The organism is Dechloromonas denitrificans (assembly GCF_020510685.1).
Classification (GTDB): Bacteria; Pseudomonadota; Gammaproteobacteria; order Burkholderiales; family Rhodocyclaceae; genus Azonexus; species Azonexus denitrificans_A.
Genome location: NZ_CP075185.1, coordinates 2,103,296 through 2,160,519, shown reverse-complemented (window position 1 = coordinate 2,160,519; position 57,224 = coordinate 2,103,296). Strand labels below are relative to the sequence as shown.

Annotated in this window: 50 protein-coding genes and 1 riboswitch (1 of these 51 cut by a window edge); of the genes, 33 read left to right on the top strand and 17 right to left on the bottom strand. The window is 62.4% G+C overall.

Features of this window, described 5'->3' with window-relative positions; translation table 11 throughout:
• Window positions 1-5 precede the first annotated feature (5 nt).
• Complete coding sequence (locus tag KI611_RS10300; protein WP_226419727.1) at window positions 6-788, top strand: substrate-binding periplasmic protein; 783 nt, start codon at window positions 6-8, stop codon at window positions 786-788.
• Between the two features lie 30 nt (window positions 789-818).
• The gene (locus KI611_RS10295) at window positions 819-2,405 is read left to right on the top strand and encodes a CHASE domain-containing protein (RefSeq protein ID WP_226419726.1); all 1,587 of its coding nucleotides are present in this window, start codon (window positions 819-821) and stop codon (window positions 2,403-2,405) included.
• Between the two features lie 21 nt (window positions 2,406-2,426).
• Here KI611_RS10295 and KI611_RS10290 read toward each other — a convergent pair whose 3' ends face one another.
• Entirely contained in the window at window positions 2,427-3,548 is a 1,122-nt protein-coding gene (locus tag KI611_RS10290) for a sigma-54 interaction domain-containing protein (protein WP_226419725.1), read from the bottom strand.
• A 190-nt stretch (window positions 3,549-3,738) separates the two neighbouring features.
• Entirely contained in the window at window positions 3,739-4,041 is a 303-nt protein-coding gene (locus KI611_RS10285) for a TOBE domain-containing protein (protein ID WP_413463948.1), read from the bottom strand.
• Window positions 4,042-4,432: 391 nt separating this feature from the next.
• Here KI611_RS10285 and KI611_RS10280 point away from each other — a divergent pair, with 391 nt between their 5' ends.
• The 8 genes from KI611_RS10280 (at window position 4,433) to KI611_RS10245 (ending at window position 16,093) form a co-directional block, all read left to right on the top strand.
• Window positions 4,433-5,068, top strand: coding sequence for an energy transducer TonB (locus KI611_RS10280; protein WP_226419723.1), 636 nt, complete (start codon window positions 4,433-4,435; stop codon window positions 5,066-5,068).
• A 45-nt stretch (window positions 5,069-5,113) separates the two neighbouring features.
• Window positions 5,114-5,974: a MotA/TolQ/ExbB proton channel family protein gene (locus tag KI611_RS10275; RefSeq protein WP_226419722.1), complete on the top strand. Its 861-nt coding sequence runs from the start codon at window positions 5,114-5,116 to the stop codon at window positions 5,972-5,974.
• 9 nt (window positions 5,975-5,983) lie between these two features.
• A complete protein-coding gene (locus KI611_RS10270) occupies window positions 5,984-6,409 on the top strand; it encodes an ExbD/TolR family protein (protein ID WP_226419721.1) in 426 nt (141 codons plus the stop codon).
• 28 nt (window positions 6,410-6,437) lie between these two features.
• The gene (locus KI611_RS10265; protein ID WP_226419720.1) at window positions 6,438-6,866 is read left to right on the top strand and encodes an ExbD/TolR family protein; all 429 of its coding nucleotides are present in this window, start codon (window positions 6,438-6,440) and stop codon (window positions 6,864-6,866) included.
• Window positions 6,867-7,001: 135 nt separating this feature from the next.
• Window positions 7,002-8,480: an MdtA/MuxA family multidrug efflux RND transporter periplasmic adaptor subunit gene (locus tag KI611_RS10260; RefSeq protein ID WP_226419719.1), complete on the top strand. Its 1,479-nt coding sequence runs from the start codon at window positions 7,002-7,004 to the stop codon at window positions 8,478-8,480.
• 9 nt (window positions 8,481-8,489) lie between these two features.
• Window positions 8,490-11,582, top strand: coding sequence for an MdtB/MuxB family multidrug efflux RND transporter permease subunit (locus tag KI611_RS10255; RefSeq protein WP_226419718.1), 3,093 nt, complete (start codon window positions 8,490-8,492; stop codon window positions 11,580-11,582).
• On the top strand, window positions 11,579-14,674 hold the full coding sequence (locus KI611_RS10250; protein ID WP_226419717.1) for a multidrug efflux RND transporter permease subunit: 3,096 nt from the start codon (window positions 11,579-11,581) through the stop codon (window positions 14,672-14,674). Before KI611_RS10255 ends, KI611_RS10250 begins: the two co-directional genes overlap by 4 nt.
• Before the next feature lie 18 nt (window positions 14,675-14,692).
• Window positions 14,693-16,093, top strand: coding sequence for an efflux transporter outer membrane subunit (locus KI611_RS10245; protein WP_226419716.1), 1,401 nt, complete (start codon window positions 14,693-14,695; stop codon window positions 16,091-16,093).
• A gap of 539 nt (window positions 16,094-16,632) precedes the next feature.
• Here KI611_RS10245 and KI611_RS10240 read toward each other — a convergent pair.
• Window positions 16,633-18,078 (bottom strand): PLP-dependent aminotransferase family protein, encoded by a 1,446-nt coding sequence (locus KI611_RS10240; protein WP_226419715.1) that lies wholly within the window; start codon window positions 18,076-18,078, stop codon window positions 16,633-16,635.
• 144 nt (window positions 18,079-18,222) lie between these two features.
• On the opposite strand from KI611_RS10240, the gene KI611_RS10235 reads away from it, so the two are divergent.
• Complete coding sequence (locus tag KI611_RS10235) at window positions 18,223-18,543, top strand: DUF2917 domain-containing protein (RefSeq protein WP_226419714.1); 321 nt, start codon at window positions 18,223-18,225, stop codon at window positions 18,541-18,543.
• Between the two features lie 152 nt (window positions 18,544-18,695).
• Window positions 18,696-19,043 (top strand): CZB domain-containing protein, encoded by a 348-nt coding sequence (locus KI611_RS10230; protein ID WP_226419713.1) that lies wholly within the window; start codon window positions 18,696-18,698, stop codon window positions 19,041-19,043.
• Between the two features lie 71 nt (window positions 19,044-19,114).
• Here the strand turns inward: KI611_RS10230 and purL are convergent, their stop codons facing one another.
• Complete coding sequence (purL, locus tag KI611_RS10225) at window positions 19,115-23,044, bottom strand: phosphoribosylformylglycinamidine synthase (RefSeq protein WP_226419712.1); 3,930 nt, start codon at window positions 23,042-23,044, stop codon at window positions 19,115-19,117.
• Between the two features lie 314 nt (window positions 23,045-23,358).
• Here purL and KI611_RS10220 point away from each other — a divergent pair, with 314 nt between their 5' ends.
• Window positions 23,359-25,947, top strand: coding sequence for a chemotaxis protein CheW (locus tag KI611_RS10220; protein WP_226419711.1), 2,589 nt, complete (start codon window positions 23,359-23,361; stop codon window positions 25,945-25,947).
• Between the two features lie 71 nt (window positions 25,948-26,018).
• On the opposite strand, the gene KI611_RS10215 is transcribed toward KI611_RS10220, so the two are convergent.
• A complete protein-coding gene (locus KI611_RS10215) occupies window positions 26,019-26,618 on the bottom strand; it encodes a DUF4202 domain-containing protein (RefSeq protein WP_226419710.1) in 600 nt (199 codons plus the stop codon).
• A 282-nt stretch (window positions 26,619-26,900) separates the two neighbouring features.
• On the opposite strand from KI611_RS10215, the gene KI611_RS10210 reads away from it, so the two are divergent.
• Both KI611_RS10210 and KI611_RS10205 read left to right on the top strand, forming a co-directional pair.
• On the top strand, window positions 26,901-27,548 hold the full coding sequence (locus KI611_RS10210; RefSeq protein WP_226419709.1) for a phosphatase PAP2 family protein: 648 nt from the start codon (window positions 26,901-26,903) through the stop codon (window positions 27,546-27,548).
• Between the two features lie 45 nt (window positions 27,549-27,593).
• The gene (locus KI611_RS10205; protein WP_226419708.1) at window positions 27,594-28,088 is read left to right on the top strand and encodes an RNA methyltransferase; all 495 of its coding nucleotides are present in this window, start codon (window positions 27,594-27,596) and stop codon (window positions 28,086-28,088) included.
• 66 nt (window positions 28,089-28,154) lie between these two features.
• On the opposite strand, the gene ribB is transcribed toward KI611_RS10205, so the two are convergent.
• A complete protein-coding gene (gene ribB, locus KI611_RS10200; protein ID WP_226419707.1) occupies window positions 28,155-28,814 on the bottom strand; it encodes a 3,4-dihydroxy-2-butanone-4-phosphate synthase in 660 nt (219 codons plus the stop codon).
• 85 nt (window positions 28,815-28,899) lie between these two features.
• Window positions 28,900-29,060: riboswitch (FMN riboswitch) on the bottom strand.
• 293 nt (window positions 29,061-29,353) lie between these two features.
• On the opposite strand from ribB, the gene KI611_RS10195 reads away from it, so the two are divergent.
• The 7 genes from KI611_RS10195 to KI611_RS10165 all read left to right on the top strand — a co-directional run bounded on the left by KI611_RS10195 (window position 29,354) and on the right by KI611_RS10165 (window position 39,582).
• Window positions 29,354-30,211, top strand: coding sequence for a hypothetical protein (locus tag KI611_RS10195; protein ID WP_226419706.1), 858 nt, complete (start codon window positions 29,354-29,356; stop codon window positions 30,209-30,211).
• A 92-nt stretch (window positions 30,212-30,303) separates the two neighbouring features.
• On the top strand, window positions 30,304-31,536 hold the full coding sequence (gene sbcD, locus KI611_RS10190; protein ID WP_226419705.1) for an exonuclease subunit SbcD: 1,233 nt from the start codon (window positions 30,304-30,306) through the stop codon (window positions 31,534-31,536).
• Window positions 31,533-35,000 carry an AAA family ATPase gene (locus KI611_RS10185; RefSeq protein ID WP_226419704.1) on the top strand — a complete coding sequence of 1,156 codons (3,468 nt, stop codon included), beginning with the start codon at window positions 31,533-31,535 and terminating at the stop codon, window positions 34,998-35,000. The genes sbcD and KI611_RS10185 overlap by 4 nt, the downstream gene beginning before the upstream one ends.
• Before the next feature lie 59 nt (window positions 35,001-35,059).
• Window positions 35,060-35,923, top strand: coding sequence for a phosphodiester glycosidase family protein (locus KI611_RS10180; protein ID WP_226419703.1), 864 nt, complete (start codon window positions 35,060-35,062; stop codon window positions 35,921-35,923).
• Window positions 35,920-36,900 (top strand): hypothetical protein, encoded by a 981-nt coding sequence (locus KI611_RS10175; RefSeq protein WP_226419702.1) that lies wholly within the window; start codon window positions 35,920-35,922, stop codon window positions 36,898-36,900. The genes KI611_RS10180 and KI611_RS10175 overlap by 4 nt, the downstream gene beginning before the upstream one ends.
• Window positions 36,901-37,101: 201 nt before the next feature.
• Window positions 37,102-38,121 carry an Acg family FMN-binding oxidoreductase gene (locus KI611_RS10170; RefSeq protein WP_226419701.1) on the top strand — a complete coding sequence of 340 codons (1,020 nt, stop codon included), beginning with the start codon at window positions 37,102-37,104 and terminating at the stop codon, window positions 38,119-38,121.
• A gap of 111 nt (window positions 38,122-38,232) precedes the next feature.
• Entirely contained in the window at window positions 38,233-39,582 is a 1,350-nt protein-coding gene (locus KI611_RS10165; protein WP_226419700.1) for a helix-turn-helix domain-containing protein, read from the top strand.
• A 59-nt stretch (window positions 39,583-39,641) separates the two neighbouring features.
• Here KI611_RS10165 and KI611_RS10160 read toward each other — a convergent pair whose 3' ends face one another.
• Window positions 39,642-39,869, bottom strand: coding sequence for a general stress protein CsbD (locus tag KI611_RS10160; protein ID WP_226419699.1), 228 nt, complete (start codon window positions 39,867-39,869; stop codon window positions 39,642-39,644).
• Between the two features lie 31 nt (window positions 39,870-39,900).
• Here KI611_RS10160 and KI611_RS10155 point away from each other — a divergent pair, with 31 nt between their 5' ends.
• From KI611_RS10155 to KI611_RS10130, 6 genes are all read left to right on the top strand, one after another.
• Window positions 39,901-40,281, top strand: coding sequence for a hypothetical protein (locus KI611_RS10155; protein WP_226419698.1), 381 nt, complete (start codon window positions 39,901-39,903; stop codon window positions 40,279-40,281).
• The gene (locus tag KI611_RS10150; protein ID WP_226419697.1) at window positions 40,274-42,274 is read left to right on the top strand and encodes a PAS domain S-box protein; all 2,001 of its coding nucleotides are present in this window, start codon (window positions 40,274-40,276) and stop codon (window positions 42,272-42,274) included. The genes KI611_RS10155 and KI611_RS10150 overlap by 8 nt, the downstream gene beginning before the upstream one ends.
• Window positions 42,271-42,918, top strand: coding sequence for a response regulator (locus KI611_RS10145; RefSeq protein WP_226419696.1), 648 nt, complete (start codon window positions 42,271-42,273; stop codon window positions 42,916-42,918). The genes KI611_RS10150 and KI611_RS10145 overlap by 4 nt, the downstream gene beginning before the upstream one ends.
• Window positions 42,919-43,148: 230 nt before the next feature.
• A complete protein-coding gene (locus KI611_RS10140; protein ID WP_226419695.1) occupies window positions 43,149-43,607 on the top strand; it encodes a bacteriohemerythrin in 459 nt (152 codons plus the stop codon).
• Window positions 43,608-43,613: 6 nt separating this feature from the next.
• Complete coding sequence (locus KI611_RS10135) at window positions 43,614-45,089, top strand: bacteriohemerythrin (RefSeq protein WP_226419694.1); 1,476 nt, start codon at window positions 43,614-43,616, stop codon at window positions 45,087-45,089.
• Entirely contained in the window at window positions 45,086-46,708 is a 1,623-nt protein-coding gene (locus KI611_RS10130) for a methyl-accepting chemotaxis protein (RefSeq protein ID WP_226419693.1), read from the top strand. Before KI611_RS10135 ends, KI611_RS10130 begins: the two co-directional genes overlap by 4 nt.
• 15 nt (window positions 46,709-46,723) lie before the next feature.
• Here KI611_RS10130 and KI611_RS10125 read toward each other — a convergent pair whose 3' ends face one another.
• Together KI611_RS10125 and KI611_RS10120 are read right to left on the bottom strand one after the other, a co-directional pair.
• Window positions 46,724-47,635, bottom strand: coding sequence for a ketopantoate reductase family protein (locus KI611_RS10125; RefSeq protein ID WP_226419692.1), 912 nt, complete (start codon window positions 47,633-47,635; stop codon window positions 46,724-46,726).
• A complete protein-coding gene (locus tag KI611_RS10120; RefSeq protein WP_226419691.1) occupies window positions 47,632-47,790 on the bottom strand; it encodes a hypothetical protein in 159 nt (52 codons plus the stop codon). The genes KI611_RS10125 and KI611_RS10120 overlap by 4 nt, the downstream gene beginning before the upstream one ends.
• Before the next feature lie 143 nt (window positions 47,791-47,933).
• On the opposite strand from KI611_RS10120, the gene KI611_RS10115 reads away from it, so the two are divergent.
• Window positions 47,934-48,782 carry an AraC family transcriptional regulator gene (locus tag KI611_RS10115; RefSeq protein WP_226419690.1) on the top strand — a complete coding sequence of 283 codons (849 nt, stop codon included), beginning with the start codon at window positions 47,934-47,936 and terminating at the stop codon, window positions 48,780-48,782.
• On the opposite strand, the gene pflA is transcribed toward KI611_RS10115, so the two are convergent.
• Both pflA and KI611_RS10105 read right to left on the bottom strand, forming a co-directional pair.
• Window positions 48,768-49,553 (bottom strand): pyruvate formate-lyase-activating protein, encoded by a 786-nt coding sequence (pflA, locus tag KI611_RS10110; RefSeq protein ID WP_226419689.1) that lies wholly within the window; start codon window positions 49,551-49,553, stop codon window positions 48,768-48,770. The genes KI611_RS10115 and pflA overlap by 15 nt on opposite strands.
• A 225-nt stretch (window positions 49,554-49,778) precedes the next feature.
• On the bottom strand, window positions 49,779-50,630 hold the full coding sequence (locus tag KI611_RS10105) for an SDR family oxidoreductase (RefSeq protein ID WP_226419688.1): 852 nt from the start codon (window positions 50,628-50,630) through the stop codon (window positions 49,779-49,781).
• Between the two features lie 89 nt (window positions 50,631-50,719).
• On the opposite strand from KI611_RS10105, the gene KI611_RS10100 reads away from it, so the two are divergent.
• Window positions 50,720-51,121 (top strand): winged helix-turn-helix transcriptional regulator, encoded by a 402-nt coding sequence (locus KI611_RS10100; RefSeq protein ID WP_226419687.1) that lies wholly within the window; start codon window positions 50,720-50,722, stop codon window positions 51,119-51,121.
• Between the two features lie 30 nt (window positions 51,122-51,151).
• Here the strand turns inward: KI611_RS10100 and KI611_RS10095 are convergent, their stop codons facing one another.
• Window positions 51,152-52,054 carry a LysR family transcriptional regulator gene (locus KI611_RS10095; RefSeq protein ID WP_226419686.1) on the bottom strand — a complete coding sequence of 301 codons (903 nt, stop codon included), beginning with the start codon at window positions 52,052-52,054 and terminating at the stop codon, window positions 51,152-51,154.
• Window positions 52,055-52,399: 345 nt separating this feature from the next.
• Here KI611_RS10095 and gdhA point away from each other — a divergent pair, with 345 nt between their 5' ends.
• On the top strand, window positions 52,400-53,743 hold the full coding sequence (gdhA, locus tag KI611_RS10090; protein WP_226419685.1) for an NADP-specific glutamate dehydrogenase: 1,344 nt from the start codon (window positions 52,400-52,402) through the stop codon (window positions 53,741-53,743).
• A 28-nt stretch (window positions 53,744-53,771) separates the two neighbouring features.
• Window positions 53,772-54,002, top strand: coding sequence for a YdcH family protein (locus KI611_RS10085; protein ID WP_226419684.1), 231 nt, complete (start codon window positions 53,772-53,774; stop codon window positions 54,000-54,002).
• Here KI611_RS10085 and KI611_RS10080 read toward each other — a convergent pair.
• Window positions 53,992-54,417, bottom strand: coding sequence for a hypothetical protein (locus KI611_RS10080; RefSeq protein ID WP_226419970.1), 426 nt, complete (start codon window positions 54,415-54,417; stop codon window positions 53,992-53,994). The two genes, KI611_RS10085 and KI611_RS10080, sit on opposite strands and share 11 nt — an antisense overlap.
• Between KI611_RS10080 and KI611_RS10075 the strand changes: the two genes are divergently transcribed.
• On the top strand, window positions 54,313-54,975 hold the full coding sequence (locus KI611_RS10075; RefSeq protein WP_226419898.1) for a Crp/Fnr family transcriptional regulator: 663 nt from the start codon (window positions 54,313-54,315) through the stop codon (window positions 54,973-54,975). The two genes, KI611_RS10080 and KI611_RS10075, sit on opposite strands and share 105 nt — an antisense overlap.
• A 48-nt stretch (window positions 54,976-55,023) precedes the next feature.
• Here KI611_RS10075 and KI611_RS10070 read toward each other — a convergent pair whose 3' ends face one another.
• The 4 genes from KI611_RS10070 to msrA form a co-directional block, all read right to left on the bottom strand.
• Window positions 55,024-55,656: a glutathione S-transferase family protein gene (locus KI611_RS10070; protein WP_226419683.1), complete on the bottom strand. Its 633-nt coding sequence runs from the start codon at window positions 55,654-55,656 to the stop codon at window positions 55,024-55,026.
• Window positions 55,653-56,021, bottom strand: coding sequence for a hypothetical protein (locus KI611_RS10065; RefSeq protein ID WP_226419682.1), 369 nt, complete (start codon window positions 56,019-56,021; stop codon window positions 55,653-55,655). The genes KI611_RS10070 and KI611_RS10065 overlap by 4 nt, the downstream gene beginning before the upstream one ends.
• Complete coding sequence (locus KI611_RS10060; protein ID WP_226419681.1) at window positions 56,018-56,356, bottom strand: thiosulfate sulfurtransferase GlpE; 339 nt, start codon at window positions 56,354-56,356, stop codon at window positions 56,018-56,020. The genes KI611_RS10065 and KI611_RS10060 overlap by 4 nt, the downstream gene beginning before the upstream one ends.
• A 146-nt stretch (window positions 56,357-56,502) precedes the next feature.
• Window positions 56,503-57,224, bottom strand: partial view of a peptide-methionine (S)-S-oxide reductase MsrA gene (gene msrA / locus KI611_RS10055; protein WP_226419680.1) — the 3' portion only. It continues 574 nt past the right edge of the window; 722 of the gene's 1,296 nt are visible here — the last part of the coding sequence; the start codon falls outside the window, past its right edge — the gene reads right to left on this strand; it ends in the stop codon at window positions 56,503-56,505.

Here is a 57,224-nt window from a genome sequence, read left to right as displayed (position 1 = left end):
CAAAAATGATTTCACGGGTTTTCATCGTGTTGCTGATCGCCCTCGGCAATCTCGGTACCGCGAATGCCGCGGGGCCCGACTGTTCCCGACCGTTCACGCTGGCCCTGCATGATCACGGCTTGCTCTATTCGGCCAATACGGATACCGGCATCGACAAGGATGTGGCTGACGAACTGATCCGCCGCAGCGGCTGCAAGGTAACGACCAGCGTGATGGCGCGGGCCCGGATCTGGCAACTGATCGAATCCGGCGCGCTCGATTTCAGCCTTTCCGGGATAAGCAACGCCGAGCGCGACAAGTTCGCGGGCTTCGCCTGGTACTTCAGCAACAAGTATTACCTGCTGGTAAACAAGAATGCCGGCGTGCGCAACCAGCAGGATTTCGAGCAGAACGGCAAGTTGCAACTGGGCATCATCCGCAGTTTTCGCTACAGTCCGTCGGCCAATCGGCTGGTGGACAAGCTTCAGGCGGCCGACCGCGTTACCCAGGCGGGCGGCTTGGCACCGTTGTACCAGACCCTGATGGTGAACCAGATCCAGGGCATGATCATCGAACCTTTCGATTACCCGACACTGGAGGAAAAGAAGATTCGCGACGTCAGCACCATCATCGAATTCAACGATCCGCCTGTGCCACACGGCCTGATCATGTCGAAGAAAGCTCTGCCGGCGGCCGAACAGGAGAAATGGCGGGCGCTGGTGAATGGCATGCGGGCCGATGGCACGATGCGTCGCATCTTCGAAAAGTACTTCAAGCCCGACCTGGCCGCCGCCATGGTCGACTTCTAGGTGACGCATCGGCTGCGCCCCACACCGACCATGGCTGTGCTACGCCTGTTTCTGCCGCCCTGGATCATTCTGATCGCCATGCTCGGGGTGACCTGGCTGGTCTGGGATCACGAACGCCAGAGCATTCACAAGGAATTACGTGGTCAATTTGACTTTGCGCTGCGCGACACCGTCAGCCGGATCGAACAACGGATCACCGCCTACGAACAAATGCTGCGCGGTGTGCAGAGTCTGCTGGCCACCACCGACCTGAAGAATCGCCAGGCCATTCACGACTATGTCGAGACACTTCAGCTTGATGCCAATTTTTCCGGCATTCAGGTCGTCGGAGTCATCGAGCGTCTTCCATCAGACCAAAAAGCAGCCCATATCGCTGCCATGCACCGGATCGGCCTGGCTGATTACACCATTCATCCGGAGGGTGATCGCGAGACCTACGCGCCGGTCATTCAGCGCGAACCTGAAATTCGTTCACGCCACGCCCCGCTCGGCCTCGATCCGTGGGCCGATCCGGTACGTCGGCAGGCGATGGAGAAGGCTTGCGATTCCGGCATGCCGGCGATTACCGGAAAGGTGCAACTGGCCGTAAACAACGAAGGCGATCCGAAACCGGGTTTCATCATGTATCTACCGATTTTTGCCCAAGGCCAGCCACGCGATAGCGTCGCCCAGCGGCGTGCCAGTTTGATTGGCTGGGTTTATGCCTCGTTCCTGATGGATGATTTCATGGCCAGTTTGTACGGCAATGAAGTGGACGGCCTCGCTTTCGCCATCTACGACGATGCCATTCCCACCGCCGCCACTCTGATGTACGCCAACGACATGCCGCCAAGCGCCCCGCCGCTGCTGATCCGGGGTGGCTTGAGCACCAAGGAATACATGGTCGTCGCCGGCCATACATGGACGCTGACGCTGGCCACACAAGACGAATTTGAAGCCCGTTTCGGGCGAAATATCTCTTTTGTCATTGCCGTCACCGGCATCAGCCTGAGTCTGGCGATGGCCCTGCTGACCTGGTTCATGATCAACGGGCGGGCCCGGGCCTTACGGCTGGCGGCCGGGATGACCGAAGAGTTACGTCATATGGCGCAGCACGATCCGCTGACCGGCTTGCCGAACCGGACCTTGTTCAGCGACCGCGTACAACACGAACTGGCCCACGCCAAACGCCAGGCCGGACACTTCGCCCTGGTGTTTCTCGATCTCGACCATTTCAAGCCGATCAACGACAACTATGGCCACGCGATCGGCGACATCCTGTTGCAACAGGTGGCAAAACGGCTACAGCGCGCACTGCGCGCCTCCGATACGGTCGGGCGCATAGGCGGCGACGAGTTCGTGCTGCTGCTGGCCGAGGTGAGCGGAGCGGACGCTGCGCTCGCCTTGGCCGAAAAAATTCGCCATGAAATCGCCCGGCCCTACTCGATCAATGGCCAGGACTTGACCATTTCATGCAGCCTCGGGGTAGCCCTCTATCCGAACGACGGCGACGACGAAATCAGCCTGACCAAGAGCGCTGACGAGGCCATGTACCAGGCCAAGGACAGCGGGCGAAACAGCGTTTGCCTGGCCTTGGGAGGCGCCGCGGCCGATGTGAATGAAGCGTTAGAAGTCTGATTCAGCCTGCGACTCGACGCCTCAGGCCTCGACTACCCCTAATTCAAGCAAGGTCGCCCCTTCTATCTCATCGACCGGGTTTTCCGCCCTGTTCCCCTTCGCCAGCAGGCCGAACCGTTTGAGCTGGGCGCGCAGGATGTTGCGGGAAATGCCGAGCAGTCGTGCCGTACGTACCTGATTATTGTCGCAATGCTCGAAGGCCAGTCGGACCAGGGTTTCCTCGACCTGCTCAAACAGTGAATCGCGATTCTCGTCGAACATTTCCCTGAATGCCTTGGACAACCGGCATCCATCGTCATCTTCGGCAACGCTGAACGGCCGCGAGCTGCTTAGCACCGGAACCCGCTCGTTCAGGCGCAGGTCAGCCGAACGAATCACGCCGTCGCGACAGACAATCAGCGCATAGTGAATGACGTTTTCCAACTCGCGGATGTTGCCGGTCCAACTGTAGGCAATCATTGCCTGGCGGGCATTGGAGGAAAAATCGATCGGCCCGAGATGCAATTTGGCCCGATAGCTATCCACGAAATGGCGGGCCAGCGGGATGATATCGCCCGGACGCTCCCTGAGCGGCGGCAGATTGATCGTCGCGATATTCAGGCGGTAATAGAGATCGGCGCGAAAATGGCCGGCCTCGACTGCACTGACCAGATCGACGTTTGTTGCCGCGACCAGACGAACATCGATATCGATCGGTTTGCGCGAACCAAGGCGGACGACCTGGCGCTCCTGCAGGACGCGCAGCAGCTTGACCTGCATGGCCAACGGCAAATCGCCGATCTCGTCGAGAAACAGCGTACCGTGCTGCGCCGCTTCGAACCACCCCTGCCGCTGCCCCTGGGCGCCGGTGAATGCCCCCGCCTCATGGCCGAACAATTCAGCCTCGATCAGGTTCTCGCTGAACGCACCGCAATTGACCGCGACAAAGGGGCCGGATCGACCACTCCGGTTGTGCACATGCCTGGCGATCAACTCCTTGCCGGTCCCGGTATCGCCAATGATCAACACGGTTGCCTCGCTGGGAGCGATCAGCTCGGTGGTGTTGAGAATATCCAGCGATACGGGATCGTTGAACACCATTGCCTTGGCGCGAATCGACAGCGGATGCGCCTGTGAATCCGGAAAAGTCAGAACTCTGTTCATGATTTATTGATACCCGATGACAACGCTGCGAAAAGCGACGCTGCCCCTTTCGATGAAAGGACACCCCTGACCGGCTTCCGGCTCGTTTGCCGGACCCAGCCCCCCTGTTCTCTACCGCTCCAAGCTGATGTACCGGTCCGCCGTTTGACTATCCACGGTGAAAACTCAGTAATTGCTTTTGCTCGCTAGCTCACAGCTTGGCGATCGACACCTCGGTCGATTTGACGAGCGCCAGGACATCGGTACCGATCTTGAGATCGAGATCTTTCACGGAGCGCGTTGTAATGACCGACGTAACGATGCCGAACGGCGTATCGACTTCGACCTCGGAAACAACCGGGCCCAGCACGATTTCCTTCACCGTGCCCTTGAACTGATTTCGGGCGTTGATCAACTGGATAGTCATGCTTTTCTTCCTTTCAAATTGTTGGGATTCATGTGTTTCTGCGCTGACCTCTGTCCGCTTTAGTAATGAAGCAGGCCATCGGGCAATTCGCTGGTTACATCAGCTCGGTTGCCTTTGCGTAAATACAAACTAAGGCCAATGACGCAGAGCAACAAAGATAGTTTTCCTATAAGCATTTTCAGTAGCCAATTGGCATTGATCGGCACCAAACACCATCTGCTGCCAGTGCAACAGCGAATATCAACGAACTGTTGATTGCGCAGCAACCAAGCCCGCAAACACAACACCAGAACGCCTGGTCAGGTGCTGCTTTATCAAAAAACTTCCTGTTATTTCCGTGGCTTAGCAATAAAACTTCTTAGCATTCCCAATTCGGGCATGGCTTCTGCTGCACCACAGCACGTCAAGGATGGCGTTCGTCCCGAAGCTCGGGATAGCCCCAATGCCGTCACCAACATGTTTTCGAGAATCATCACCCATGAACCACGCACCAAGCTACGCGGATCAGCAACGCGACCCACGCAAACACCTGATCGGAATTTCGACCGTTGTGGTTTTCCATCTGCTGCTGGTATATGCCTTGCTCAATGGGCTGGGCCGCAAAGTCGTCGAGGTCCTGAAGGCGCCGCTCGATGTCAGCATCATCGAGGAAATCAAGACACCACCGCCTCCCCCGCCAAAGATTGTCAAACTGCAACCAAAGGTCAGTGCGCCACCTCCCCCGGCCTACGTTCCGAAGACGGAAACCCAGGTTCAGGCGCCGACTCCGCCGATCACGACGACGGCCGAACGCCACCCGGAACCGCCACCAGCCCCGCCGGCACCGGCTCCGGAACCGGCGAAGCCAGCCCAGGTGAATATCGCAGTAGCCTGCCCGAATCACCAATCGGTGCCGGTCGATGTGCCCAAGCAAGCCATCCGCATGGGCCTCTCCGGCCAGGTGCTGGCGGAGTTCACGGTTGCGGCCAATGGCGACGTCAAGGATATCGCCATCGTCCAGACCAGCAACTCGATCTTCAACCAGGCAGCGATCAACGCCATTTCCCGATACCGCTGCACCGGTCAGGGACGCGAAGTACGCGTCCGGGTTCCCTTCGTCTTCCGCAACGAATAAGCAGCCAAAACAACTACCCCACTCGAATTCACAGGAGAAATCACCATGTTCCGCCTCAGCACCATCCGCAACTTCGCCGCTGCGCTATTCATCACCCTTTCCAGCCTCGGCGCGAGCCATGCCCTCGCCCAGGCCGTCCAGCCAGCCGCCAGCGTCGCAGCGCCCGAGACGGCAGCGGCCAGCGCCAAGGAAACCGTCGACAACCCCTATGGCATCGACGCCCTGTGGAAAGGCGGGGATGCCGTCGCCAAGGGCACCCTGGCCATCCTGCTGATCATGTCCTTTGGCAGCTGGCTGATCATTTTCACCAAGCTATATGAGCAACAGAAACTGGCCAAACAGGGCAAGAAGGCTAACGAAACTTTCTGGGTTGCCGGCGGCGTCGAGCAAGCCATCGATTCGCTCGAACCGAGCAGCGCCTACCATTTCATTGCCCGGAGCGGCTCGGAAGCGACAGCCAACCACCGCGGCCTGCTTGGCTATATTGACCTCAACGACTGGATTCAGCTCTCGATTCACCGCTCGATCGAGAATATCCAAAGCCGTTTGCAGGATGGTCTGGCCTTCCTCGCCACCGTTGGTTCGACCGCTCCGTTCGTCGGGCTGTTCGGTACGGTCTGGGGCATCTACCACGCCCTGACGGCCATCGGCATCGCCGGCCAAGCCTCCATCGACAAGGTTGCCGGCCCGGTCGGTGAAGCCCTGATCATGACCGCCATCGGCTTGGCCGTCGCCGTGCCGGCCGTGCTCGGCTACAACTGGTTGGTCCGCCGCAACAAATCGGCTCTGGACGGTATTCGCACCTTCGGCGCCGAACTCCATGCCGTGCTGCTCGGCGCCGCCGCCGAACGCCGCGACCAGCGCTCGCCGGCAGTGGTCCAGTCCATCCGTGCAATTTCGTTCTAAGAGACAACCATGGGAATGAATGTCGGCACGACGGAAAACGAGGACGAGGTTCTTTCCGCCATCAACACCACCCCGCTGGTCGATGTCATGCTGGTCTTGCTGATCATCTTCCTGATCACCATCCCGGTCGTTACTCACACGGTGCCGGTGGAACTTCCGAAGGAGCGCAGCCAGCCGCGCATCACCAAGCCGGAGAACATCAATCTCTCGGTCGGCGGCAACGGCAGGGTCTATTGGAACGAGCGGGAAATAGGCGATCAAGAAACGTTGGTCAGCGAATTGAAGAAGGTGGCGGTTCTTGACCCGCAGCCCGAAGTGCAGATTCGCGGCGACGGCGGCGCCCCTTACGAATACGTCGGCAAGGTCGTCCTGGCAAGCCAGCGGGCCGGCATCATCAAACTCGGGTTCATCACCGAACCGCCGCCCCGCCAATAGACGCCGGCAACAGAAGGAATCACATCAAATGGCTATGAACATAGGTTCAGGCAGCAATTCCGGCGATCCGGAAGTAATGGCGGAAATCAATACGACACCGCTGATCGACGTCATGCTGGTACTGCTGATCATGCTGATCATCACCATCCCCATCCAACTTCATTCGGTGAATCTCAACATGCCGGTCGGCAACCCGCCGCCGCCAAGCGCCCCGCCGGAGATCGTCAAGATCAACATCGATCAGGGCGGCAGCGTGCTCTGGAATGGCGAAGTGCTGAGTGATCCGGCTAGTCTGGAAAGCCGGCTGGCATCGGCCTCTGCTCAGGCCGTACAACCGGAATTGCATATCCGCCCCGACAAGAAAGTGCCTTACCGCCATGTTGCAGCGGTGATGTCGTCGGTCCAGCGCAATGGCTTGACCAAGGTCGGGCTGGTCGGCGCCGAGCAGTTCCTCTGACCGGCAAGAGATCGGTCATTCGCCCAACTTGAGCGGTCATCCGGAACCGGGTGGAGAGCGGGAATTCCTCGCTCTGCATCGTCGCGTTCGGCCGGAGTCGTTCGTCAGGCAGGAAAGAACACTGGAAGCAGATTCATGGGCATCAAGGACAAACTGAAAATCAAACTGACGCGCCGGGCCAGAATCATCGCCCTGCTCGGCAGCGTACTCGTCGTCGGTGGTGGCAGTGCGGCGGTCCACTACAGTCGGGGCGGCGACGGCCAGGCATCATCGGCAAGCAGCGAGCAAAAAGGCCCGGGCAGTTCGCGGCGCGGTGACCGGCAGGGCAACCGCCCGCAGCCGGTAAAGGCGAGCGCAGCCAGGCTCGGCGACCTGGACATTGTCGTCAGTGCCCTGGGAACAGTGACTGCCTCGAACACCGCGACGGTCAAGCCCAGAGTGGATGGTCAGCTCGTCCGGATCAATTTTCGTGAGGGCCAGTTGGTCAAGGCCGGCGATCTACTGGCCGAAATCGATCCGCGGCAGTATCAGATCCAGCTTGAACAGGTCAGCGGCCAGTTGACCAAAGATGAAGCCTTGCTTGCCGCCGCCAGGGTCGATCTCGAACGCTACCGAAACCTGCTGAGCAAGGATTCCATTGCCAAGCAACAGGTCGACACCCAGGAGGCGCTGGTCCGGCAGTATCGTGGCGTCGTCGAGACCGACAAGGCCCAGGTCGACAATGCCCGCCTGCAACTCGGATTCGCCCGGGTGACGGCGCCCGCTGCCGGCCGCCTTGGGCTGCGCCAGGTCGATGTCGGCAACAACGTCCGCGCGGCAGACGCTACCGGCCTCGTGGTCATTACGCAGACGCAGCCGATTCATGCCATTTTCGCCATTCCCGCCGAAAGCGTAGGCAATGTCGTCAACCGGCTGGGTAGCGGCGAAACCCTGGATGTCGAAGCCTGGGACCGCGATGGACGGACGCTGCTGACGACCGGCAAACTGCTCAGCGTCGATAACCAGATCGACGTCGCCACCGGCACCGTCAAGCTGAAAGCCGAGTTCGCCAATCGCGACAACAGTTTATTTCCGAACCAGTTCGTCAATATCCGGCTCAAGGTCGAAACCCGCACCGGTAGCCTGTTGCTGGCCTCGGCGGCGATTCAGCGGAACGCTCAGGGCAGTTTCGTCTATGTGATCAGCAAGGAAGATCAGACGGTCGCCCCGCACCCTGTCCGCCTTGGTCCGTCAAACGGCGAATTGATCGCCATTGAAAATGGCTTGAGCGCCGGCGATCAGGTGGTCGTGGACGGAGCCGATCGCCTTCGGCCCGGGGGCAAGGTCGATGTCCTGAGCCTGGACGGTGAATCGCCAACCGGCAATGCCAAGGCTCCGGCGGGCGAAAAAACTGGCGGCAAGGCGCCACGCCAACACCAGGCAGATAACGGCGACAAGCCAGCGGACACTGCAGCCCCCCCGGTAGCCGGAGAAGAGCGCCGCGGCCAACGCCGCTGTGCCCCGGAAAACATCGCCAACGACCCGGAGGCCGCTGCCCGTTGCGAACGCTGGCGCCAGCGGCGCGCGGCGGAAGGTGGCGGCGCACCGCGCGAAGGCGGACGCCGTGGCGAATAAGGCCGGCCGATGAACCCGTCGCGTCTTTACATCCTGCGCCCGGTCGCCACCTCCTTGTTGATGCTGGCGATCCTGCTCGCCGGTCTGGTCGGTTACCGGCTGTTGCCGATTTCGGCGCTGCCCGAAGTCGAATACCCGACCATCCAGATCTCGACGCTCTATCCGGGCGCCAGCCCGGAGGTTGTCGCCTCGTCGATCACCGCGCCGCTCGAACGCCAGCTCGGCCAGATCGCCGGCCTCAACCAGATGTCGTCGTCGAGTTCCGGCGGCGCTTCGGTCATCACCTTGCAGTTTTCGCTCGGCCTCGGCCTCGACACCGCGCAGCAGGAAGTCCAGGCCGCCATCAACGCGGCGAGCGCCTTCCTGCCCAATGACCTGCCGATGCCGCCGGTGTTCAGCAAGGTCAATCCGGCCGATGCGCCGGTGATCACGCTGGCCATTTCGTCGGGTTCGCTGCCGCTGCCCAAGGTCGAGGATCTGGTCAACACCCGTCTCGCCCAGAAAATATCGCGCATCGCCGGCGTCGGTCTGGTCAGCATCGGCGGTGGCCAGCGCCCGGCTGTCCGCATTCAGGCCAATCCGCAGGCCCTCGCATCGCAGGGCATCAACCTCGAAGACCTGCGCACGGCCATCGGCAACGCTAACGTCAACATGGCCAAGGGCGGCTTTGATGGACCGATTCGCGCCTCGACCATCGATTCGAACAGCCAGCTCAAGTCGGCTGCCGAATACCGCGAGCTGATCATTGCCTGGAAAAACGGTGCCCCGGTCCGCCTCGGCGACGTCGCCAAACTGGTCGAAGGCGCCGAGAACGACCGCCTTGCCGCCTGGGCCGACCGCAAGCCGGCGATCATCCTGAACATCCAGCGCCAGCCCGGCGCCAACGTCATCGAAACGGTCGATCGCATCAAGCAACTGCTGCCGCAATTGCAGGCCTCGCTGCCGGCCACCGTCGAGCTGCGCCTGCTCACCGACCGCACGACGACCATCCGCGCCTCGGTGCATGACGTGCAGACCGAACTCTTCCTTGCCGTCGCACTGGTCGTCATGGTCATCTTCGTTTTCCTGCGCAACGTCCCGGCCACCATCATCCCGAGCGTCGCCGTGCCGCTGTCGCTGGTCGGCACTTTCGGCGTCATGTACCTGGCCGGCTTCTCGATCAACAACCTGACCCTGATGGCGCTGACCATCGCTACCGGCTTCGTCGTCGACGACGCCATCGTGATGATCGAGAACATCGCCCGCTACATCGAGGAGGGCGATTCGCCGATGGAAGCTGCCTTGAAAGGCTCGGCGCAGATCGGCTTCACGATCATCTCGCTGACCTTCTCGCTGATCGCCGTATTGATTCCCCTGCTCTTCATGGGCGACGTGGTCGGCCGCCTGTTCCGCGAATTCGCCATCACGCTGGCCGTCTCGATCCTGATTTCGGCCGTCGTTTCGCTGACCCTGACGCCGATGATGTGCGCCCGCCTGCTCCATCACGTGCCGGAAGACAAGCACGGCCGCTTCTTCCGCATTACCGGCGCCCTCATCGACCACACCATCGCCCGCTACGCCGTGGCCCTGCGCTGGGTGCTGCAACACCAGTCGCTGACGCTGGCCGTCGCCATCGGCACGCTGGTGCTCACCGTCGTGCTCTACATCGCCATTCCCAAGGGCTTCTTCCCGGTGCAGGACACCGGGCTGATCCAGGGCATCACCGAAGCCACCCAGAGCGTCTCTTTTTCGGCGATGGCCAGCCGCCAGCAGGGTGTGGTTGACGCGATCCTCGAAGACCCGGCGGTGGACAGCATTTCATCGATCATCGGCGTCGATGGCGTCAATACCACGTTGAACAGCGGACGCCTGCTGATCAGCCTGAAGCCATGGCACGAACGCGATGCCGATGACTCGGCCATCATCCGTCGCCTGCAATCGAGGCTCGCCGACCTTGGCGGCATCACGACCTACATGCAGCCGGTGCAGGATCTGACCATCGAAAGCCGGGTCAGTCGGACGCAGTATCAGTTCAGCGTCGAGGGCACCGACCCGGCCGAACTGGGCGCCTGGCTCCACCGCCTGCAGGAACGCCTGAAACAGGTGCCGGAACTGGCCGATGTGGCCAGCGACTGGCAGGACGAAGGCCGTCAGGCCTATGTCGAAATCGACCGTGACAATGCCGGCCGGCTGGGCATCACCACCGCAGCAATCGACAACGCACTGTACAACGCCTTCGGCCAACGGCTGATTTCGACCATTTTCACGCAGTCCAACCTTTACCGCGTCGTGCTTGAAGTGAAGCCGGAATTCCGGCGTGGGCTGGAAGGCCTCAACAGCCTCTATCTGGTTGGCGCCAACGGCGCCCAGGTGCCGCTCGCCTCGGTCGCCAGGATCAGCGAGCGCCCGGCCCTGCTGGCCATCAACCACATCGGCCAATTCCCCGCCGCCACGGTGTCCTTCAATCTCGCGCCGGGCACCTCGCTCGGCGAGGCGGTCAAGGCGATTCGCCAGGTACAGGCCGAACTCGATCTGCCGCCCAGCATCGCCATCCGCTTCCAGGGCGCGGCTCAGGCTTTCCAGTCCTCACAGTCCAGCACGCTGTGGCTGATCGTCGCCGCCATCATCACCATGTACATCGTGCTCGGCGTACTTTACGAGAGCTACATCCACCCGATCACCATCCTGTCCACGCTGCCCTCGGCCGGCGTCGGCGCGCTGCTCGCGCTGTTCCTGTGCCGGACCGACCTCGGCATCATCGGCATCATCGGGATCATCCTGCTGATCGGCATCGTCAAGAAGAACGCCATCATGATGATCGACTTCGCCCTTGAAGCCGAACGCGAACAGGGCAAGTCGGCGGAAGAAGCCATCTTCGAAGCCTGCCTGCTGCGCTTCCGGCCCATCCTGATGACCACCCTCGCCGCCCTGCTCGGCGCTCTGCCGCTGATGCTCGGCACCGGCGTTGGCTCCGAACTGCGCCAGCCACTGGGCATCACCATGGTTGGCGGTCTGATCGTCTCGCAGGTGTTGACGCTATTCACGACGCCGGTCATCTACCTCGCCTTCGACCGTCTGGCCAAGCGCGTCGAGGCCTGGCAACGGCAACGGAGAACGGCGTGAGCTTGACCTCGAGATTCATCCATCGCCCGGTCGCCACCACGCTGCTGACGCTGGGCATCGCCCTGCTCGGCGTTGCCGCCTTCTTCCAGTTGCCTGCCGCCCTGCTGCCCCAGGTCGAATTTCCGACCATCTCGGTACGCGCCGCGCTACCCGGGGCCAGCCCGGAGACCATGGCGGCGACAGTGGCGACGCCGCTCGAACGGGCATTGGGTTCGATTGCCGGGGTCAATGAGATTACTTCAAACAGTTCGCAAGGCGCGGTCGATGTGACGCTGCAATTCGATCTCAGCCGCAGCATCGACGGTGCCGCCAAAGACGTCCAGGCGGCGATCAATGCCTCGCGCGCCCAGTTGCCGAGCGGCATGACAGGCAACCCGTCGCTGCGCAAGGTCAATCCCAACGACTCGCCGGTTCTCGTGCTGTCGCTGACTTCCAACGTTCTGTCGCGGGCCCAGGTCTACGATGCCGCCGTCACCATTCTTGGCCAGAAGCTGTCGCAGGTCGAAGGGGTCGGGCAGGTCAATGTCGGCGGCAGTTCCTTGCCGGCCGTGCGCATCGAACTGAATCCGCAGGCCTTGTCGCGGGCCGGCATCAGCCCGGAAGCCGTGCGCACGGCGATCGCCAACACCAATGTAAACCGGCCGAAAGGGCTGGTCGACGATGGCGAGCGCAATTGGCAAATCGCCGCCAACGACCAGGCGACGCGCGCTGCCGACTATATTCCGACGATCATTTCCTGGAAGGACGGCGCCGCCATCCGCCTCGGCGATATCGCCGAAGTCCGCGACGGCGCCCAGGACATCCGCAATGCCGGCCTGACCAACGGCAAGCCATCGGTCCTGCTGATGGTCAGCCGCCAGCCGGGCGCCAACATCATCGCCACCGTCGACCGGGTGCGCGCCATGCTTCCCTTGTTGCAGGCCGCTATCCACCAGGACATCAAGCTCGAGGTCGCCCAGGACCGCAGCGCCACCATCCGCGCCTCGCTACGCGATGTCGGCACCAGCCTGGCCATCTCGGTCGGCCTCGTCGTCATGGTGGTCATGCTCTTCCTGCGCAACCGGCGCGCCGCCTTGGTCCCGGCCGTCGCCGTGCCGGTGTCGCTGATCGGCACGTTGTCCGTCATGTACCTGGCCGGCTTCAGCCTGAACAACCTGTCGCTGATGGCGCTGACTGTGGCCACCGGCTTCGTCGTCGACGATGCCGTGGTCGTATTGGAGAACATCACCCGTCACATCGAGAAGGGCCTATCGCCGCTCGATGCCGCCTTGAAAGGCGTGCGCGAAGTGGCCTTCACAGTCGTTTCGATGACGCTGTCGCTGATCGCTGCCTTCATCCCCATCCTGTTCATGGGGGGCATCGTCGGCCGCCTGTTCCGCGAATTCGCCGTCACGCTGGCCGCTGCCATCCTGGTTTCGCTGGTCGTCTCGCTGGCGACGACGCCGATGATGTGCTCCCGCCTGCTGCGACCGCACGATGCCGGTGGCGAAGGATGGCTGTCGCGCCTGGCCAGCCGGTGCATCGATGCCCTGCACGCGGGCTATCGGCGCAGTCTGGCCTGGTCGCTGGATCACGGGCTGCTGATGATGGCAGTGCTGGCCTCGGCTGTCGCCCTCAACGTCTATCTGTACAACATCGTACCCAAGGGTTTCTTCCCGCAACAGGACACCGGCCGGCTCAGCGGCAACGTACAGGCCGACCAGAGCAGTTCCTTCCAGTCGATGCAGGAAAAGCTGGCCGACTTCATCGACATCGTGCGCAAGGATCCGGCGGTAGCCAATGTCGCCGGGTTCACCGGCGGCGGCCGACGCAATTCAGCCCAACTCTACATTTCGCTGAAACCGTTGAGCAAGCGCGGTGTATCGGCCGAGCAGGTAATCGAACGCCTGCGCCGACCGCTGTCGCAGGTCGCCGGCGCCAGCCTGTTCCTGCAATCGGTCCAGGAAATCCGCATCGGCGGCCGGCAGAGCAACTCGCAATATCAATACACCCTGCTTTCCGACGACCTGGAAGGATTACGCGCCTGGGAACCCCGGATCCGCAAGGCCCTTGCCGATTTGCCGGAACTCGCCGACGTCAATACCGACCGCCAGGACAAGGGCCTGCAGACCTCGCTGGTTGTCGACCGCGAACTGGCCGCCCGCCTTGGCCTGACCCAGCGCAATATCGATACGGTACTAAATGATTTCTTTGGCCAGCGCCTGATCTCGACCATCTACAACCCGCTCAACCAGTACCGCGTGGTCATGGAAGCGGCGCCGCGCTACTGGCAAAGCCCGGAGGCATTATCCGACATCATCCTGATCACACCCACCGGCAGCCAGGTGCCACTGTCGGCCATCGCCCGCTGGCAGCAGACCTTCGCGCCACTGGCCATCGCCCACCAGAGCCAGTTTGCCGCCTCGACAATCAGCTTCGCGCTGCCACCCGGTGTTTCGCTGGGCGATGCAACACAGGCCATCAACGAAACCATGGCCCGACTCGGCGTCCCCAACTCGATCTACGGTTCCTTCGAAGGCTCGGCCAAGGCCTTCCAGGCATCGATGGCCAGTCAGCCAATCCTCATCCTCGGGGCGGTCATCGCTGTCTATCTGGTGCTCGGCATCCTCTATGAAAGCCTGATCCACCCGCTCACCATCCTGTCCACGTTGCCTTCGGCCGGTATCGGCGCCCTGCTCGCCCTGCTTGCCTTCAAGACGGAGTTCTCGGTCATTGCGTTGATTGGCGTCATCCTGCTCATCGGCATCGTCAAGAAGAACGCCATCATGATGGTGGATTTTGCATTGCAGGCCGAACGCGATGGCAATCTGACGCCGCGCCAGGCGATTTACCAAGCCTGCCTGTTGCGTTTCCGGCCGATCATGATGACCACGCTGGCCGCGCTTTTCGGGGCCATTCCCCTGGCGCTGGGCAGTGGCGACGGGGCCGAACTGCGCCAGCCACTCGGCATCGCCATCGTCGGCGGCCTGATCATCAGCCAGCTATTGACGCTGTATACGACCCCGGTCGTTTACCTCTACCTCGATCGCTTCCGCCTGTGGGGCCGTGCCTGGCGGGCACGTCGCCTATCGACGGCCGGCGGAACGACCTGACCTCGCTACGGAAACACCATGCTGCTGCGCCCCTTTGGCCTGACCGCCATCGCCTCCATCTTCCTGCTCGGCGGCTGCGCCCTCGGGCCCGACTTCATCCGCCCCAAGGTGGAAACCCCGAGCGCCTTCCGCGAAGCGCCCAAGCACTGGAAAGTCGCCGAGCCACGCGATCTCGAAACGCAAAGCACCTGGTGGGAAATCTTCGGCGACCCACAGCTCGACAAGCTGGTTCAGCAAGCCACCGGCGCCAACCAGACCATCCTGGCGGCCGACGCCAATTACCGCCAGGCCCTGGCCGTCATCGGCAGTTCGCGGGCGGCGCTCTTCCCGAACCTCGGCAGCAGCGTGTCGAACAGCCGTGGGCAGAGCGCCGGTACCAATGGCGCGATTGCCAATACCCGCACGACCGACCGCGTTGCCTTGAGCAGCGCCTGGGAACTGGATATCTGGGGACGCCTCCGGCGTACACTAGAATCGAGTATCAGCACGGCCGAAGCCACGGCCGACGATCTCGCCGCTGCCCGCCTGAGCGTTCAGTCCACGTTGGTCCAGAGCTACCTGCAGCTGCGCATCAACGATGCCCAGCAAAGCCTGCTCGAACGCACGCTGACCATCTACCGCCGCTCGCACGAAATCACCCGCAACCGCTACCAGGCCGGCGTCGCCAGCCAGGCCGATGTGGCGCAGGCGGAAACCCAGTTGCTGAGCACCGAAGCTCAACTCGTCGACCTCGGCATCCAGCGGGCGCAACTCGAACACGCCATCGCCGCGCTGACCGGCAAGCTGCCGAGCGACCTGCTTCTGGAACGCAGCGACCGCGTGCCCAATTTGCCAGAGGTGCCGCTCGTCGTGCCGTCGGCCCTGCTCGAACGCCGCCCCGACATCGCCGCCGCCGAACGCCGGGTCGCCGCCGCCAATGCCCAGATCGGCGTCGCCCAGGCCGCCTTCTTCCCCAGCCTGACGCTTAGCGCCAGCGGCGGCTACCAGAACAGCAGCTTCGCTGACATCCTCAGTGCCCCCTATCGCTTCTGGTCGGTCGGCCCCGCCCTCGCCCTGCCCCTGTTCGACGCCGGCGCCCGTTCGGCCGCCAAGGAACAGGCCATCGCCGGCCACGATCGGAGCGTCGCCACCTACCGGCAAACCGTGCTGACCGCCTTCCAGGAAGTCGAAGACAACCTGGCCGCCCTGCGTATCCTGTCCACCGAAAAGGAAATCCAGAAAAACGCCACACGCGCCGCCAACGAATTTCAGACCCTGACCAACAACCAGTACCTGGCCGGCACGGTCAGCTTCCTCAACGTCGCTACCGCCCAGGCCGCCGCACTGAGCGCCGAACGCAGCAGCCTCGACATCCTCAACCGCCAGCTCATCGCCACCGTCGGTCTGGTCAAGGCGCTCGGCGGCGAATCCTCGAAATAGCGAGGCGCAGCCAAATGAAACCGATCCGGCTGGCCGCCCTGCTTCTCTCCGCCAGCCTCATCGGCTGCGGCTCGCGTAACGTTTGAGCTTCCTTCGAATCTCACCGATCGCCTGGCAAGACTTCAAGTGGAAGCTTCAAGCTTCCAGCCGAAGTCAGATGAAGTTCGTCTGACTTCCGGGTATAAACAGTACGATATTCGCCTGACTCCAGCCCAACCCATCGCAATCACTCAGACTCCGACACGAATGGTCGAAACACGAATGTAACGGGTATTCTCGTCTGGATCTCGCCTGAGCGGCACTGGTAGCGGATTCAGCGATTGGTATGCTTTGTGTTCGGACGGCCGTCCCCCAACGAATGTCACGTTTGCCCTTCAGGCGACCGGCGCTGCGGAGCATAGGCGAATAGCAGGGAAAGGAACGTAGCACATCCCGCGTTTGCTACCAATTTCACATGCAGGGGCGCACAACGAATCGCCATCGCCCGGCCAAGCCTCTAGTGAGGGAATACTTACCGTAGAGTACATTCAAAGTGCGTGCTAATTCGGCCTTGCCCCCGACTGACTTCGGCAGGCGATCACCGCACCCAGCCGGCGTACGGCATCGTCGATTTCCGGCGAATGCGGATTGCCGCAATTGAGGCGCAGGCAGTTGCGATACATGCCGCTCGGCGAAAACAGCTCGCCCGGCACGTAAGCGATATTTTCGCCAATGGCTCGCTCGTAGAGCGCCGTCGTATCGAACTCCTCGGGCAGCTCCACCCACAGCACATAGCCGCCCTGCGGCTGAGACATCCGGGTCGCCGCAGGAAAGTAGCGACTGACCGCAGCCTGCATGCTGTCGACCTGGCGTTCATAACTGCGGCGCAGCGTGCGCAGATGCCGCTCGAAAGCGCTGGATTCGAGATATTCGGCCAGCACATGCTGGGTGATCGGATTGGTCGCGCCGCTGGTGATGGTCTTCTGCAAGGCGATGGCCGAACGGTAACGCCCGGCTGCGACGAAACCGATGCGCAGCGCCGGAGTCAGGCTTTTCGAGAAGGACGAGCACAGCATGATGTTGCCGGAGGTGTCGAAAGCCTTGATCGGCCACGGTCGCCGCGGGCTGAAATGGAGGTCGCCGTAAATGTCGTCCTCGATCACCGGAACGCCTCGCGCCGCGGTCAAGGCCGCCAGTTGCCGTTTCTTCTCGTCCGGCATCACGCAGCCGAGCGGGTTGCTGGCATTCGGCACGAGCAGACAGGCGGCAATGCCGCCATGGCGGGTGGCCAGTTCCAGCGCCTCGACCGACAGACCAACACGCGGATCGGTCGGGATTTCCAGCGCCTTCAGGCCCAGTGTTTCAAGTAACTGCAACATCAGGTAATAGGCGGGCGATTCGACGGCCACCGTATCGCCCGGCTTGGTCACCGCCCGCAGGCAGAGGCCGAGAGCCTCGGTGCAGGAATTGGTGATGATGATTTCGTCGCCGGCCAGCGGCCCGCCCCAGGCCAGCGAACGAAGGACCAACTGACGGACCAGCGCCGGCTCGTCCATATTGATGTGGCTGCCGCCTTCGAGCAGTTTCGGGTGGCGCCGCGCCACGCTGGCATACAAGCGCTGCAGGGCGGCCAGCGGCAGCAATTCGGCGGCCGGCAATGCCGCCGCCAGCGGGGCGACCAGCGGCTTGCAGCCGGCCTGCAGGACGCGAACCAGACGCTGCGAGACATCGACCGGTACCGCCATTTCCGGCGTCGAACGCTGCGCCGGCTCGGCCCGCGCCGGCCCCGGCCGGCGGACGAAATAACCGGATTGCGGCCGGGCTTCGACCAGCCCGCGATCCTCCAGCTGGCGCAGGGCCTGAACGACGGTTGAAACAGACAGCCGCCGCTCCACCGACAGACGCCGGACCGACGGCAGGCGATCGCCATGGCGTAAGGCACCATCAGCCATCATGCCCTCCAGTTCGGCAGCCAGCTTTTCATAACGCAGCATCGCTTCGGACATGGCACACCAATACAGTTGGCTAACTCAACAACCAGCACAGTTAACAAAATAGCAAACTGTACTGATGGCAATTTGTTTTCATTGCAACTGTATCATTCATTGCCCGACTCCTACACTGGGTCCATGCCAATGCAGGAGCCAACGATGGAATTCGATCTTCACGCCGGGGAACTCGTTCTCGCCGAAAACCGGCCGCTGGCCGCTCGCCACGCCCGCGGCGCGCTGATCGTGTGCACCGCCGGCATCGTATGGATCACGGTGGCCGGCGAAGCAGGCGACATTTTCCTGCACGCCGGCCAATCGCATCGTATCCGGAGCAACGGGCTGGCGCTGCTCGAAGCGATCGGCCACGGCAGCATCCGTATCCAGGCACGTGCCAGGCCCCTGCTCGGGCACTGGCTGCGGGACTTTCTGCGACAACACCCGGACAGGCTCGCCATCCGTCACCCACCCAGTCCGGCCTGAGTAAGCATTTCCCCAACACTGAGCGAGATTCGCCAAGCCGCATTTCACAGGCTGAGGCTGCCCAAAAAGCCTTCCTCCGGCATAATTCGGTTTTCGGCAAACGATGGCCATTCCCGCCTTCGTCAGCCTTCAACCCACTGGAGACCGCGACCATGACGCGTATCGATATCGACGGCGCCATACGCTTGCACAATCACTGGCGACGCCAGTTCATCAACGCCTTTGCCGGCGGCGACTACGCCGACATGCCGCTATCCGAACACTGCGGCTGCACCCTCGCCCAAGCACTGGCAGAAGCCCAAGGCGCCGGAATCGAATCGGCCGACTTCCAGCAACTGGTCGCCGTCCATGATCGCTTTCATGCGCTGGCTCGGGATATTGTCAGCCTGAGCAACAACGGCCTCGGCGATGCCGCCGACCTGCTGCTTCCCGAACTCAGCGAAGCCTCGCATCAACTGGTCGTCGAGCTCGACAAACTGCGGGAATACCGCGCCAACTGAGCGCGCTCCGGCTTCCCGGCAATAAAAAAGGAACTCCGCGGAGTTCCTTTTTTATTGGGTGATGCAGCCGATCAACCGACCCAGCGCCGCGCATTGCGGAACATCCGCATCCACGGCGAATCCTCGCCCCAGTTTTCCGGGTGCCAGGACATCTGCACGGTTCGGAAAACGCGTTCCGGATGCGGCATCATGATCGTGAACCGGCCGTCGGCCGTGGTCACCGCCGTCAAGCCGCCTGGCGAGCCGTTCGGGTTGTACGGATAGGCTTCGGTCGGCTCGCCCTTGTTGTCGACATAGCGCACGGCCGACAGCGCCTTGGCCTGGTCGTCGGGGTTGTCGAAGACCGCCCTGCCCTCGCCGTGCGACACAACGATCGGCACTTGCGAGCCGGCCATGCCGGCGAAGAACAGCGACGGGGATTCCATCACCTCGGCCATCACGAAGCGGGCCTCAAACTGCTCGACCTTGTTGCGGCGGAAAGCCGGCCAGTGCTCGGCACCGGGAATAATCGATTTCAGCGCGCTCATCATCTGGCAACCGTTGCAGACACCCAGTGCGAAGGTGTCCTGGCGGTTGAAGAAGGCGGCGAATTCGTCGCGGCAACCGTCGTGCATCAGGATGGTCTTGGCCCAGCCCTGCCCGGCGCCGAGCACGTCGCCATAGGAGAAACCGCCGCAGGCGACCAGTCCCTTGAAGTCCTTGAGACTGACGCGGCCGGCCAGGATGTCGCTCATATGCACATCGACCGCGGCGAAGCCAGCTTTGTCGAAGGCAGCCGCCATTTCGTAATGGCTGTTGACGCCCTGCTCGCGCAGGATGGCGACGCGCGGCCGGGCGCCGAGTTCCTGGTAAACCTTGGTGAAATCGTCCTGCGGATCGAAGCTCAGCTTCGGCGTCAGGCCGGGATCGGTGACGTCGAGGATGCGGTCGAATTCCTGCTGCGCGCAGCTCGGGTTGTCGCGCAGCGCCTGCATCTGGTAGCTGGTTTCCGACCAGGCGCGCTGCAGGTCGACGCGCTTTTCGCGCAGCAGCTTCTTGGCATTGCGGATGACGCGAATTTCGTCCCACTCGTTCATGTAGCCGACGAAGTGATACGGCACACGCAGGGCGCGCAGCACCGGCGTGACCTTGGCGCGGTCGGCCCGGCGGATCTGGATCAGGGCGCCGAGTTCCTCGTTGAACAGGGCGCGGACGCAGTTCTCGAAATCGCGGCCGGCCAGCAGGTCGGGACGCTTTTCGGAACCATCGACATCGCCGGCTTGCGGGTCGTAGCAGATCCCGTCGAGGTCCAGCGTCACGCCGCGGCGGCTGGCGAAGGCCATTTCGACGGCGGCGGCAAACAGGCCGCCATCGGAACGGTCGTGGTAGGCGAGCAGCAGGCCGTCGCGATTCAATTTCTGCACGGCGTCGAACAGGCCCTTCAGCTTGGCCGGATCGTCGACGTCCGGCGCATCGCTGCCGGTGGCGTTGTACACCTGGGCCAGCGCCGAGCCGCCGAGGCGGTTCTGGCCGAGATCGAGCAGCAGGATTTCGGTTTCGCCCTGATCCACAGCCAGTTGCGGCGTCTTGGTCCGGCGTACGTCATTCACCGAGGCAAACGAGGTCACCACCAGCGACAGCGGCGACACGACCTGCTTCTTCTCGCCCTGATCTTCCCAGGCGGTGCGCATCGACAGCGAATCCTTGCCGACCGGGATCGAGACGCCGATCGCCTTGCACAGGTCGGAGACGGCTTCGACGGTATCGAACAGGCGGGCGTCCTCGCCCGGCACGCCACACGGCGCCATCCAGTTGGCGGACAGCTTGACCTTGCCCAGTTCGCCGACATCGGCGGCGGCCAGGTTGGTCAGCGCCTCGCCGATCGCCATGCGGCCGGAGGCCGGCGCGTCAAACACGGCGAGCGGGGTGCGCTCGCCCATGGCGAAGGCTTCGCCGAGGTAACCCTGGTAGCCCATCGTGGTCACGGCAACGTCGGCCACCGGCACCTGCCACGGGCCGACCATCTGGTCGCGCGCCGTCATGCCGCCGACCGAGCGGTCGCCGATCGAGATCAGGAAGGTCTTGTCGGCGATGGTCGGCAGGCGCATCAGGCGATAGACGGCATCCTTCAATTCAATGGAGGCGGCATCGAAAGAGACAAAGCTTTCCGGCTGGTGCGTCACATCGCGGGTCATGCGCGGCGGCTTGCCGAGCAGCGCTTCCATTTCCATATCGACCGGATTGACGCCGAAATGGTCGTCGGTGACGGTCAGGTGGCCGTCGCCGGTCGCTTCGCCAACCACGGCAAACGGGCAGCGCTCGCGCTCGCACATCGCCTGGAATTCGGCGATACGGTTCGGCGGGATGGCCAGCACGTAACGTTCCTGCGATTCGTTGGACCAGATTTCGGCCGGCGACATGCCCGGCTCTTCGGTCGGCACCTTGCGCAGATCGAAAATGGCGCCGACGCCGCCCGAGTGGGCCAGTTCCGGCAGGGCGTTGGAGACGCCGCCGGCGCCAACGTCGTGCACCGACAGGATCGGATTGTTCTTGCCCATCTGCCAGCAACGGTCGATGACTTCCTGCGCCCGCCGCTGGATTTCCGGGTTGCCGCGCTGCACCGAGGCGAAATCGAGGTCTTCGGCATTGGAGCCGGCCGTCATCGACGAAGCGGCACCGCCGCCCAGACCGATCAGCATGCCGGGACCGCCCAGTTGCACGAACTTGGTGCCGACCGGGAAGGTTTCATCCTTGAACGACTGCTCGGCCTGGATGGAACCGAGGCCGCCGGCGATCATGATCGGCTTGTGGTAGCCACGGACCACGCCGGCCACATCCTGCTCGTAGGTGCGGAAATAGCCGGTCAGGTTCGGGCGGCCGAATTCGTTGTTGAAGGCGGCAGCGCCGATCGGCCCTTCGAGCATGATGTCGAGGGCCGAAGCGATGCGCGACGGGCGGCCGTAGGCGTGTTCCCAGGGTTGCGGCGCATCCGGCAGGTTCAGGTTGGAGACCGAGAAACCGCAGAGGCCGGCCTTCGGCTTGGAACCCTTACCGGTGGCGCCTTCGTCGCGGATTTCGCCGCCGGAGCCGGTCGAGGCGCCAGGGAACGGTGAAATCGCGGTCGGGTGGTTATGCGTCTCGACCTTGGTCAGGATGTGGGTCAACTCTTCCTTGTAGGAATAGCCGCGGTCGGCATCCGGGTAGAAGCGGTTGATCGTCGCGCCTTCGATGATCGAGGCGTTGTCGGCGTAGGCCATGATCGTGCCTTGCGGCGCGGCGGCATGGGTTTCGCGGATCATACCGAACAGCGTCTTGGCCTTGGCTTCGCCATCGATCACCCACGAGGCGTTGAAGATCTTGTGGCGGCAGTGTTCGGAGTTGGCCTGCGCGAACATCATCAGTTCGACGTCGGTCGGGTTGCGGCCGGCCTTGGTGAAAACATCCAGCAGGTAATCGATTTCGTCGTCGGACAGCGCCAGACCGAGCGAGCCGTTGGCCTCGACCAGCGCGGCCTTGCCGCCGGCTTGCACGTCCACGGTATTCAACGGCTTCGGTTCGAAATGGCGGAACAGTTCGCCGGCGGCGTCGAAGCCGGCCAGCACGGATTCGGTCATCCGGTCATGCAGCAGGCCGGCGACGATTTTCTTCTCTTTGTCCGTCAGGGCGCGACCGCCCTTGACCACAACGTGGAAGGCAACGACCCGCTCGATGCGCTCGATGGCGTCGAGGTCGCAGTTCCAGGCGATGTCGGTGGCCTTCGAAGACCACGGTGAAATGGTGCCGATGCGCGGCGCGACGAGGAACAGTTGGCCGGCATCGCTGCCAGCCGCCTTCTCTTCCAGCAAGGTCGCCAGCTTGGTCCGCTCGTCGGCACTCAGGGGGCGCTTCTGCGCCACGACATGCCAGTAATCGGCGACCACCGATTCGATGTCCGACACGGCCGCCACCAGGCGGGCTTGCAGGCGTTGCAGACGAAAAGCGGAAAAGGCGGCGTCGCCCTTGAGGCAAAGAATGTCGGCCATTGGGTGTGGGGTCTGGTTAGGCGGAGAGGCCGGCATTATACCCGAGGCAACCGAGCCGCCGGGCAAGCGAGCCACGCTTCCCGTCCCGTCAGTTTGGCCGGTCAATTCTGCCGAAGCCGACGCCGACGGACCGGGGCTGACACTGTCATCTTTCCGACGTTACAAAACCGACATTTCCCCGCCTCATCCAGTGAAAAGCCAGGCAGAGCAGCGCTCCTATTTCGGCATGACTATTGCTAGATTCATCAACCGCAAAACATACAACAACCCCGTGCAGGCCTCCCGCCAGACACGGCAAACAGGGGACGGCTTGCATGGCAATCTACAAGGGCATCGAGATCGACGAGTCGCTGGCCGGCATCATCCGCCACATGCAGGGCGTCGAAGATTACCGCGAAGGACTGGGCAACCTGCAGGGCGCCTGGGACATCCTGAGCCTGCTCGGCCAGTTGACCGGCTCGGCCACCGAGATGGCGAAGACGCGCGAAGCCTTCCAGCGCCTGACCGGCGATCTGCTCAACCACCTCGGCCAGGAAACCCGGCGCAAGGCTGTCGCCGACCTGCGCGCCAAGACGCAGGGCAGCATCGATATCCTGGTCCGCAACTTGTTCGAACGCACGGCCGACATCGGTTTTCTCTCGGCCGACGACGACATCCGCGAGTTCCTGCTCGGTAGCGGCAGGCGCGACCTGATGGAAAAGCGCTTTCGCGAATATGTCGACAAATACTCGGTGTATTCCGACATCGTGCTGTTTGCCGCCGACGGCAGCATCGCCGCCCGGCTCGGCGAACATCCGGCCGCGGCCAGCCGCCATCGGCTGCTCGATGAGGCCCGCACGACCACCGCGCCCTATGTCGAATATTTCGGCCCGGCCGATTTCCTGCCGGCCGGCCAACACCTGCTCTACGCCTATCGCGTCGCCAGCGACAACGGCGCGTTTCTCGGCGTGCTGGCGCTGAGTTTTCGCCTCGCCGACGAAATGGAGGGCGTCTTCGCCAAGCTGATCGGCGACGGCGATTTCTCGCTACTCGCCACGCTCGATGCCGATGGCCGCGTCGTGGCCAGTTCATCGACCATCCAGTTACCGCTCGGCACCCGCCTCGAACAGTGCCGGCAACCGACGCACGGCACCCTGCTCCGCCTCGCCGGTCGGCAATACCTGGCGGTCAGCTGCCCCGCGCACAGCTACCAGGGCTACGCCGGCCCGGGCTGGCTCGGCCTTGGCCTGCTGCCGCTCGAATTCGCCTTCGAGCGCAGCGACAGCGCCCTGCTCAGCCACGTCGACGGCGCTGCGCTGGCCGCCGTGACGCAACACCCGACACTGTTTTCCGATGAGCTGCGGCGCATCCCCGAGCAGGCCGAAGCAATCCAGGAAGACCTCAACCGCTCGGTATGGAACGGCTCGGTGCGCCAGGTCGACAACGGCCAGGGCAATGCCTCCTTCGCCAAGACCCTGCTCTGGGAAATTGCCGATACCGGCCGCAAGACCCAAGCGGTGTTCGAGCAGTCGATCGGCAACCTGCACGAAACGGTGGTCGCCGCCCTGCTCCAGAACGGCGTCTCGCGCGCCAGCTTCGTCATCGACGTAATGGACCGCAACCTCTACGAGCGCGCCAACGACTGCCGCTGGTGGGCGCTCAACGCCACCTTCCGCCGCGTCCTGGCCGACCCCGATGCCGCTGGCACCGCGCGCTGCGCCGAGATCCTGCATTACATCAACGGCCTGTACACGGTGTACGACAACCTGATCCTGTTCGACGCCCAAGGCCAGGTCATCGCCATTTCCAAGCCGGAAGCCGGCGGCCTGGTCGGCAGCCATCTCAACGAGGAATGGGTCGGCCGCTGCCTGGCGCTCACCTCGTCACAGGGCTACGTCTTTTCCCGCTTCGCGCCCAGTCCGCTCTACGGCAACCGCCCGACCTACATCTACAGCGCCGCCGTGCGCGCTCCCGACGGCAACCGGGTGGTTGGCGGCATCGCCATCGTCTTCGACGGCCTGCCGCAGATCTCCGCCATGCTCGACGACGCGCTGCCACACGGCGCCAACGGCCAGCCGGCGAAAGACAGCATGGCGCTGTTCACCCAGCGCGACGGCAAGGTGCTGGCCAGCACCGACCCGCGCTACCCGGCCGGCAGCACCTTCCCGCTGAGCAGCGTGCAAAGCCATCTCGAACACGGCGAACACAGCGCCGACATCATCCTGCTCGCCGGCGACTATTACGCGCTGGGCGCCGCCATGTCGGCCGGCTACCGCGAATACAAGACCAGCGACGGCCAGATCGACGAGATACTCGCCCTGACCTTGCTGCCGCTCGGCCAGGCCAGCGCCAGCGAGAAAATCGCCCGGCGCTCCGCTTCGATTTCGGCCAACGGGCGCAGCCGCCGGGTCGGCAATGGCAGCGATGCGATCGAGATCGCCACTTTCTACGTCGGCGCGCAGTGGCTCGGCATTCCGGCCAGCGACGTCGCCGAGGCGATCGGCACCGACGACATGACACCCATCCTCGGCGGCAATAACGACCTGTTGGCCGGGGTCAAGATGTATCGCGGCAAGCTGATTTCCATACTCTATTTGCAGCGCCTGCTGACGCCGGGCGCTCCGATTCCCGAACAGGCCGGCCAGATCGTCGTCGTCCGGACCAAGAACAAAGCCTGCATCGGCCTGCTGGTCGATGAACTGGGAGAAATTCCCGAGGTCGCCCGCGAGGAAATCCAGCCGGTCAGCCACGTCACCTTCGAGACCGACTCGCTGACCATCGGCGTGGTCGATGGCATGCGCCGCGCCGGCGACCGCCACGGCATGCTCTCGGTAATCGCCGTCGATCGCCTGTGTCAGCGCATCGGCTGTCGCTGCCTGCCGGAACCCGGCGATACGCTGGTGGCGCTGACCGAGATGAACTGAACCGACGCAAGACCCAACGATTTTGCCGGGGTGTCGGGGCTGCGCTGTTTGGGCGCCCCCCCCCTGTCGCCTCAGTCGCCGGCAACCGCTTTCAGGATCAGCGGCAGCAGCGGCTCCGGCAACGTGATGCCGCCGCTCGTCGCGAAGGCCTGGGCCTCGCCGGACATTTTCTTCCACGTCTTGCGGACGATATCGAGCCACTTTTCTTCGCTGTATTCGGCGTGCTGACCGGCGAAACCGAGCATGTAGTGTTCGAGGAAGACGAGGCTGCTGACATCCTCCAGCAGCTGCGTGTCGGGATTGGTCTTGATGTCCTGCTTGCCGACCGCCCTCTTCACCTGCGCGATGGTCGCTTCGTCGTAGCCGGCCTGCTGCATGAGCTTGCCGGCCGTCTCGGCATGCAAGCGGTAGAGGCCGGTGCGCCAGGCAAAATAGCCCGGCTTGCCGAGTGGATAGCTGCTGCGCGGTACCGTCCACCGTTCGATGTGCTGGGCGCGTACGGCAAGCTGGGCGACTTCGCTGGCTTCCGGCGCGAAGCGACCGATCATCTCGGTCATCCGTTGGGCGTAGCGCAGTTCCTTGGGCTGGCCCTCGTCCTGGTTCGGGTCCTGGGCGTTGGCGGCATCGAACAGGGCAATGGCTTGGTTGAAACGTTCCTGGTTGGCAATCATCGAATCTCTCATCGCGGGGCATGGGTTTGCTTGCGCTGATTCCAGCACTAGCCGAGTGCGCACAGGGTAACCAAATCTCCAGGCGGCGGCGAACTGCGGTTTACCCGGTGCTACCATAAGGCCTGGCCGGAGAGATCGGAAGGACATTGAAGACGTGGGCAACAGCAAGCAAGACGAACGGGCAAGCGGCATGACAGCAGCCGCGAATCTGAGTCTTGTCGCCTTGCGCGAGGCCCATGCATGAGCCGCGCCGCGACGGCCGCCGGCCCTGCGGAAGCGCCAATGCCCTGGCACCGGCAAATGGCGGCGGTGCTGTTCAGACATTTCTATCTCAAGGGTATCGGCACGACTATTTTCATCAGCCTGTTCTTCAACGTTTATTTCTATTTGCTGAAGAACCCGGCTTCTCCGCCAACGCTGATGCCCGTCACCTGGCTTGATGGCCTGATCGGCGTTCAACCGCTGGCCGTTCCGATCTACGTCTCGATGTGGGTCTATGTTTCCCTCCCCCCGGCCTTACTGGCAACGCAACGCGAGCTGTGGCTCTACGGCGCGGCCATCGGCACAACCTGCCTGGTCGGGCTGCTCGCCTTCTACTTCTGGCCAACGGCAGTTCCCCCGGCCAATGTCGACTGGAGCCAGTTTCCCGAATTGAATTTCCTGAAAAGCATCGATGCATCGGGCAATGCCTGCCCTTCACTGCATGTCGCCACCGCCGTCTTTTCCGGGGTCTGGCTGCATCGCTTGCTGCGCCGCTTTGGCGGGCCGCTATGGATACTGGCCGGCAACTGGGCATGGTGCATCGGCATCGTCTATTCGACGCTGGCCACCCGCCAGCATGTCGCCCTGGATGTCGCCGGCGGGCTGGCCCTCGGCCTGCTGGCCGCCTGGCTATCCTTGCCGCATCGCGTGCTGGGGAAAAAACCGTAATCGTTTGCCCCGAATCGCTAAAACCCCGCTCCCACAAAGAAATCAATGGAAACCATCAGCAGAAACCAGGCCGTCAAGGACTACACCGGCTATTCGTGCATCGGGCTGTACAACCCGAAAGGCCCCGAGAACGTCGGTTCGATCATGCGAGCGGCCGGGTGCTATGGCGTCAATACGGTCTTCTACACCGGCAAACGCTACCAGCGCGCCGTCGAATTCCGCACCGACACCAAGCAGGTCCATCTGCAACTGCCGCTGATCGGCGTCGACGATCTGCAGCAAGTCATCCCCTTCGGCTGCGTCCCGGTGGCCATCGAGATCCACCCGGATGCCAAGCCGCTCACCGAATATCGCCATCCGGAGCGGGCGTTCTACATCTTCGGGCCGGAAGACGGCAGCCTGAAAAAGAACGTGACCGCCTGGTGCAAGGACATCATCTACATCCCGACGCACGGTTGCATGAACCTGGCGGCCACGGTGAATGTCGTGCTCTACGACCGGATGCTGAAGGCCAGCGGCTTTCGCAGCACGGCCGCCTGACGCAACACAGGCCGACCGTTGGTGCCCACCGGAAAACGGTCGGCACCAACGCTCAGCTTTTCCCGCCTACGCCCCGCCGGCGCGGGTGTAATCGGCCAGCGCCGCCACCGAGACGATGACCAGACCGTGCTGCGCCGCGTAATCGCGGACCTGCTGACCGCGCAGCATCGTGCCGTCTTCGTTCATCAGTTCGCAGAGGATGGCCGCCGGGCGCAGGCCGGCCAGTTCGGCGATCAGCACCGAACCTTCGGTATGGCCGCGTCGGCCATGCACGCGCCGGTCGTCGGCACGCAACGGGAAGATGTGGCCAGGCCGGGCGAAGTCTTCGGCGCGGGCATTCTCGGCCGCGGCGAGCAGCACGGTGACGGCGCGGTCGGCCGCCGAAACGCCGGTCGTCACACCGTGCCGCGCTTCCAGCGAGACGGTGAAGGGCGTGCCGTGGCGACTGGTATTGTCGGCCACCATCGGCGGCAGTTCGAGACGGTCGGCGATGCGGTTATCGAGGCAGAGGCAGACGATGCCGCTGCAGTCGCGGATGAAGCGGGCCATCCACGGCACCGTGACGTGCTGCGCGGCCATCACCAGATCGGCTTCGTCCTCGCGGTCGTCATCGTCGAGCATGATTACCGGCTGGCCGGCACGAATCGCCGCAATGGCCAATTCGACGGTGTTTTCGCCAAGCTTGGCGGCTGACTCGAAAGAGTCGTTGAGACTATTTTGGTACATGAAACGCTCCTGAAAAAAGACGTGAAAGAGGCGTTTCAGGGATGCAGAAAAACCCATGACTCTCCCTGCGGAGACCATGGGGTATCGCTGCCTTCTCTCATCCGGACTATCACCGTCGGCTTCGGCATTGGACCGAATCTGCTGACCCGCAATCGTCCGAAAACGACTGCGGCGCTCGCGGGCTCGCGGCCATTTGCATGACCGCCTACCGCCGGTGGGGAGTTGCACCCCGCCCTGAAGACCCGGCAAGGATACGCGCCGGGACGGCGCCGGTCGAGCTGGAAAGGCCAAAAGCGGCCGGCAGATCAGCAGGTTTCGATGTTTTTGCCCGCCCGCTGAAACCGGGGATTTTTTCCGGTCTACCGGAAAAATTGCCGGCCACCGTTACCGCACCGCCCTCGCCTTACCGGCTATCTCCCTTGCCGATCAAGGCTTAGCGCCGAAAACCGGGCATTCCTGCGGCATGGCACTGATATTGCTGCAGCATCAGCCGAACGCCAGACCATTTTGCGGGGAGGAAAACAATGAGCATTACAGCCATGACATCTTTTTATGGGAACGCCGCGCGCGTCGGCACATCCACGGCGCTGCGCAATGCGGCCAGCGCCAACCCGGTGAGCCAGCAGAACACATCGACCGAGCCCGCCAGCACGACGGTGAATATCTCGGCGGAAGCCCGCCAGGCGGCCGCCACGCAGGGACGATATGCCGTCCCGGAATCCGTCCGCCAGGCGGCGCTGGCCGAGTTGAACAAGGTTTTCCCGCAGGACATCCTCGACGAGGCCCAGGCCAGGCTGCAGGCCAATAAAGGCATCAGCGGCAGCAGCACGACGCCGGGCATGGGCAACCTGCCGCTGTTGCCGGAAAACGAGGCGCTGCTGGCGCAGATCAAGAGCGACATGCACGCCGCCCGCTCCGCCAACAGCGAAGGCATGACGAATCTGATGCCCTACGTTCGCCTGATCCAGGCCGTCCAGACCGAAGGCTGGAAAACGCCGATGACGATGGCGGATGCACAACGCGAGGTCGACATCGCCTCGGCCATGGACCGGCTGACCCCGAAGCCGACGGCAGCGCCGCTCAGCGACGCCGAGCAATTGAAAAAGGATATGGCCAACGTGGCGCAGATCCAGAAGGAACTGGCGGGAGAAATCCCCGACAAGTGGAAACAGCGCTGGAAAGAAACGGATCTGAGCATGCCGGAAAGCGCCACCACGACCTTCCCGCAATCGATCTGGCTGGGTCTGGCCAAGGCCGCAGGGATCGGCGAATACGAGTTCCTCAACAAAGCGCGCGAGCTGGCCGGCAATCTCACCGGCAACAATTTCCTGCAGGCCATCGAAAGTTTCGTCAGCGAGCGCTACGCCGCCAGTTCGGGCACAACGCCGGCCAGTTGAGGCGACGCCAGCCGGGCGAAGGCGAATGATGCCCGCTGCGGCATGGGTGCTTTGCCGTTTAAACTTCGCCCTTTCCTTTTCAGCAGCCCGGCATGCGCATCCTCCACACCTCCGACTGGCACCTCGGCCAGCACTTCATGGGCAAAAGCCGGCAGGCCGAGCATCAGGCGCTGATTGGCTGGCTGCTCGAACAGGTGGAAGCGCAGGCGGTCGATGCAGTCTTGGTGGCCGGCGACATTTTCGATACCGGCACGCCACCGAGCTACGCCCGCGAGTTGTACAACCAGCTGGTCGGGCAACTGTACAAGACCGGCGTGCCGCTGCTGATTCTCGGCGGCAATCACGATTCGCCGGCCACTTTGGGCGAAAGCCGCGAACTGCTCGCCCACCTCGGCACCACGGTCATCGCGGCAACGCATGACGATCCGGCCACGCAGGTCATCGTGCTGGCGCAGCGCAACGGCGAACCGGGCTGCATCGTCTGCGCCATCCCCTTCGTCCGGCCGCGCGACGTGCTGCAAAGCCAGGCAGGGCAAAGCGCCGAGGACAAGCAGCTATCGCTGCAAACGGCCATCCAGGCTCATTACGGTGCCGTGTTCGCGGCAGCCACTGCACGCCAGGCTGAACTCGCAGCGGCACTCGGCCGCCCGTTGCCGATCATCGCCACCGGCCACCTGACCACGGTCGGCGCCAGCACCAGCGAATCGGTGCGCGAAATCTACGTCGGCGCACTGGAAGCCTTCCCGACTGCCGCCTTTCCGCCGGCCGACTACATCGCACTCGGCCACATCCACCGGCCGCAGAGGGTCGGCGGGCTGGAACACATCCGCTACTGTGGCTCGCCCATCCCGCTCGGTTTCGACGAAGCCAAGCAGCAGAAGGAAATGCTGCTCGTCGATCTCGACGCCGACGGCCTCAAGGCGGTCACCGTGCTGCCGGTGCCGCGCTTCCAGGGGCTGGTGGCGATCAGCGGCAACCTCCAGACACTGGCCGGGGCGATAGGCGCAGCGGCCGCCGAAGGCACCCGCGAATACCCGGCCTGGCTGGAAGTCACCGTCGCTGAGGACGATTATCTGGCCGACCTGCCGGCGCGCATTGAGGCGCTGACCGAAGGCTGGTCGGTCGAAGTGCTGCGCATCCGCCGCCAGCGCGGCAACGCCGCCGCCCGGCTGGATGCCGCAGCCCGCGAAACGCTGGACGAACTCAGTCCGCACGACGTCTTCGCCCGCCGCCTGCAACAAGAAGAACTCGGCGAAGAACTGCAGCAGGCCTTGAACGAACGCTACCGCGCCGTCGTTGCCGGCCTGACCGGGGAAAACGCATGAAAATCCTCAGCCTGCGCCTGAAGAACCTCAATTCGCTTAAGGGCGAATGGACCATCGACTTCACCAAGCCGCCGTTCACCGACAACTGCCTGTTTGCCATCACTGGCCCGACCGGTGCCGGCAAATCGACGCTGCTCGACGCCATCTGCCTCGCCCTCTACCACCAGACGCCGCGCCTGAAGACCATTTCGGCCTCGGACAACGACATCATGACGCGGCACACCGCCGACTGCCTGGCCGAGGTCGAATTCGAAGTGAAAGGCGCCGTCTACCGCGCCTTCTGGAGCCAGCGCCGCTCGCGCGACAAGATCGACGGCGCGCTGCAGGCGCCCAAGGTCGAACTGGCCGCCGGCGACGGCACCATCCTCAGCACCCAGACCAATGACAAATTGAAGCGCATCGCTGAAATCACCGGCCTCGACTTCCCGCGCTTCACCAAATCGATGCTGCTCGCCCAGGGCGGCTTCGCGGCCTTTCTGAACGCCAGCGCCAACGAACGGGCGGAACTGCTCGAAGAACTGACCGGCACCGAAATCTACGGCGAGATTTCCCGCAAGGTTTTTGAGCAGGCGCGCGATGCCAAGAACCAGCTCGACCAGTTGAAAGCCCGCGCCGAAGGCATGGAACTGCTGGCCGACGAGCAACGCGCCGCGATGCAAGTCGAAGTCGGCCGCCTCGATACGCAACTGACCGACGTTCAGCGCCGCCATCAGCAGACGCAAAGCCAGCGTCAGTGGCGCCTCGACCTGGCGCAGGGCGAGCAGGAAGTCAAAACCGCCGAAAGCAAGCTGCAGCAAACCGATGCCGCGCTGAGCGCCGCCGCGCCGGACCTGAAAAAACTCGCCGACAGCGAACCGGCTGAAGCGCTCAAACCGCTGCACCTGCAATGGCAACAGGCCGGCGCCGCCTGCCAGCAGAGCGACAACGAACTCAAGGCGCTGCACGTCGCCCGCGAAAAACTGCAGGCCGAGCAGCTCGCCCGGCACCGGGCCGCCCGCCAGTTCAGCGCGCAGGTCGCCGAGCTAACGCGGCAAGCCCTGCAACAAAGCCAGCGCGAAGCCAAACAACTTGACGACTTCTGCGCCGCCCAGCCGCACCGCGCCCAGCTCGGCGAACGTCTCGGCGTCTGGCGCCAGCAGTTCGAACAGCGGGCCAAACTGGTTCGCGACCTCGCTGCCCAGCAGCAGGCGCAGCAAAAGCTGGCCGATGAACTCGCCGCCACCGCCCGTCAGCTCACCATGCAAGCCACAGCGGTCAACAGCGCAGAAAAGACCAAAACCGCCGCCGACAGCGCGCTGGAAAAAATCCAGGCTGAACAGAACCAGCGCCTGGCCGGCCAGACGTTGGCCGATCTGCGCCAGCACTGGCAACGCGAGCAGGCCGGCCTCAACCGCTGGCAACAACTCGAAGCCCTCGCCCAGCGCCGCCGCGAACTGGCCGCGCTGCAAACCACGCAGGCGACGCAGCTACAGCTGGTTCAGGAAAAGATCGCCGCCCAGGAAAAAAAGCTGGTCGCCCTGCGCGAGAAGCACAAGGAACTTGCCGCCCAAGTCGCCGACAAGAAAAAGCTGCTCGAACAGGAACAGCGTATCCGCAGCCTGGAGCAACATCGCCAGCAACTGCAGCCGGGCGAGGCCTGCCCGCTGTGTGGCGCGCACGAACACCCGGCGATTGCCGACTACGCTGCCCTCGACGTTTCCACGACCGAAAGCGCCCTCAAGGAAAAGCAGGCAGCGCTCGACGCACTGGTGGAAACCGGCCAACAAGCCCGCAACGACCAAACCGCCGCCCTGACAACACAAAAGGCTTTGCTGGATCAGCAGGCCAAGACAACGGAGGACAGCGCCCGCCTGCAAACGGAATGGGCAGCGCTGCTTGCCAGCCTGACCAGCGAACCGCAACTCACGGTCGACACCTGGCAACAGGCCGAAACCCTGGCCGCCGCCCGCGCCACTGCCGAGCAGGCGGTGGCCCGCCTCGCCCAACGCCTGCAAGCCGCCGACCAGGGCGAACAGACGCTGAACGCCGCCCGCAAGAGCGCCGCCGACAGCGCCCAAGCGCTACTCAACGCCGGCAACCAGCAGAAGCTGCTGCAACAGACGGCGGAAGTTGGGCAACTACGCCAGGCCGAACTCGCCAAAACCGGGCAGCTCATCGCCCAGGAACAGGCCGAACTCGACGGCAAGCTGGCCGCAACACTGGCCGCCGCCGGTTACGAAATCCCCACTGAACCCGCCACCTGGTTGCAGGAACGTGATGGTGACTGGCAACACTGGCAGCAAACCCAGAAGCGTCGCCACGAACTGGCCGAAACTCTGGTCAAGCAGCAGGACCGCTTTGACGTCGCGCAGACGCAGGCCATGCAATGGCTGGAACGCTGGCAAACGCTCGCCGCCAAGCGGCCGACCACCCCGGAAGGCGACGAGACCGGCGCGATCACCGACGACCCGGCCGCCGCCCTCGCCCACTGCTCCGAAGCCATCGCCGAGCTGACCCAGCAACTCGCCGCGCAACAAGGCCGGCAGGCACAACTCGAAACCAATCTCGCACAGCAGAAAAAAGCCCTCGCCGAGGCCTCGACGGCCTGGCAGGCGGCACTCACCGCCAGCCCCTTCGCCGACCTCGCCGCCTACGACGCGGCGCTGCTGCCGGCCGAAGAACGCCAGCGCCTGCTGCAATTGAAGGAAACCCGGCAACTCGCCAAACAGCAGGCCGAGGCCGTGCTCAAGGCAGCAGGCGAAAAGCTGCGCCACCTGCAAACCACGCCGCCGTCGCGCGACTCAATCGAAATTGCCGTCCCGCTGCAGGCAGAACTCGACGCCGCGCTTGTCCAACTGGAAACCACTCGCCGCGAACTTAGCGAACAACTCGGCGCCCAGCGCGCCCTGCTGACCCGTGACGAACAGGCGCGGCAAAGCCAGCAGGCGCTGTTCAAGGAAATCGCCGCGCAAACCGCCGAAAGCGACCTCTGGCAACGCCTCGACAGCCTGATCGGCTCGGCGCGCGGTGACAAGTTCCGCAAATTCGCCCAAGGTCTGACCCTCGACCACCTGCTGCACCTCGCCAACAACCACCTCGCCCGCCTGCACGGCCGCTACCTGCTGCGCCGCAAAAGCACCGGCGAACTCGAACTCGACATCGTCGACAGCTGGCAGGGCGAAGTCGCCCGCGACACCCGCACCCTGTCCGGCGGCGAAAGCTTCCTGGTCAGCCTGGCCCTCGCCCTCGCCCTCTCCGACCTGGTCAGCCACAAGACCAGCATCGACTCGCTCTTCCTCGACGAAGGCTTCGGCACCCTCGACGCCGACACCCTGGAAATCGCCCTCAATGCCCTCGACACCCTGAACGCCAGCGGCAAGATGATCGGCGTCATCAGCCACGTCGAAGGCATGAAGGAAAGGATTCCGGCGCAGATCCGGGTGGAAAAAGGCGGCGGCGTTGGGTATTCGCGGTTGAGGATTTAGGCGATGGAACATATCCTGACTTATGGACGGATTTGATCAACGTAAGGTATCGTCAGTACATGTTCGACTTCCATCTACAACAATCCAAAATGCAAGATTTCTGTGCTTCGATGGTTCGTATAATTAGTCTATTTTTCAGCTTATTACTGTGCGCATCGGCTGCAGCGCAAGGCTATGACAAAATACTCAAAAGTTATTTCGTCGAAAAAAATATCGAGACGCCGGACCACCAAGTAATATTGCGGACGTTTACTGCAAAGCAAAGTAGTTCTAGGAGTGGCCTTGTTTACGTGTTTGTTGAAACAAACTGCGGGACATGTGGAACAAACGTACGCCAAATTAATAAATTCGGCGGAAGCTATGAAATTTATAGAGATATGGCACCCGCCGGAGCGGCAGTAGTTGCAAATGGAGGGTTTTATGGCTACGACCACACAGGAAAACAAATAGCCCTTGGCCTCGTTGTGCAAGACGGTCAAGCCCAAAACCCACGTATTGGATGGACTAGTGGGGGCTTCCTTATCCGAACAAAAGACGGAAAAACACACATTAAAACTGCCCGCTCATACAGTTTACAAACTAACGACAATAGCGTAATCCAAAGTAAGCCATTACTGGTAGAAGCTGGGAAAAATGGGATTCGCTCTGATACAGGAGAACGCTTTAATCGAACAGCGATAGCTCTCTCATCGACAGGGAAGCTCGTGGTTGCGGGCGCATTTGATGGATTCGGACGTGCTGTATCTCTCCATGAATTCGCTCGTTTTTTATTGACAATAAAATCTTCCGATGGATCATCAATCAACTTAGCAATCGCAATGGATGGTGGCCCAGGGGCTCAAATCTATATTCCGTCGCTAAAGCAAAATTTTGGTGACCCTGGAAAGAACTACGTTCCAAATATCATATCCATAGAAAAATGATAAATCGCCCAAAACGCCCTCAAGCAAAAAAAGCTCCTAGAAATAGCACTCCTAGCCAAGTGAAAAAACTATGGGACGAAACATCCAATACCTTGAAGTGGCTAATTGGCTTCCTTGGAATTTCGGCAGCGGGTGTAGCTACCTACTTTTTGCCATTCATTGAACCGCTAAAGCAAGAAGCTCTCCATATGATCTGGAATGAGAGTCCAAACGTTCGATTGTTATGTGAACCATGCATTCTAACAACGGGGCAATCAGTACGCATTAACGTGGTTGTATCTCCAAACTCAAAAGCTGATGTGGCCAAAAGTTATATTACTTTGAAATACGACCCTAAAGTATTGGCGATTTCCCCAGAAACTAACCAATCATTTGAAAGTGACATAATCACCTCTCCAAAACGATTAGATAAATATTTCGTCTTATACCCTTCACAAGACATTTCAACGCAGATAAAAAGTGAAATTTCAGTATCGTTGGAAACAAAATATGGGATCTACGAATCCGAACCCATTTCTATTTTGGTTGATCCAGCGCGCACACCGGCCCATATACCCTTCATCGAACCATTTGGAAAGAAAGGAGTCAACCTTTCTGGCGAATGGCGTATTGAACTTGGGGGCTCCCTTGGCGGCATGAAAATTCAACAAAATGAGCACCATGATATTTCGGGAATCTATTGGTTAAACAATCAAAAAGGGAAAATTGAAGAAAAAATAGAAGGCTATGCCGATGGCACTACATTTAAAGTTTTTTTCTTCAAATCAAATAGCCCATCGCGTTGGCGCATAGACGCAAATTATTCGATTAATCAAGGTTTCGTTGAAGTCAAAGGATGCGCATTCAGCATACATCCAGATAAATCAATTCAAAGTGATAGCGCACCACAAGGGATGCAATGCGTACTCCGCAATTTTCCTGGCTGGAAAGGAGATGGGGCCACCAATTTTTACGCGATGGCTCAGTTAAGACATTAAATTCAGCAGTTTCCAGCTGCCCGGGCATGTCAATCAAAGGCTCAGAGAATTTACGGATGAAATATCTTTGACACCTTTTTACTATGTTGCTCCTCCTGAAAACGAAACCAGCCCATGTCCTCTCGAAGAGAGTTCATCGTTACCGCGCTAGCCTCCGTCGGCGCAATAGCTGGCTTGCCATCGTGCTCTTCGGAAACCAGTGTGGGCAGCTACGAAGATGTTGCGGATCGCACGTGGCGGCACGGCAAGCTGGCGGCTGGCGACAAGGCCGCGCTTCTGCATGAACTCGTGCGCTACGCGACGTTGGCGCCGTCGAGCCATAACACGCAATGCTGGAAGTTTCGCCTTGCCGATGACACCATTTCGCTATTGCCTGACCTTGCGCGCCGGTGTCCCGCGGTCGATCCAGACGATCATCACCTTTTCGTTTCCCTCGGGTGCGCCGCCGAGAACCTGATCCAGGCGGCGTTGGCCCATGGGTTGAAGGGGCATGCCGATTTTGACGCCGCCGGGGGCAATGTGCTGCGGGTGGCTTTGGCGCCGACCAGCCCCGTCGCGTCTCCCCTGTTTCAGGCGATTCCCGAGCGCCAGAGCACGCGCGGCGAGTATGACGGGCAGCCGCTGGTCCGGCCGGAACTTGAACTGCTTGAGCGGGCCGGTCGCGGCAATGGCGTCGGGGTGATCCTGCTGACCGAAAGGCAGGCGATGGAGAAGGTTCTTGAGTATGTCGTTCAAGGCAATACGGCCCAGATGAACGATCCCGCCTTCGTCGATGAGTTGAAGAAATGGATCCGCTTCAGCGCCGCCGACGCCGTGCGAACGGGCGACGGGCTTTACACGGCATCGTCCGGCAATCCGGCGGTGCCGACATGGTTGGGCAGCCTGCTCTTCGGCATGTTCTATACCCCGAAGAGCGAGAACGACAAGTACGCGAAACAGCTGCGCAGTTCGGCCGGCATCGCGATATTCGTCTCGGATACGCCCGGCCCTGCCCAATGGGTGGAGGTGGGCCGTTGCTACGAGCGTTTTGCGCTGCAGTCGGCGGCCTTGGGCATTCGCAATGCGCTGCTCAACCAGCCGGTCGAAGTGTCGTCGCTGCGGCCCCAGTTCGCCAACTTCCTTGGTATTGGCGAACGCCGGCCCGATCTTGTCGTCCGTTTCGGGCGCGGCCCGAAGTTGCCTTCTTCACTGCGCCGGCCGGTTCAGGCGGTGCTGGTTTGAATTTGAGCAACGCCTGAAAATAAACCGCCAACAGCCAGCCATTTTGGCCTTAGGCTGTCGTGCCGCCAGATTTCCCGATCCCGGGGCAACTGCGGCCACTAAAGGAAAGCCATGCCATGGCAATCGAATTTCATCCTGGCTGGATTGAGTGTCACCGAACGCTCGTTACTGCTCGATGACCTGAAGCCTGTTTCGCTGCAGGCCGGCGATGTGCTGCAAAACGCCGGGGAGTTGTTGAGCCATGTTTACTTTCCGAGCGACAGCATCGTCTCGCTGCTCGCCACTACCCATGATGGCGCCTCGACGGAGCTGGCGATGGTCGGCAACGAAGGTCTGATCGGTATTTCGGCGGTTCTGGGCGATCTCGTCTCCAGTCACAAGCTGGTCGTGCAGAGCGCCGGCGAGGCCTATCGGCTGGAGGCCGGGATCATGCGCTGGGAACTGGCCCAGGGCGGCGGCTTACAGCGGCTCGCCTTGCGCTATACCAAGGCGCTGCTGGTGCAGATGGGGCAAAACGTCGTCTGCGCCAATCACCACACGATAGAACAGCGGCTCAGCCGCTGGCTGCTGCTTTGTCTCGATCGGCAACCGGCAGCGGCAATCAGCATGACCCAGGACCGCATTGCCGGCCTGCTCGGCGTCCGGCGCGAAATTGTCACGATCGGCGCCGGCCGACTGCAGGCGGCCGGCTTGATCGCCTATCAGCGCGGCAAGATCAGCATCATCGACCGGGCCGGTCTGGAAGCGGCGGCTTGCGAGTGCTATGGCGCAATCCGCGCCGAATATGCGCGCTATTTCCAGGCGATGGCCGACACCAGCCCGCCCAGTCGTTTTCGCGCCCACCCGGCGAGCTTGCGGCAGAGCGCCCTGGCCCGCTGGCGGGATTTGCCGGTGGCAGCGGAAGATCCTTCCGACAGCGCCGAGGCCCACCATGAGCTGGAAGTCCGCAAAATCGAACTGGAAATCAGCAACGAGGCGCTACACCAGGCCTTCGCCGCGGCCGCGGCGCTCAGCGAGCGTTATGCCGATATTTACGACTTCGCGCCGATCGGCTATTTCACGCTGGATGCCGCCGGCAACATTCTCGATCTCAACCTGGCCGGTGCCATCCTGCTCGGCTTGAAGCGCTCGCAGAAGAGCCGACAAGGCTTTGCCAGCTACCTGGCGGCGGAAAGTCAGGAACCGTTCAAGCAGTTCGTCGCCCAGGTGCTGCGCGAAAAGCAGCGCAACCTTTGCGAGATCGTGCTGGCGGCGACGCCGGTGCATCCGGCGGCGACGGTGAGAATCGAAGCCGTGCCGGACGAAGATGGTACGGAATGCCGGATGGTGCTGATGGATATTACCGAGCAGCGCAATGCGCTAGAGGCGCTGGAGCATTCGGAAATGCGCTTTCGCCGTTTCATCGAAAACCTGCCCATCGCCAAAGGCATGACCACCAAGCCATCGGGCAAAGAAGACTGAACCCGGGGTTCGAGACCGGCCGGAAACGGCGAACGCCAGTTCCCGGCCGACCAGACGAATCAGGCGATCACGGCTTTGGGGCGCAGTTCCTTGGTATGTTTTTCGAAACTGGCGACCTGGTTTTCGGCTTCCTCGGCACTCACGGCATAGAGTTCCTGGATCCGGCCGAGCAGCAGTTCGCGCTTGCCGTCAATGATCGCCAGCCCGGCCTGGTTGATCTTGCCCCAGCGCGACTTGATCTTGACCCCGACCAGCTTCCAGCTTTCCGCATCAATATCCCAGCTCATATCCAGCTCCTTGAGTTTGGCCCTGGCAAAATTGCCCGGTACCCGCCCTGCCCGTATCGCCGGCACCGAAATGCGGCAGGCGACGCCCGGCCAGAGCGGCATCCGGACCGACTGTTGGGTAATCCGGAGCAAGCCCAGACTAGCCGGCGAGCCGGCGGGCCGTCTGCGCGATTTCGCGCTTAGGGTTAAATCGCCGGGCAATGGCGACGCCCCAAGCATCCAGCAGTTGATTGGCGACGCAACGCAGCACACGCCGGCGGGGCAAAAACGGGTAGCATCGCGGCTGGCTCGCGCCGGCCACGTTGCGCCGCACACAAAGATTCCGATTGCCATGAAACTGCTCGCCCTGCTGTCCTGCCTGTCGCAACTGCGGCCCACACCAGCCACCTGCCCTCCAACGATTCATGCCTGATCAGAAAAAACGCAGCCGGTGCCTGAACTTCCTGTTGTTGACGACGCTGTTTGCCGCCTTCGTCGTCACGGGGACCGCCTACACCCTGTGGCGCTTGCGCGCCGAAGCGACCGAACGCAATTTCGACATGGCCAATATGTATGCGCGCAGCTTCGAAGAGCATTTGACCCAGAGCTTCAATGTCATCAACCTGACCCTGGCCAACGTCGCCAACGAGCCGAACGACAGCGCCTTGCACCAGGCCCTCGGACATGCCCCCTACCTGCGTTCGCTGTCCCTGCTCGACGCCAGCGACCAGATCATTGCCAGCTCCGATCAGCGCAATATCGGCCAGCGCGTCGCGCGGCGCGATTTCCTGCCGGCGACGCCCGAAACCCGGCCGATCCTGCGCGCCGCATCGCCCTGGGCGGCCCGCGACTTTCATGACGGGAAGCCGACCTCACCGGACCAGCCGGCGCCGCCCGAGGCGCCGAGCCTGATTCCCGTGTTGCGCGATATCGACGTTGACGATGCCCGGCCGGCCAGCCTGCTGGCCGCGGTAAATGCCGATTACTTTCTCAATTACTACGAACGCAACCTCAACAGCAAAAGCGATGTCGTCGAGCTGATCCGCTACGACGGGATTCTGCTGCTATCTACCGATCCCCGGCGGCATCCCGGCACGCGTATCGACAACGCGCTTCTGGCGCAGCACATCGCGGCCGATCAAGCGGCCCGTTTCGAGCAGACCTTGGAAGATGGGCGCAACGTGCTGACCGCCTACCGCCCGGCGCGGGAATACCCGTTTGCCATCGTGGTCCATCTCGACAAAGAAGACGGCCTGGCTTCCTGGCGACGCGAAGCCTGGCACACGCTGCTCGCCGCCGGGACGATGCTGATGATGGCCCTGGCGCTGGCCAGCCTCTATTTCATCCGTCTGCTCCGCACCGCCCGTCAGCACGACAGCGACGTGGAAAAGCTGCGCCTGCGCAGTGCCGCGCTCGAAGCGGCCGCCAACTCGATCATCATCACCGACATGCAGGGCAACATCGAATGGGCCAATCCGGCCTTCTGCGAACTGAGCGGCTACAGCATGGCGGAGACGCTGGGCAAGAACCCGCGCGACCTGCTCAAATCGGGCGAGCAACTGGCCGCCGGCTACCGCGAGCTGTGGCAAACCATCATCACCGGCCATGTCTGGCGCGGCGAATTGATCAATCGCCGCAAGGACGGCACGCTGTATACCGAAGACCAGACCATTACACCGGTCCGCGACGAAGAAGGCAGGATTCGCCACTTCATCGCCGTCAAGCAGGACGTTACGGCGCGCAAGCAGGCCGAACAACGCATGGCCGAGCTGTCGCATCATCTGGTGGTCATCCAGGAAAGCGCCTGCCGGCGCCTGGCCGGCGAACTGCATGACCGGACCAGCCCGAACCTGGCGGCGATCGGGGTGCATCTCGACATCATGACCGCCTGCATGGAAGAAGGCAGCACCTGGACACTGTCGTCGAGACTCGACGATGTGCGCGCCCTGATCGAGGATACGACGGCCAGCATTCGCGAAATTTCGTCGAACCTGCGGCCGCCGGTCCTTGACTACGCCGGGCTGGCGCCGGCCGTCGACAGTTATCTGAAGCAATTCCAGCGGCGCACCGGCATTGCCGTCCAGCTGATCTGCGCCCATCCCGAGGTGCGCCTCGATCCGGAGAAGGAATCCCTGCTCTTTCGCATCGTCCAGGAATCGCTGACCAATTGCGCCAAGCACTCCCGGGCGAAGTCGATCGTCGTCAGCCTGTGCCTGGAAAGCGCGCCGCTCACCCTGAGCATTGCCGACGACGGCATCGGCTTCGATCCCGACTCGCTCGGCAAGACCACCCCGACCGGCGGCCTCGGCATCCTGACCATGCGCGAGATGGCGGAATTCTCCGGCGGGCGGTGCACCATCGTCTCGGTTCCCGGCAGCGGCACACGCATCGAAGTCGAAATTTCCTCCCTTAAAGGACACTCATGAAGCTGCGCATCCTGCTGGCCGACGATCACCAGATGTTTCGCGAAGCGCTGCGCATTCTGCTCGAACGCAATCCGGATTTCGAAATCGTTGCGGAAACCGGCGACGGCCTCGAAGTGCTCGCCCTGGCCCGCGACAGCGCGCCGAATATCATCTGTCTGGATATCGACATGCCCGGCTTGAACGGCATCGAGATCACCCGACAGCTCGCCGCCGCCCACCCGACGATCAAGATCATCGCGCTATCGGTCTTTTCCGACCGCGGCTACATCGCCGACATGCTGAGCGCCGGAGCCTCGGCCTACGTGACCAAGGCGGCGGCCGGCGCGGAACTGCTGCGCGCCATCGACGCCGTCAGCCGGGGCCGCTCGTATTTGTGCCCGGACGCCACCGATGCGGTGAAGGATGCGATGAGCGGACGCGGCGAGAAAAAGGAACTTCCCGGCACGAAACTGGGAGCCAGGGAAATCCAGGTACTCAAACTGGTCGCCCTCGGCCTGACCTCCGGCCAGATCGGCGAACGCCTGGAAATCGCCCTGTCGACGGTCGAGGTGCATCGCCGCAACATCATGCGCAAGCTCGATGTCGACAGCGCCATCGGACTGACCCGCTACGCGATCCGGACCGGGCTGGTCTCCAGCCTCTAGGCCGAACCTCGACCGGGCAAACCGGCGAGACGATCCATTGTTGATCCGGTCGTCATAAATGCGGTAATCGGCTACCCGTTTACCCTTAGCCGGTAGTTGTATCCCTGAATTTTCCATCCCTCCCGCTCTCCCTACAATCGGGCCGTGGGAGCAAGGCGCAGCGCTGGAATGCCGGCGATCTTCCCATGCCAGAAATGGCTACGCCTACCGTAACGAAATGGGAAGAATTCATGGCCGCATCACAACAATTGGTCGCCTGGTCCGACGAATTCAGTCTGAACACGCCGGAGATCGACCAGCAGCATCAGCAGTTGATCGAGCTGATCAATCACATCTGGACCGCCACCATCGACCAGCAGCACAACAAGCTCGAGACGCTCCGGATCGTCTATGCGCTGGAGCGCTATACCGTCACCCATTTCACGGCCGAAGAGATCTTCATGCGCGAAATCGGCTACCCGAAATTCGCCGCGCACAAGCAGGCCCACGACCACTTCGTGGCGCGCATCCGTCTGGAAAAAGCCCGGGTCGCCGCCGGCGAGCGACTCAACCTCGACATCGTCCATTACCTCAAGGACTGGCTGATCAACCACATCCTGGTGGCCGACAAGGATTACACGACGGAATACGCCAAGCGCGCCGCGCCGGCGACACTGCTCGGCAAATTTTTTAAAAAAATACTGGGCTAGCACGCGATGTGGAACGAATTCGCGGATCCCGCCACCCCACCGCTGCCCGCCCCGACCGGCCCACGGCTGTCGAACGAAGCCGCCATGGCGGAAGCGATGCAGGCCATCGAGCAGGGCCATATCTGGCTCGACGAAAATTATTGTGTCCGCGGCTACAACCGGGCTTACCAGAAACTGCTCGGACTACCCGATGCCGACCGCTTCCTCGGCCAGCCCTTCCAGGATGTCCTGCGCCACTTTCTCGAACACGGCGAGTTTTTCGATAGCGGCGACCATGAAGACTTCATCGCCAGGCATATCGACAGCATGGCCCTCCGCGCCCACTGGCGCAGCGAACGCGTCCGGCCGAACGGTACCGTCCTGAGCATTGTCGCCACCCCGCTCGCTTCCGGCGGCTACGTTTACAGCTATCTCGACGTCACCCGCGAAACCCGCGCCCTGGAAGAAGTCCGGCGCAATGCCAAGGCCAACGTGGTGGCCATCGCCAACTTTTCCGAACACCGCGATACCGATACCGGCGCCCATGTCCTGCGCGTCGCCCGGCTGGTCGGCCAGACGGCCCGCCGCCTGCATCGGCGCGGCCTGTTTGTCTCGGTCATCGACGAGGCTTTCATCGATCACGTATCGACGGCGAGCATCCTGCACGATGTCGGCAAGATCGTCATTCCCGACCGGATACTGTTCAAGGCCGGGCCGCTGACCGACGACGAGCGCAAATGCATGAAACACCATGCCGTCGCCGGGGCACAAATGCTCAACCAGGCCGGCCTGCTGATGCAGCACAGCCGCTACATGAACATCGGCGCCGAAATTGCCCTTACCCACCACGAATGGCATGACGGCAGCGGTTACCCGAGCGGCCTGGCCGGCGACGAAATTCCCGTTTCCGGGCGGATCTGCGCGCTGGCCGACGTCTTCGACGCGCTGACCTCGCGCCGCCCGTACAAGACGCCGTGGAGCACCGAGCGCGCCGTCGCCCAGATCCGCCAACTGATCGGGACGCAGTTCGACCCGGTGGTGGCCGGGGTCTTCCTCGAAGTCATCGAGGAGCGCAGCAAGGTGATGCTGGTCAAATGGTCGGACTCGATGAGCGTCGGCAACGAGCACATCGACGAGCAGCACCGCATCCTGATCGACACCATCAATCAGCTGGCCAGCGCCGAAACCCAGAACGACCGGACCATCGTCGCGATGATCATCGACGAACTGGTGAACTACACCGTGTTTCATTTCGAATACGAAGAGCAATTGCTCGAAGCGGCAGGTTTTCCCGACCTCGACCGGCACCGCCTGATCCACCGAGGCTTCGAGAAGTGGGTCAAGGAATTGCGCGAAGAGTTCACCTACCATCGCCGCGGCCAGCTCGGACAGCGCATTCTCGGCTTTCTGCGCGACTGGCTGCGCGATCACATCCTCGGCGAAGACCAGAGCTATCGCCCCTATATCGACGGGCTGGAAACGTCGTCCCCGGAAGCCCGATGAAAACCAATCTCCCCGTCACGTCAAACGAAGTCGCTTTCCCCAAGGGACGCTACATCGTCTCGCGGACCGACCTCAAGGGCATCATCACCTACGTCAACGACACCTTTGTCGATATCAGCGGCTTCAGCCGGACGGAACTGATCGGTAACAACCACAATGTCGTGCGCCACCCGGACATGTTGCCGGCAGCCTTTGCCTGGCTCTGGGAAACCATCAAGGACGGTCGGCCGTGGCGCGGCATCGTCAAGAACCGCTGCAAGAACGGCGATTACTACTGGGTCGATGCGCTGGTCGTGCCGGTCCTCAAGGACAACCGGACGATCGGCTACATGTCGGTGCGTACCGAGCCGACGCGCCAGCAGGTCAGCGCGGCGGAAGCCCTCTACGGCAAGCTGAAAAGCGGCACCGCGAAGATCCCGCGGCCGGGCCTCTGGCAGCGTCTTTCGCTGCGGGCCAAGATGTCCGGTTTCGTGCTCTGGCTGATCGCCGTCCAGTTGCTCGGCGCGGCCACCCACATGGCTGGTCCGGCGCTCGGGCTTGCCCCGGCGACCATAGAAGGCGCCATGCTGTTTCTGCTGGCTTCCGGCGTTCTCGCCGGGCTCGGCCTGCATCTCGTCCAGCGCGGCATGATGCGCAGCATCGCCCAGGTCATTGCGCACCAGGAACATATCGCCCAGGGCGACCTGACCGACGGCATTCCGATGTATCGCGTCGACGAACTCGGCCGCCTCAACGATTCACTGGTCACCATGCAGACCCACATGAAGGTGATGATGGCGCAAATCGCCGAAGCCGCCGACGAGGTCGGCGTCGATGCCGACATCCTGCAGGCCGAAATGGATCAGTCGCGCCAGGCGGCGGAAGCCCAGTCGCAGGCCGTCAATCACATTGCCGCGACAGTCGAGGAACTGGTCGCCTCGGTCGATGAAATCGCCCTCAGTGCTGGGCAGGCGGCGACCACGGTCAACGCCTCCGACCTCCTGCTCGCCGATGCGGTGATCCGCATGGACGAAAGCCAGCAGGCCTCGCAAAGCGTCGTCGCCACGGTTAGTAGTGCGGAACAAACGATGTCCGAGCTGTTCCGCTCGATCTCCGCCATCGACCGGGTCAGTCAGCTGATTCGCGGCATTGCCGAACAGACCAACCTGCTCGCCCTGAACGCCGCGATCGAAGCGGCGCGGGCCGGCGAATCCGGGCGCGGCTTCGCGGTCGTCGCCGACGAGGTCCGCAAGCTGGCGGAAAACGCCAGCAAGCAGACGGCCGAAATCACCAACAGCGTGCAGGACATCCAGCGCGTCACGCAAATTGCCGTGGCGACGATGGCCACCGCCGGCAGCAAGGTGGATAGCGCCGACTCAGCGGCCAGCGCCGCCCGGGCCGGGCTGGATGCGGTATCCCGGCAAGGCGAGGAAGTCGCCTCGATCTCGCGTCATATCGCCGAAGGCACCCGGCAACAATCGGCAGCCGGCAACCAGATCGCCCTCCAGGTCGAAGACATCGTCGCCGGCATTGAGCAAGCTTCGACGGCGATCCAGGCGGTCAACGAGAAGACCCTGCAGATGAAGGAAACTTCGCTGCGTCTGCAGCAGTTGATCGCCCATTTCCGGATCATCGGCTGAACGGCAACCGGCGGCTCAGCCCCGCCCGGCCTGCACCGCCAGATGGGTATGCGCCAGACGCATCAGGTCCATCGGCAAACCGAGGGCGATGCCACGCTCGGCCATGGCGCCGAGAATGTGCTGGTATTCGGTGCGTTGCCCGGCCAGCAGATCGCGCAGCATCGAGGCGGTGAACGGCGAGCCTGGCGCGATCAGCATGCCGAGCGCCCTGGCCGTCGCCGCCTCGCCGGTCGGGTAGCCGCTCAGGCGGGCGACGGCGCAGCATTCGTCGTACATCTGGCGAATCAGGCCTTCGCCGTAGGGCGTCGCCAGGATTTCGCCGACCGAGCCGCGACACAGCGTGGTCATGCCGGCCAGCGCGGCGAGGAAAACCCATTTATCCCACAGCGCCTGCTCGATATTTTCGGCGTACACGCTGTCGAACGGCGCTTTCCCGCACAACGCGATGAACTCCTTCGCCAGTTCGACGTGCGCCGGGTCGCGCGGGCCGACGGTCAGGCTGTGGATATCGTTCAGTTGCCGGACGGCGCCGCTGTCGGTAATCGTTGCCGCGATGTGGGCAACCCCGCCCATCACCGCTGCCCGGCCGAACTTGCGGTCGAGCGCCGCCAGGTGTTCGATGCCGTTCAGGAAAGGCAGCACGACGGCCTTACCGCGGGCGTTTTCGAGCGAGGCCAGCGCATCGTCGAGGTCGTAGGATTTGGGTGCCAGGATGATCAGATCGTAGATCGGCGTCACACTGGCTGCCGTCACCGTCGGCGGCTGCACCGTGAAATTGCCGTGCGGCGTCTCGATGCGCAGGCCTTCTGATGCGATCAGCGCCTGGCGCTTGTCGCGCAGCAGGAAAGTCACGTCGGCCCCGCTGCGCAGCAACTGGGCACCAAAATAGCCGCCAATGCCGCCGGCGCCGAGAATAAGAATTTTCATTTGCAGAAGCTCCTGGGAAAGTCAGACGGCGTCGGCATATTAGCCGCGCCCGGGTAATCGTGGGCATTGGCGAAATCGATGTCGGCGCGCCCGAAACGGCCGCCACCGGTCAGGGCGTGAGCCGGGCGACGCGGCGTCGGAACAGTGCGGGGCATCGAGCATCCTTTCGTTGAATGACTGCGGTTTTCGCAAGATTGTTCCAGGCCGCTTGCCTGTTCAGCACCTTGCTTGACCGACCTGTGCCATTGTGGTGAACTAACCGCAATCTATCGTTCAGTAATATTTGCAATTCGTACAAATGCCGCCTGCCGCCCACCTCGACCGACTCTCTGCCCTGCTCGCCGGCCTGGCGCCGCGCGTGCGGGTCGGCCAGCCGCCGGCCGACAGCGCACGCCTGGACATAGCCGCCGAAGCGGCACCCAGCCTGCATCTCTACCTGCTCGCCGAGGGCGAAATGGCTCTCGAGTTGCCGTCGATTACCCGCCACGCGCTGCAGGCGCCGTGCATCGTCGTCTGCCGGGCCGATGCGGCACATGCGCTGGTCGCGCAATCGCCCGCCGCCTTCCGGCACCTGATGTGTGCCCGGGCCTGGTTCGACGGGCCGGTTGCCGCGCTGCTCATGGGCGAATTTGGCGAACCGCTGGTGGTTGCGCTGGCCGGGGCCGAATCTTCGCTGCACCACGTGGTCAACCTGATTGCCGCCGAGTTGCAGGCGCCGCGCTGCGGCCAGCCGGCCCTGCTCGACCGGGCCGGCGACATCCTGTTCATCGGCCTGCTGCGCCATTTGATCGCTCACCCGAGCAGCACCGGCGGGCTGCTGAGCGGCCTGGCCGAGCCACGCATCGCCCGTGCCCTGGTCGCCATCCACGCCCGGCCGCAAGACCATTGGACCCTCGAAGCGCTGGCCGCGGAGGCCGGCATGTCGCGCACTGCCTTTGCCAACACCTTCCGCGACGTAATGCGGCAGACGCCCGGCAAATACCTCTCGGCGATCCGCCTGGCCATTGCCCGGCGTGCCGTGCAGTCGGGCAAGGGCCTGAAAATGGCAGCACGGGATGCCGGTTATACGAATTCGTCGGCCTTGTCGCGAGCACTATCGCGCCTTGGTCCACCGGACCCGGCTGGCGCCGGCTCAGTAAACCTGTAAGCCTTCCGCCCGGAACAGATCACGGGCCTTGGCCAGCGCTTCTTCGGTCGGCGGTGCGACGCCGGCCAGCGGATATTCCAGGCCGCGGTCACGCCATTTGTAGCCGCCGTGCTGCTCGAAAGGCACGACATCGACCCGCTCGACGTTGCCCAGGCCGGCGGCGTAGCGCGCCAGCGCGGCGATTTCGGCGAAATCGTCGGTCAGCCCGGGGACCAGTACGAAGCGCAGCCAGACGGCCTTGTTGAGCGCCGCCAGCACGTTGGCGAAACGCAGCACCGGCTCGAGTTCGCCACCGCTCAGCGTGCGCTGACGCTCGGCGGAAAAGGTCTTGATGTCGAGCAGCACGAGATCGACGCTGGCCAGCAGGGCGTCGTCGGCGTAATCGCCGTAATAGCCGGCGGTATCGAGGGCGGTGTGCAGGCCCATGGCCTTGCAGCCTTCGAGGATGGCACGGCAGAACTTGCTCTGCAGCAGCGGCTCGCCGCCGCCCAAGGTGACGCCGCCGCGCCCGCGCAACAGGGTCTTGCGCCGCGCAATATCGGCCAGCACGTCGGCGACCAGCGCCGGGGCGCCCTCATGCCGCTCCCAGGTGTCCGGCGCGTCGCAATACTGGCAGCGTAGCGGACAGCCGGACAGGGTCAGCACATAGCGCATGCCGGGGCCGGCCGTGCTGCTGCAGTTTTCGGTGGCATGCACCCAGCCTTCCAGATCGCCGGACTCGGTCCACGACGGGGGCGGCGGCAGGCCGGGGGTGTTCTTCAATTCGGACATGATTCGTTTCTGCGCCAGATCGCCGGGCAAGCGCAGCGCACCGGTCCTGGCCGGACGGTGCAAGGGCAAACCCGAGGCATGGCTTGGTCGGCGACCGACAAGAATGCAAAGGGAGGCGAGTTTCCCTCAAGTCGCCCGGTGTTTTCAATTGGTACTAACCACTAGTCGCCGAACATATTCCGGTGCGCGACGTGTCCGCCATCGCGCACCGGTGCGCCCCCAGACTTAACCGAGGGCCTGCCCGACCAATTTCGAGAGCGGCGTCGTCGGCCGGCCGATCAGTTGGCTCAACTGACGACCATCGTCGAACAGGCCGCCCTTTGCGGCACCGGCATCGGATTCGGCGAGCAGTGTGGCCAACGCTTCCGGCAAGCCGGCGCCGAGCAAGGCCGCCTTGAATTCGCTTTCCGGCAGATCCTGGTAGGCCACCGCCTTGCCGGACTGCTGCGTGATTTCGCCGGCCAGTTCGGCCAGCGTGTAGGACTCGTCGCCAGCCAGTTCGTAGATGCGCCCGGCCTGGTCGTCCGTCGTCAGCACGGCGGCCGCCGCTTCGGCATAGTCGGCGCGCGCCGCCGAGGCGATGCGCCCTGCTCCGGCGCTACCGAGCAGCACGCCGTACTGCAGCGCGGCCGGAATGCCGGCCAGGTAGTTCTCGGTGTACCAACTGTTGCGCAGGATCACCGCCGGCAGGCCGGAAGCGCGGATCAACGCTTCCGTTTCCTGGTGCTCGGCAGCCAGCGGCAATGGCGAGGTGTCGGCATGCAGGATGCTGGTATAGGCCAGCAAACCGACGCCGGCCGCCTTGGCTGCGTCGATCACGGCGCGGTGCTGCGGCACGCGACGACCGACTTCGCTGGCCGAAATCAGCAGCAGCTTGTCGGCCCCCTTGAAGGCGGCGACCAAACTGGCCGGCTGGTCGTAATCGGCCTGACGGACTTGCACGCCACGCGCCGCGAGATCGGCGACCTTGGCCGGATTGCGCACGGCGGCGACGATCTCGCCGGCCGGGACTTTCTGCAACAGGGCTGCGATGACAAGACGGCCAAGCTGGCCGGAGGCTCCGGTGACGACGATCATGATGAATTTCCTTTATTTCGGTGGGGGGAGTCGGCAGAATAGCGACATCGCTAACTTTTAGTAAGTACGCACTCAAAGGTAAGTACAAAATGCATCAGACCAACGAAAACGCCAACCAGCCCGCCCTCGCCGCACTGATGCGGCGCGGCGAATTGTTCTCGGAAAAATGCCCGTCCCGCGAGGTGCTCAAGCACGTCACCAGCCGCTGGGGCGTTCTGCTGCTGGTCGCCCTGCTGGGCGGCACCCACCGATTCAGCGAGCTGCGCCGCAAGGTCAACGGCATCAGCGAAAAGATGCTCGCCCAGACCCTGCAATGGCTGGAAGGCGACGGCTTTGTCGAACGCATCTCCTACCCGGTCGTGCCACCTCATGTCGAATACCGGCTGACGCCGCTCGGCGAGGAAATCGGCGAAAAGGTGGAAGCACTGGCCGACTGGATCGAGGTGAAACTGCCGGAGATTTTGGCGGCACAACGGCGAAAAGGTGAATAGCAAGGCAGCGGATGCCGAGCCCCGCTTTATTCAACGATCCCAATACGGGGTTGGCCCAAAGCGGTTGAGAAGGAATTCAATAAAGGCACGGACTTTCAGCGGCAAGTGCCGATTCGGCAGATGAATGGCGTAGATGAACCGTTCGGTTGGCACATAGCCAGGCAGCACTTCGACCAGGCGGCCTTCCTGCAGATCCTTGCCGACGATGAAGGTCGGCAGCAAGGCCAAGCCCAGCCCGCCGAGAACCGCCTGTGACAGCGCCTCGTCGTCGTTGATGCGCAGGGTGCCGGATACCGGGATCGAAACATCACCGTTGTACCCATTGAGATGCCAGACCCCTTGGGTATTCATGAAGGAATAGTCCAGGCAATTGTGCGCGATGAGATCCTCGGGAACCCGCGGAATTCCCCGGCGCGCGAGGTAGGAAGGGCTGGCGCAGATCTTTCGGCGGATCGGTGCCAACTGACGGGCCACGAGGTTCTCGCCGGGCTCGCGGGTGATGCGCAGGGCAATGTCGTAGCCCTCGTCGGCCAGGTCGACCATTCGGTCACTGATCGTCAGATCGACGGTCAGGTCGGGATAGAGCGCCATGAAATCCGGCAAGGCCGAGGCGACATGCATCGTGCTGAAAGCCACCGGCGCGCTGATCTTCAGTTTGCCGCGCGGTTCCTGATGCAAGCGGGAAATCGTCGTGTCGGCCAGGCTCAGTTCTTCGAGGATCCGGTCGCAATGCTCGAAATACGCCTCGCCGACATCGGTCAGGCTCAGGCTGCGGGTACTCCGGTGCAGCAGCCGGACGCCAAGGTCGCTCTCCAGGCGGGCGATCGCCTTGCTCACCCGTGACTTGGAAACATTAAGCCGGCGCGCCGCCTCGGAAAAGCTCCGGACCTTGACCACGTGAGCGAAGAACAGCATGTCATTGATGTCGTGCACCAGGCCCTCCCGCTGTTATCAAATTGGAAACAGTTTTGTTCAAAAATGGTGACTTATCAAGCCCGGTTTCCACCCCTATTATCGAAGCTTCGAAAAACGGCCGACCAGCCTTCTCAATAAAAACAATTAATAATCACTGAGAATGCCCGAGATTAACTCATTTGCCATCGCCGTCGGCACATCCATCGACGACCACTGTCGCCAAGCATCGACTTTTTGCACCAAATCGGGGCGCCAATTGTCGCCATTAAAGTATCAATCGAAGACGATTTTTACATGGCGCGGCAGTCCGGATTCCACTCAGTTTTGAGAAATTCACCACACAGCAAGACGGGGAGAGAAACAATGCGTTACCAGAGTTTTGAGGATTTCATCCAGCAAGTGGCGGCCCGCAATCCGGGGCAACCGGAATTCCTGCAAGCGGTTACCGAAGTCATGGAAAGCCTGTGGCCGTACATCGCCCAGCACCCGAAATATGCGGAACACGGCCTGCTTGATCGGCTGGTCGAACCGGAGCGCGTCATCATGTTCCGCGTCTCGTGGATCGACGATCATGGCGAGGTCCAGGTCAATCGCGGCTACCGCATCCAGCATTCCTCGGCCATCGGCCCCTACAAGGGCGGCATCCGCTTCCACCCTTCGGTCAACCTGTCGATCCTCAAGTTCCTGGCCTTCGAGCAGACTTTCAAGAATGCCCTGACCACCTTGCCGATGGGTGGCGCCAAGGGTGGCTCCGACTTCGATCCGAAGGGCCGCAGTCCGGGTGAAGTGATGCGTTTCTGCCAGGCTTTCGTCAGCGAGTTGTTCCGCCATGTCGGTTCCGATACCGACGTGCCGGCCGGCGACATCGGCGTCGGGGGCCGCGAAGTCGGCTTCATGGCCGGCATGATGAAAAAGCTCTCGAACCGTGCCGACTGCGTGTTCACCGGCAAGGGCCTGAGTTTCGGCGGCTCGCTGATCCGTCCCGAAGCAACCGGTTACGGCACGGTCTATTTCGCCGAGCAGATGCTCAAGCAGCAAGGCCGCAGCTTCGAGGGCCTGCGCGTCAGTGTTTCCGGCGCCGGCAACGTCGCCCAGTATTCGGTCGAGAAAGCCATGGCCCTTGGCGCCAAGGTCGTCACGGTGTCGGATTCGAGCGGTACGGTGGTCGACGAAAGCGGTTTCACGCCGGAAAAACTGGCCGAACTGATGGAGGTGAAAAACCATCTCTACGGTCGCGTCAGCGATTACGCCAAGCGCGTCGGCGCCACCTTCCAGCCCGGGCTACGTCCCTGGCACGTACCGGTGGATGTCGCCCTGCCTTGCGCAACGCAGAACGAACTGGACGGCGAAGATGCCCAGATGCTGGTGAAAAATGGCGTGATCTGCGTCGCCGAAGGCGCCAACATGCCATCGACCGCCGACGCCGTGAAGGTCTTCGAAAGCAATGGGGTGCTCTATGCCCCGGGCAAGGCAAGCAATGCCGGCGGGGTCGCAACCTCCGGCCTCGAAATGAGCCAGAACGCGATGCGCCTCTCCTGGCAGCGCGACGAAGTCGACGCCCGTCTGCACGAGATCATGTGCAACATCCATGAAGCCTGTCTGAACTATGGTCGCGATGCGGACGGCAAGGTGAGCTACGTCAATGGCGCCAACATTGCCGGCTTCGTCAAGGTGGCCGAAGCCATGCTGGCGCAGGGCGTCATTTAAATCCGCCTCAATCCCGTTGGAGATTCCCATGTTTCATGAATATCGCGACCTGATTTCCGAATTGAAGACTACCGACAGGTACTTCCAGACCCTGTTCGACAAGCACAACACCCTCGATCAGAAGATCAAGGGCATGGAATCCAAATTGGAGCCCGGAACGCCCGATGAGATCGAGGTTCTGAAAAAGAAAAAGCTGGCTATCAAGGACGAGCTGTACGCGCTGCTTCAGAAAATAAGCCTGACTCGGGTCAAGACCTGAATGCCGCAGGCAAAGCGTGCGTAGCCACAGCATCGGCACAAGCTACCGACGGTATGAAAGGTGGCCCGTTAGTTGCGAAATCGATGGCGACGTCTTCACCGGCAATTACTGGATTGCCGGAATGATTCTCGTCGTTTCGACCGCAACGGGCGGCACAAGCCAGCAACTGGCCAACCGACATCCGGAAGATTTGGCGAAAGTCTTGCTGAGAAACCTTGTCCTGGCCAACCGGGCAAGCATCACTGACGCCCCCAGGGCATCGTGAGGGAACCGCGTGCGAGATCATCAGCGGATCAATGTTGAAACCCATCTGAAGAATGCGGCGCTCTTCAATGAGCTTGGCGCAAACGAAATTGCCCGGATCGCCAAAGGAACCCGGGAAGTTCGCTGCGCCCAAGGGGAGACGATTTTTCATCGCGGCGATCCGTGCACGGGCTTTCACATCCTCATTTTCGGGCAGGTCAAGCTATCGTTCACTTCGCCCCAGGGGGGCGAGAAGATTGTCGAGGTGGTGCAACAAGGACAGAGCTTCGGGGAGGCCATGATGTTCCTCGACAAGCCCTATGTCGTTTCGGCGCAAGCCCTTAACAGCAGCCTGTTGCTGCATGTCTCGACGTCGACGGTATTCGGCGAGATGGATCGCGATCACGGCATCAGGAGCAAGATGCTGAGCAGCCTGGCCCTCCGGACGCACCACCTGATGCAGGATGTCGAAGGCTATACCCTGCTCACCGGCAAGCAGCGCTTCATCGGGTACCTGCTCGATCAGCTGGAAAACGGTGAGCTGGACGGTGAAGCGGCGAGCCTCGATCTTTCAGTTAAAAAATGCGTCATCGCTTCCCGCCTCAATCTCACCCAGGAGTATTTCTCGCGCATTCTGCGTGAATTGAACGATCTCGATCTGATTCGGGTCGAGGGCCGGCATCTGAAGATTCCGAGTCTTGAACGCTTGAGCAAGCATCAATTTGAATAGTTCCGACCTGGGAGTTGCCAGGCAGCTGGCAACTCCGCTGGTTCACCTTCAGCGCAGCACGGCAGCGTAGCCCTCCTCCGCCAGCACCTGGCGGACCGCCGGGCGGGTCAGCATCCGGCGGTAATGGGCCTGGCAGTTTTCCGGCAGCGGGATGCCGATGCGGTCGGCCCAGAATTCGACATAGAACAGCGCGGCATCGGCGATGCTGAAGTGATCGACAACGTATTCCCGGCCGGCCAGTTGGCGATTGACGATGGCAAAGCCCTGATCGATGATTTGCCGGCCCTGCGCCTTGACCGATTCGTGGTCGGCGCTGCTCGGCGAAAAGCGTTCGGTGGTGAAGATGCGGGCGAAGCCCTGGGTGTGCAGCGTATGCACGGCATGGTTCATGACGCTGAGCACCTGCACTTCGTCCTTGATGCTCTCCGGCAGCAGCTTGCGCTTCGGGTAGCTGCGCCCCAGCCACCAGGCGATGGCGGAAAACTCGGTGAGCGCCGTGCCGTCGTCGAGGACCAGTGTCGGGATGCTGGCCTTGGGGTTGATCGCCAGGTAGTCCTTCTTGTACTGGTCGCCGGCCAGCAGGTTGACGATGTAGGCCTCGAAGACCAGGCCGCACTCTTCAAGCAGGATGTGGATGCCGGTCGAGCACGAGCCGGGGGTCATGTAGAACTTCATGGTCATGCCTCTTCGTCCTCTTCCGGCAGGCCGGCGAACAGCCCTTCCCGCCGGATCATCGCCTTGAAGGCTTTCATCACCGGGCGGGAGATGGCGGTTTCGGCCAGCACGCGTTTTTCGTAAATGTGGTTTTTCAGGGCTTCGCTGGAGGCCTGCCGCGCGGTGGCGATCAGGCTGTGGAATTCTTCGCCGAAGCGTTGGCCCGAGCAGTTCTTCACGGCGTCGTAGAGGTGCTCCATGACGACTTTGTCCACCGGGCTCATCTTGCATTTGCCATCGAGAATCTTGAGCATCACCGTGGTCGCGCAATCGACATCGCTGGACGACAAGGCGTGAGCCGCCACCCATTCGGCAGCACGGCCTGGCGTCATGCGGCGACCGCGGCGGTGAGCGCCGCAGCCAGCGGCTCGTAGCCGCCATCGACGCTGAATACGCGGGTGTAGCGAAAATCGATGAACATCTGGGCAAAGGTCTTGCTCGCATTGCCCTGATAGCAATAGATGACGATCGGCGCCTCCTTCGGCAGGCGGCGCATCCAGGCCAGCAGGCGATCTTCGGACAGATGCATGGCGCCGTCGATGTGCGCCCGCTGGTAGTTGGCGATGTCCCGCACGTCGAAGATGCTGGCCGACGGCTCGGCCAAAAGCAGGACGGCGGCATCCTGCGGCGAAAGACAGTGATAGGCCGGTTTTTCTACAGTGCTCATGGTGGGCAGATACTCGGAAAGCCAGGATCTGCAAGCCAACGCAAAAGCAGTGCCAAGGCGCAGCCGCCCGAAAAACCGGGGCTTCCCGACGGCGCGGGCGAAGCTAGCCGCGCCGCCTTGTCGCCTTTACGACAGGGGCGCTGGAACTACTTGGCCGCGTCCGGCACGAATTTGAGCACGTTGCCGTTGATGCAATAACGCTTGCCGGTCGGCGGCGGGCCGTCGTCGAAGACGTGGCCGAGGTGGATGCCGGAACTGGCACTGCGCACTTCGACGCGTTTCATGCCCATGCTGATATCTTCATGCAGCGAGATGGCGCCGGGCAGCGGATTGAAGAAGCTCGGCCAGCCGGTGCCGCTCTCAAACTTGGTATCGCTGCGGAACAGCGGCACGCCGGAGATCGGATCGACGAAGGTGCCGGGGCGCTTTTCATCGAGGTTGGAGCCGGTACCCGGGCGCTCGGTCCCCAGCTCGAAGGCGATCTTCTGCTGGGCCGGTGTCAGCAGGTGAAAGCCCAGCCATTTCCAGAAGCGGGCGGTTTCGCCGTTGTAGCCGGTATAGCGCGAGACTTCCTTGCCCTTCTCGAAGAGCACCATGGTCGGCGTAGCGAACAGTGCCTTTTCCAGCGACCAGCCAGCCGGCGCTTCGGGGTGCAGCGTGCGGACGACGGCGACCGGCGATTTCCAGTGATCAAGCACGTCGGCCTTGAACTTGCGGCAGTAGGCGCAGTCATCGGCCTCGAAGACGATCAGCTGGCGCTCGAAGTTGAGCGCCTTGGCCTCGAGTCGCGGCGCCTTGGTGGCGGCCGGCGGCATCGGCGTCGAAGCGCCGTTGGCATTCGGATACTTGACCCCGGTACCGCCCAGGC

Bases quoted from the DNA above. Each gene is read 5' to 3' on its own strand.
- KI611_RS10215 (WP_226419710.1), bottom strand. From the start codon at position 26,618: ATGATTGCCAACCAGGAACGTTTCAACCAAGCCATTGCCCTGTTCGAT.
- KI611_RS10275 (WP_226419722.1), top strand. From the start codon at position 5,114: ATGTTCCGCCTCAGCACCATCCGCAACTTCGCCGCTGCGCTATTCATC.
- KI611_RS10150 (WP_226419697.1), top strand. From the start codon at position 40,274: ATGCCTGATCAGAAAAAACGCAGCCGGTGCCTGAACTTCCTGTTGTTG.
- KI611_RS10105 (WP_226419688.1), bottom strand. From the start codon at position 50,630: ATGATCGTCGTCACCGGAGCCTCCGGCCAGCTTGGCCGTCTTGTCATC.
- KI611_RS10065 (WP_226419682.1), bottom strand. From the start codon at position 56,021: ATGACGCCAGGCCGTGCTGCCGAATGGGTGGCGGCTCACGCCTTGTCG.
- KI611_RS10080 (WP_226419970.1), bottom strand. From the start codon at position 54,417: ATGAAAAATCGTCTCCCCTTGGGCGCAGCGAACTTCCCGGGTTCCTTT.
- KI611_RS10210 (WP_226419709.1), top strand. From the start codon at position 26,901: ATGCCCTGGCACCGGCAAATGGCGGCGGTGCTGTTCAGACATTTCTAT.
- KI611_RS10175 (WP_226419702.1), top strand. From the start codon at position 35,920: ATGATAAATCGCCCAAAACGCCCTCAAGCAAAAAAAGCTCCTAGAAAT.
- KI611_RS10185 (WP_226419704.1), top strand. From the start codon at position 31,533: ATGAAAATCCTCAGCCTGCGCCTGAAGAACCTCAATTCGCTTAAGGGC.
- KI611_RS10235 (WP_226419714.1), top strand. From the start codon at position 18,223: ATGGAATTCGATCTTCACGCCGGGGAACTCGTTCTCGCCGAAAACCGG.
- sbcD (WP_226419705.1), top strand. From the start codon at position 30,304: ATGCGCATCCTCCACACCTCCGACTGGCACCTCGGCCAGCACTTCATG.
- KI611_RS10295 (WP_226419726.1), top strand. From the start codon at position 819: ATGGCTGTGCTACGCCTGTTTCTGCCGCCCTGGATCATTCTGATCGCC.
- KI611_RS10195 (WP_226419706.1), top strand. From the start codon at position 29,354: ATGACATCTTTTTATGGGAACGCCGCGCGCGTCGGCACATCCACGGCG.
- KI611_RS10270 (WP_226419721.1), top strand. From the start codon at position 5,984: ATGGGAATGAATGTCGGCACGACGGAAAACGAGGACGAGGTTCTTTCC.
- pflA (WP_226419689.1), bottom strand. From the start codon at position 49,553: ATGTCCGAATTGAAGAACACCCCCGGCCTGCCGCCGCCCCCGTCGTGG.
- KI611_RS10115 (WP_226419690.1), top strand. From the start codon at position 47,934: ATGCCGCCTGCCGCCCACCTCGACCGACTCTCTGCCCTGCTCGCCGGC.
- gdhA (WP_226419685.1), top strand. From the start codon at position 52,400: ATGCGTTACCAGAGTTTTGAGGATTTCATCCAGCAAGTGGCGGCCCGC.
- KI611_RS10280 (WP_226419723.1), top strand. From the start codon at position 4,433: ATGAACCACGCACCAAGCTACGCGGATCAGCAACGCGACCCACGCAAA.
- KI611_RS10290 (WP_226419725.1), bottom strand. From the start codon at position 3,548: ATGAACAGAGTTCTGACTTTTCCGGATTCACAGGCGCATCCGCTGTCG.
- KI611_RS10240 (WP_226419715.1), bottom strand. From the start codon at position 18,078: ATGTCCGAAGCGATGCTGCGTTATGAAAAGCTGGCTGCCGAACTGGAG.
- KI611_RS10140 (WP_226419695.1), top strand. From the start codon at position 43,149: ATGGCCGCATCACAACAATTGGTCGCCTGGTCCGACGAATTCAGTCTG.
- KI611_RS10060 (WP_226419681.1), bottom strand. From the start codon at position 56,356: ATGAGCACTGTAGAAAAACCGGCCTATCACTGTCTTTCGCCGCAGGAT.
- KI611_RS10230 (WP_226419713.1), top strand. From the start codon at position 18,696: ATGACGCGTATCGATATCGACGGCGCCATACGCTTGCACAATCACTGG.
- KI611_RS10165 (WP_226419700.1), top strand. From the start codon at position 38,233: ATGCCATGGCAATCGAATTTCATCCTGGCTGGATTGAGTGTCACCGAA.
- KI611_RS10180 (WP_226419703.1), top strand. From the start codon at position 35,060: ATGTTCGACTTCCATCTACAACAATCCAAAATGCAAGATTTCTGTGCT.
- KI611_RS10260 (WP_226419719.1), top strand. From the start codon at position 7,002: ATGGGCATCAAGGACAAACTGAAAATCAAACTGACGCGCCGGGCCAGA.
- KI611_RS10125 (WP_226419692.1), bottom strand. From the start codon at position 47,635: ATGAAAATTCTTATTCTCGGCGCCGGCGGCATTGGCGGCTATTTTGGT.
- KI611_RS10205 (WP_226419708.1), top strand. From the start codon at position 27,594: ATGGAAACCATCAGCAGAAACCAGGCCGTCAAGGACTACACCGGCTAT.
- ribB (WP_226419707.1), bottom strand. From the start codon at position 28,814: ATGTACCAAAATAGTCTCAACGACTCTTTCGAGTCAGCCGCCAAGCTT.
- KI611_RS10220 (WP_226419711.1), top strand. From the start codon at position 23,359: ATGGCAATCTACAAGGGCATCGAGATCGACGAGTCGCTGGCCGGCATC.
- KI611_RS10255 (WP_226419718.1), top strand. From the start codon at position 8,490: ATGAACCCGTCGCGTCTTTACATCCTGCGCCCGGTCGCCACCTCCTTG.
- KI611_RS10145 (WP_226419696.1), top strand. From the start codon at position 42,271: ATGAAGCTGCGCATCCTGCTGGCCGACGATCACCAGATGTTTCGCGAA.
- KI611_RS10300 (WP_226419727.1), top strand. From the start codon at position 6: ATGATTTCACGGGTTTTCATCGTGTTGCTGATCGCCCTCGGCAATCTC.
- KI611_RS10070 (WP_226419683.1), bottom strand. From the start codon at position 55,656: ATGACCATGAAGTTCTACATGACCCCCGGCTCGTGCTCGACCGGCATC.
- KI611_RS10265 (WP_226419720.1), top strand. From the start codon at position 6,438: ATGGCTATGAACATAGGTTCAGGCAGCAATTCCGGCGATCCGGAAGTA.
- KI611_RS10245 (WP_226419716.1), top strand. From the start codon at position 14,693: ATGCTGCTGCGCCCCTTTGGCCTGACCGCCATCGCCTCCATCTTCCTG.
- KI611_RS10085 (WP_226419684.1), top strand. From the start codon at position 53,772: ATGTTTCATGAATATCGCGACCTGATTTCCGAATTGAAGACTACCGAC.
- KI611_RS10135 (WP_226419694.1), top strand. From the start codon at position 43,614: ATGTGGAACGAATTCGCGGATCCCGCCACCCCACCGCTGCCCGCCCCG.
- KI611_RS10130 (WP_226419693.1), top strand. From the start codon at position 45,086: ATGAAAACCAATCTCCCCGTCACGTCAAACGAAGTCGCTTTCCCCAAG.
- purL (WP_226419712.1), bottom strand. From the start codon at position 23,044: ATGGCCGACATTCTTTGCCTCAAGGGCGACGCCGCCTTTTCCGCTTTT.
- KI611_RS10160 (WP_226419699.1), bottom strand. From the start codon at position 39,869: ATGAGCTGGGATATTGATGCGGAAAGCTGGAAGCTGGTCGGGGTCAAG.
- KI611_RS10100 (WP_226419687.1), top strand. From the start codon at position 50,720: ATGCATCAGACCAACGAAAACGCCAACCAGCCCGCCCTCGCCGCACTG.
- KI611_RS10120 (WP_226419691.1), bottom strand. From the start codon at position 47,790: ATGCCCCGCACTGTTCCGACGCCGCGTCGCCCGGCTCACGCCCTGACC.